The organism is Cryobacterium breve (assembly GCF_004402375.1).
Lineage (GTDB): Bacteria > Actinomycetota > Actinomycetes > Actinomycetales > Microbacteriaceae > Cryobacterium > Cryobacterium breve.
In genome coordinates this window covers 113,768-171,438 of sequence record NZ_SOGJ01000021.1, presented here as the reverse complement: position 1 = coordinate 171,438, position 57,671 = coordinate 113,768, and the positions used below count along the sequence as shown (strand labels likewise).

The window sequence follows — 57,671 nt, the reverse complement described above, 5'->3', positions numbered from 1 at the left end:
GGTCATCTGAGGGGCGCGGATCGAGCCCTGACGAGCGCGACCGGTGCCCTTCTGCTTGAACGGCTTGCGGCCGGAGCCGGAAACCTCGCCACGACGCTTGGTCTTGTGCGTACCCTGACGTGCGGCAGCGAGCTGCGCAACGACGACCTGGTGGATCAGCGGGACGTTGGTCTGAACGTCAAAGATTTCGGCGGGAAGCTCGACAGAGCCGGCCTTCTTACCCTTGGCGTCGATGAGATCGAGTGAGGTAGTCATAGGACTAGGCTCCCTTCACTGCATTGCGGACGAATACGAGGCGGCCCTTGGCACCGGGAACGGCACCCTTGACCAGCAGGAGGCCCTTCTCGGCGTCTACGGCGTGAACCTTGAGGTTCAGCACGGTGACGCGCTCGCCACCCATGCGACCGGCCATGCGCATGCCCTTGAAGACACGGCTCGGGGTCGAGGAAGCACCGATGGAACCGGGCTTGCGGTGGTTACGGTGGGAACCGTGCGAGGAGGAAACACCCTTGAAGTTGTGACGCTTCATGACACCGGCGAAGCCCTTACCTTTGCTGGTGCCCATGACGTCGACCTTGGTACCGGCAGCGAAGACACCGTCAACGGTGAGTTCCTGGCCCAGGGTGTAGTCAGCGGCATCCGCAGTGCGGAGCTCAGTGAGGTGACGGCGAGGCGTGACGCCTGCCTTTTCGAAGTGTCCGGCGGAAGGCTTGTTGACCTTGCGCGGGTCGATGGCCCCAGCAGCGATCTGGACGCCGGCGTAGCCGTCGATGTCCTTGCTGCGGATCTGGGTGACAACGTTGGGCGAGATCTCGATGACGGTGACGGGAACGAGCTTGTTGTTCTCGTCCCAGACCTGCGTCATGCCGAGCTTCTTGCCGAGGAGACCCTTGGTGGTCTTGGTATCTGCGTAAGACATCGCGGGCCCTAGAGCTTGATCTCGATGTTGACGTCGGCCGGCAGGTCGAGACGCATAAGCGAGTCGACGGCCTTCGGGGTCGGGTCAATGATGTCGATCAGACGCTTGTGGGTGCGCATTTCAAAGTGCTCCCGGCTGTCCTTGTACTTGTGAGGCGAACGGATGACACACACCACGTTCTTCTCGGTCGGAAGCGGCACGGGACCGACGACAGTTGCACCCGCGCGGGTCACTGTGTCGACGATCTTGCGCGCCGAGATGTCGATGACCTCGTGGTCATACGACTTAAGTCGAATGCGGATTTTCTGTCCCGCCATGTCGAACTCGCTTTCTTGTCAAGGCTTCGTACATCCCGAGGGCTGCATTGGACGCCGTAGTAGCACTGCTGCTGTCGCACCACTGTTCATCTGTCAATTTCGGCCGGCCCGCGGAGCGGTCCTGCCGAGCCAACCCGCTGCTCCACACTCGCGCATGGGGGAAGGCATGGATTTACCCAGCATTCCCGGCTGTTGGTTTGAGCTATGTCCTGCTACCCGCGGCCTAACTGTGCACCTGGCGCTTTTCACGGCGAACGGCACAAGCTATGCACTGCCTGGCAGTGATCCCGACACCGCGTGCAGCGCGGCAGTCGAAAGTGTTGAACTAGAAGAGTCTGCCACAGGGTCGGGTCATTGTGCAACCCGGGCGTGTCGCGTGCGGCGTGTCGGCACATCCGCGTCGTTCCGGGCCTTGGCTGCCGGCACCCCGGGCGCGTCGCCTCGCCCGGTCAGGCCTCGCGCGGGTGCTGCGCCACTCCGCGCGTGGCATGCCACCCGCGCACCGGCGCACCTCGCGCGCCTTACCTCAATTGCAGTCGTGGGCGCCCGATTGACAGCCCCAACTGCAGCAACCGGGTGCGCAACCGGCCCTGGCTCATACCGACACGGAAGTCCCAGCGAGTGAACCCGTGCACCTGTCGACGCACGCCATCCTCCCGACGTTTTTCGTCGTAGATCGCATCGGCGGTGGTGCGGCCATCGAGCATCACCGGGTCGAAGTACTTCCGCTTCCCGTCGGCCTCCCCCACCGAGTCCTCGTCAACCCAGTAGAAGTCGGTGAACACTGTTGTGCCGTCGACGACGAACGGATGCTGCAGCTCCGGTTCGGGGAATCCATTCAGCGCGACGTTGACGCGACTGCCGGACTCGTTCGGAGAACCCGACAGTGTCGACGCGAAATCGATCACGGCGCGCGCCCGCACGGACCCCCGGAAAGGCAACATCCGTTCCCAGGTGTCGATGAGTCGGGTCCTGGTTGTCAGGGGACCAATCACGCCCATGCGATCCACCGCAATGGCGCGGTCGGCCATAGCCACCGCGGATTTCAGGTCGAGAGTGGCGGCGACGTCGACGACCGTGCGTTCGATGCTGGTAACCAGGAGCCCGTCCTCGACGGCGGTATCGCGCAGGATGAGCCCGGTCGCGTGCTTACGGATCCCCGGGGTCGAGCGCCCACCGCGGGTGCGTTCGGTGAGGAAGTGAACCTCGGGGGGCCAGCCGAACAGTGCCGGGAGACCCCAGAGAACAGCCGCGGATTGGTGGGAGATCACGAGCTCCGTCTGCCGAGTGTCGGCCGCCCCGCGCACTCGGAGCGCGTACCGCTGGTCCGAGTTCAGCGCTGCCCACGCGGTGGCATCGATGTACTGGCCGCGAGCCAACCGGTGCAGTTCGCCCCTAGCCGCGTGCCGACGCAGCCGCAGATCGGTATCGAAGGCCCTGCGAAAGTCACCCGCGAGAAGGAGACCGGTGGGTGGGATGTTGTCGTCAGGAGAGTTGGGCATCCACTGACTGTGGATTGACGCGGGCCTGAGGCCCGACCGATCGCCGCAGTCTGTGCACTCTTTTCCGACTGGGCCTCCTGTGGAGAACAGGCCACGGCCCACTCCGCGGAAGGCGCGCCGCTGCGCGGGTGGCATGCCACAAGCGAACCGGCGCTAGACCCGCGCCGCGCGGCCCCACCCCGATTCGACCTCGACCAGCTCGATCACCGGCGGGAGTTCGACCAGAGTCTAGCGGGCGTCTGGCCCAGTCCCTCGAGCATCGCGGTCGGTCGGACCGTCGCCGCGACCGAGGTGTTTGTCCGCCGCGTCTCGGGCATTCTGCACTTTTTCGGCGTGCTTGTTGCCGGTGACCTTGTTCGCGGCGGCGGCTCCTCCGTCGAGAATCTTGTCCGCGAGCTTTTCGCCCTTCTCCGTTTTGAGAAAGTCTTGCGCCTTGCGGCTGATGTCGTTGAAGTTCACGAAGTTCTCCGATCTGGGACGATTGGGTTGCGTGACAAGGCTAGTTCCCGATGGTTGGGAATCACCTGCGCGCGGGAGCAACGTGGGCGGTGATGTTCCGCCCACGGACGGGTACTGGGGCATGAAAAAAGGGCCGGTCCCGAAGGACCGACCCCTTGATCTCGACCGGTTCGATCACCGAGGTGACTGAGCCGGTGAAAGGAACTACTTGATGATCTTGGTCACCGTTCCGGCGCCGACGGTGCGGCCACCTTCACGAATGGCGAAGCCGAGGCCCTCTTCCATGGCGATCGGCTGGATCAGCGCGACGTTCATGTCGGTGGTGTCGCCGGGCATGACCATCTCGGTGCCCTCAGGCAGCGTGATGACGCCGGTGACGTCCGTGGTGCGGAAGTAGAACTGCGGGCGGTAGTTCGCGTAGAACGGGTTGTGACGCCCACCCTCATCCTTTGACAGGATGTACGCGGTGCCCTCGAAGTCGGTGTGCGGCGTGACCGAACCCGGCTTGACGACAACCTGGCCGCGCTCGACGTCTTCGCGCTTGGTGCCACGAAGAAGAAGACCACAGTTCTCGCCGGCCCAAGCCTCGTCGAGCTGCTTGTGGAACATCTCGATACCAGTGACCGTGGTCTTGATGGTCGGGCGGATGCCGACAACCTCGACCTCGGAGTTGATCTTGAGGGTTCCACGCTCGGCGCGGCCGGTGACGACGGTTCCACGACCGGTGATCGTGAAGACGTCCTCGATCGGCATCAGGAAGGGCTTGTCCTTGTCGCGGACGGGCTCCGGGAAGTAGTCGTCGACAGCCTTCATGAGCTCAAGGATGTTGCCGACCCACTTCTCGTCGCCTTCCAGCGCCTTGAGTGCGGAGACGCGCACGACGGGAGCGTTGTCGCCGTCGAAGCCCTGGGCGGTGAGGAGCTCGCGAACCTCGAGCTCAACGAGCTCAAGGATCTCTTCGTCATCAACCATGTCGGACTTGTTCAGTGCGACGAGCAGGGACGGCACGCCGACCTGCTTCGCGAGCAGAACGTGCTCACGGGTCTGAGCCATCGGGCCGTCAGTAGCGGCAACCACGAGGATCGCGCCGTCCATCTGAGCAGCACCGGTGATCATGTTCTTGATGTAGTCAGCGTGGCCCGGTGCGTCAACGTGCGCATAGTGACGCTTTTCGGTCTCGTACTCAACGTGCGAGATGTTGATCGTGATACCGCGCTGGCGTTCTTCCGGAGCAGAGTCGATCGACGCGAAGTCGCGCTGAACGTTCGTCTTGGACGGGTACGTGTCGGCGAGGACCTTGGAGATCGCTGCAGTCAGCGTGGTCTTTCCGTGGTCAACGTGACCGATCGTTCCGATGTTTACGTGCGGCTTGGTCCGCTCGAACTTGGCCTTGGCCACTGTGGGTCCTCCTCAGGACTCATGGCTCCATCGACCGCTGGTTTGCGGACGGTGAAACTGCTGGATTTGTGTACTTATGCTACTCGGGCCGGGAGGCCGAAGCGATTTGGGCCCGAAGGCCCGTAAGAGACCGGAAGGCTTTAGGCTACTCGCCCTTGTTCTTCTGGATGATCTCTTCGGCTACAGCCCTGGGGACCTCCGCATAGCTCTCGAAGGTCATCGAGTACACCGCGCGGCCAGAGGTCTTCGACCTCAGGTCACCGATGTATCCGAACATCTCCGACAGCGGAACGTTGGCGCGAATTACCTTCACGCCCTGAGCGTCCTCCATGGTCTGGATCTGTCCACGACGCGAGTTGAGGTCACCGATGACGTCGCCCATGTATTCCTCAGGGGTACGCACCTCGACGGCCATCAGCGGCTCGAGCAGAACAGGGTCAGCCTTACGAACAGCTTCCTTGAAGCCCATCGAACCGGCAATCTTGAACGCCATCTCCGAGGAGTCGACGTCGTGTGCGGCACCGTCAAGCAGGCTTGCCTTGACGCCCACCATCGGGTAACCGGCCAGGACGCCGACGTGCAGCGCATCCTGGATTCCTGCATCCACCGAGGGGATGTATTCCCGGGGGATGCGGCCACCCGTGACCTTGTTGACGAACTCGTAGCTCTTCTCGGCAGTGATCTCGAGCGGCTCGATCGCGATCTGGATCTTCGCGAACTGCCCGGATCCACCGGTCTGCTTCTTGTGCGTGTAGTCGTGACGCTCGACCGCCCTGCGGATGGTCTCGCGGTATGCGACCTGGGGCTTGCCGACGTTGGCTTCGACGTTGAATTCACGCCGCATCCGGTCGACCAGAATGTCCAGGTGCAGTTCGCCCATTCCCTTGATGACCGTCTGACCAGTTTCCTGGTTCTGCTCGGTGCGGAAGGTCGGGTCCTCTTCGGCCAGCTTCTGGATCGCAAGACCCAGCTTCTCCTGGTCCTGCTTGGTCTTCGGCTCGATCGCGACCTCGATGACCGGGTCAGGGAACGTCATCGACTCGAGCACGACCTGCGCGTTCGGGTCGCACAGGGTGTCTCCTGTGGTGGTGTCCTTGAGGCCGATGACCGCGTAGATGTGACCGGCGGTCACGAAGGCCACCGGGTTCTCCTTGTTGGCGTGCATCTGGAAGATCTTGCCGATGCGCTCCTTCTTGCCCTTGGTCGAGTTGACGACCTGGGCGCCGGAGTCAAGGTGACCGGAGTACACGCGAACGTAGGTCAGGCGACCGAAGAACGGGTGCACGGCAACCTTGAACGCGAGGGCCGTGAACGGCTCCGTCGCGTCGGGGTGACGCATGATGACCTTTTCCTCATCGCGCGCGTCGTGGGCCTCGATGGCCGGCACGTCGAGCGGGGTGGGGAGGTAGTCGACGACGGCGTCGAGCATCGGCTGGACGCCGCGGTTCTTGAACGCGGAACCACAGAGGACCGGGTAGATCTCGCTGGCGACCGTGAGACCCCGAATCGCGTGCTTGATCTCGGACACGGTGAGCTCTTCGCCGGAGAAGTACTTCTCCATGAGGTCATCGTCGGTCTCGGCGACGGTCTCGAGGAGAAGCTTGCGGTATTCCGCGGCCTGCTCGATGAGGTCGGCGGGGATCTCTTCGATGGCGTACTTGGAGCCCATCTCGACGTCACCCTTGGAGTCGCCGCGCCAGGTCAGTGCACGCATTTCGACGAGGTCGACAACACCTTCGAAGGTGTTCTCGGCGCCGATGGGCAGCTGGATGACGAGCGGCTTCGCGCCGAGGCGCTTGACGATGGTGTCGACCGTGTAGAAGAAGTCAGCGCCGAGCTTGTCCATCTTGTTGACGAAGCAGATGCGGGGCACGTCGTACTTGTCGGCCTGGCGCCAGACGGTCTCGGACTGAGGCTCAACGCCCTCCTTGCCGTCGAACACTGCGACAGCGCCGTCGAGGACGCGGAGCGAACGCTCCACCTCAACGGTGAAGTCGACGTGACCGGGCGTGTCGATGATGTTGATCTGGTTTTCGGCCCAGAAACAGGTCGTCGCGGCAGACGTGATGGTGATGCCACGTTCCTGCTCCTGCGCCATCCAGTCCATGGTCGAGGCGCCGTCGTGCGTCTCGCCGATCTTGTGATTGACACCCGTGTAGTACAGGATGCGCTCAGTGACGGTGGTCTTGCCAGCATCAATGTGAGCCATGATGCCGATGTTGCGGACCTTACTCAGGTCGGTGAGCACGTCAAGTGCCACGGGGGTCCTCCGGAAGTTTGCTTATGGTGCTTGGGGCGAAACAGGGCATCCGGCATCCGGGCACGGCGAGATCTGATCTCGACAAGCCCGGACTCCGGAACGCTACTACCAGCGGTAGTGTGCGAAGGCCTTGTTCGCCTCGGCCATCTTGTGCGTGTCCTCGCGGCGCTTCACAGCGGCACCGAGGCCGTTGGATGCGTCGAGGATTTCATTCGTGAGACGCTCGGTCATCGTCTTCTCGCGACGAGCCTTGGCGTAGCTGGTCAACCAGCGCAGCGCCAGGGTGTTGGCGCGGTGCGGCTTGACCTCGACGGGCACCTGGTAGGTGGAACCACCGACGCGGCGCGAACGCACCTCGAGGGTCGGGCGCACGTTGTCGAGTGCCTTTTTCAGCGTGACGACGGCATCCGCACCGTTCTTGGCAACGACGCCTTCGAGTGCATCGTAAACGATGCGCTCGGCGAGGCCCTTTTTGCCGTCGAGAAGGATCTTGTTGACGAGCTGGGAAACGATGGGAGCGCCGTATACCGGGTCAGCGATAACGGGACGCTTGGGCGCTGGGCCTTTACGAGGCATTACTTCTTCTCCATCTTGGCGCCGTAGCGGCTACGAGCCTGCTTGCGGTTCTTGACGGCCTGGGTGTCCAGCGCGCCGCGAACGATCTTGTATCGAACACCGGGGAGGTCCTTGACGCGACCACCGCGGACGAGCACCATCGAGTGCTCCTGCAGGTTGTGGCCCTCGCCGGGGATGTAGGCGGTGACCTCGGTGCCGTTCGAGAGCTTGACGCGGGCTACCTTGCGGAGCGCCGAGTTCGGCTTCTTCGGCGTGGTCGTGTAAACACGGGTGCACACGCCGCGCTGCTGGGGGTTGGACTTCAGGGCGGGCGCCTTGGTCTTGGTGACCTTGGGGCTGCGGCCCTTTCGTACCAACTGCTGAATGGTGGGCACTAATTACTCCTTGTTATTGCTGCACGGTGACAGCTCATTGATGGTTAGCATTCGAATCGTTCCGTTTCCGGCCCGATCGAGTTCATCTGGACCCACCGACACACGGAATGAATCCCGCGGGCTGAGGTAGGTATGCCGTGGGGGCTGCTCGGAGAGCAAACCCTGTGTGAGTGCCACATCAGGGCGCCTAAGGTGCGGCACGACGAGATCGCGGTGGCATAACTCAAGCGCACGACAAAGCGCACACCTCGAAAGGATATCCCGGGGGTGACCGCTGGGTCAAATGGATGACGCTGGCCGAGGGTTCGTTCAGATGCTGTTCAAATACCCCGAGGCCAGAGCGGGGAGTCGAGTGCGGTGTCGAGGTCGGCGAGGAGGGCCAACACCCAGGGTTCGACGAATTCGGCGACGGCGACGCGCAGCCGTTCACTGTTCCGGGACAGTTCCAGGCAGACCCGGTTGCCGACCAGGGCCGCCTGGCGGTCGGCCAGTTTCACCTCGGCCCGGATGGCGGCCTTCTCCTCATCGGTCAGCGGCAGCGGTGCGGCGGGCAGGGTGACGGATGCCTCAGGTCGGGCGAGTTCGGCGAAGGTGAACAGGTAGGGGGCGTCAGGCAGGGCCGGCGGATCGAGGTCGAGGCCGGTGTAGGCCGGGTCGAGACCCTCGGCCGGGTGGTAGGCCGACGCGGCCTTGCGCTCCTGGTTCAGCCGGATCTCCCGGCTCAAGAGCGGCAAGTGCGTCTCGGTGAATTCGTCGACCTCGGCGTCGATCACGTGCTTCATGCGCATGGCGAGGGCGTGCTGCACGGCGTGCGGGACATCGGTGTTCAGGCCGGCGGCCGCGATGACCGGCGACCCGAAGCAGGTGCGGCACAGTCGGGTGCGGCCGCGGTGCGTGCCCGGGCGCCACCGGGGCAGCCAGACGAGCCAGTCGTCAACCTGTTGGCTGACCCGCGACTCGATGGAACCGTCCATGGACAATAAGGGTACTCGATCGAGCAGCTGCCCGGACGGTGAATTTCTGAGCCGGCGTCTCAGCCGTTGTCGCGTTCCCACGGCCATTGCGGCGGGCCGCGTTCGGGCATCCGTGAGGCCAGAACCAGCGAGTAGAGCAGGGTGACTATGAAGGCGAGGATGCCAGTGGTCACCGCGAATGGGCCCAGCAGAACCGAGGCCGCAAACCCGGCGCTGTCGCCCGGCAGCCCGGCGGTGTCGGCAGGCACCCCGGTGCCGAGGGCGTAGAGCACCCCGCCCACCAGGACGAAGACCGCGAGTGCGGCGAACCCGGCGCCCAGGGAGTATCCGACGGCGATCCGCTGGTTCTCCGGCCTGGTGCGCAACCCCAGCAGGAGCATCAGGATGAGCACCAGCACCACGGCGGCGGCGGTCATGACCGGGCCGACGAGAGGTCCGGCGTTCGGGTCACTGATGACATCCGTGTCAGCCAGCAGGCTGATCAGGCCGAAGGCTGCTACGAGAAGCGCGGCGAGGAGCACCGCGGCGAAGATGGCGACGACCGTCGCGTACTTCTGGTAGTCGCGCATCACTCCCCCTTGCTGGCGGGCCTGCCGGGGCCCGGCGCTCGGTGTGCGCCGGGCGTCGACCGACTAGTTGCTGCGGATGCCCTGCGGTCCGGCGGCGAGAACGCGGTCGTATTCGGCCTTGGCGGTTTCGTTACGGGTGGTGACGGCACGACCGTTGCGGGCGATCCAGGCACCAGCCCAGATCGGGACCTCACGGGCGACGACCGCGGCGGCGATGGCGCCCGGGTTCAGCCACTGCTGGCTGATGAAGCGCGCAGCCTGGTCGGGCGTGAAGTTCCACGCCTGCACGCTGAGAAGTGCGGCGCCGATATAAGAGAAGTAGACGGCCACGGCCACCAGGAAGCCGAAGAGCACGTAGGCCCACCAGCCGCCGCGGTTCACGATCAGCACCAGCAGGGCGAACGCGACGAAGAAGAAGATGACCGGTACATAGAAGATGGGCAGCACGATGAAGTCGGTGAACTTCGCTGCCGTGTCGGCGATGGACAGGCTGCCGATGCCGGACAGGGCGAACGCGACGAGGGCGTAGAGCACCGCGAAGATCATGGCGGAGAGCAACGCGATCACGACTCCGGGGCCGCGGTTGCTCTTGTAGCGCGGTGCGGCGGGCGCCTGGATGTAGATGGGCGGCTGCACCGTGGTGTTCGCGGGGGCGTAGGCCGGGGTCTCTGCGGCGTGAGTCTCTGCGGGCAGCGGTTCGAGACGTTCAGTCTCGCCCGTGGCGTTCACCGAAGCGGCGGGAACGTAAGCGGACGGGGCAGACTCGCGGGAGGCGACCGGCGCGGGCGCGGATGCCTCAGGGGCGTCATAGGAGATCGGCTCGCCGATGGGGACCCCAGGATGGGCCTGTTCGCCGGTGGGGAACTGATTGCCCGGGTGAGCGGACGCCGCCTGCTCCGTGGTCGCTGTTGTTGCGGCGCCGTCGCGGGCGTCGGCCTCGCGTCTGGCGGCGTCGGCATAGGGGTCTAGCCCGACGGGTCTGGTCTCGTGGCGTCCGTTGCTGGTTGCCGAGGCATCCTTACCGGAGTTCTTGTTGCCGTCGGTGGGCGTTGTGTCGCTCATGCTGCGCTCCTCACGGGCCTAGCGGCCGTTCTTCTCTGCAGCAACCTTAGCAACGCGGGCTCGCCGCGCCGGGCAAGCACGGCCCGGAGTCTGGTGGTGGCGGGCTACTGCGCAGCGGTCGTTGCTGGAGCGGCGGATGCCGGCGGCACCAGCACGTAGACGAGACCGGTGATGGTGGCGGTGACGTCGACGGACTCAGCCTCTTTCGACGTTGAGATCCCGGAGACCAAGAACAAGCGTGATCCCGTCTGGAGCCCACTCACAAAGTTAAGAGCGTTGGCGTAGCTGCCCGAAACCGTGATGCTAACCGCTAGAGATGCAAAATTATCTACTGTAATCTGAGGATTCGTCACCGGAGGAACGCCTGCAGTCGGTGCGGGCGCTGCGCTAGTGGTCGGCTCGGGCGTGGCATCTTGAGTGGTTTCGGTTGCGGCCTCGACCGGTGCAACCACCGGTGCGTAGGGCACGGCGTCAGCAACCGTGATACCGGTCAGAGTCACCTGGGATGCGCTTGCGAGAGCATCGAGCTGATTGACGAAGGCCGGGATGTCGGTCCCGTTCGGTACAGAATCACTTAGCGGCGCCAAGTCTGCCTTCAGCTTGTCAATGCCGGCGAAATCTTCTTTTAACTGCACCAGCACTGCGGCCTGACCGGCGTTCGAGGCTTGCACGCTGATGCGCTGATCATTCGCGGCAGAGGTTGCTGCGAGCTGAGGCTGAATTCCTAGCAACACGCCGAGCATGAGAACCAACACCATGACCAGCACGGAGGAGATCGTCCACAGTCTGTTCTTGTTCACGGCTATTTCCCTTCGGTGATGAAACGCTCGGCAAACGCGGCATCGTTCACATGCATGGTGATCGTCGCCGTATAGATCCCCGTTGTCTCATCCAAGGCCACCGAGCCCGGAAGGGCATCTGCAAACCCAGGCAAAGTAGCGAGCGAGGTGAGCCAGTCGGGCACGTCGGGAAGCACAGTACTGGTGGCCGTGAACCCCACGGTCGCGACGCGCGGTCCCTGGAGCGGGGCGGTGGGTTGCGCGTATATGGCAAGCGGCGTGGCCGAGTCCACCGCAACCGTCTCGATGGTCACGCTTGCGGGGAGAATGGCCTGAACCCCCTCGAGATACTTCTTCCAATCGATTTCGGTGGACACTCCGACCTGCTGAGCAGCCTTGACCTTGTCGACGTCACCCTGAACTTCGCGCACTTCCACATACTTCGACTGTTCGGCAACGAGGCCGGGAGTGAGCGACTGCTCGTAGGCGAGCTGCTGCTGGGCCTGCATAGCAAGGGCAGTCGCAGCGCCGGCCGATACGAGCATGATCGCCACCACTCCGATGACACCGAGGCCCAGGTGGCGGCGCACGACCTTCGCCGCACGTTCCTGGTGAACCTCCGGCGGGAGCAGGTCAACGCGCGGTTCCCCGCCGATGAGTAGCTCGTCATTCTTGCCTAACCGACTCATGCGGCACGCCCCAGTGCTAGACCGAGTGCCACGGTGAAAGTTGACGCGTTGGATCGGAGTTCCTCAGCGTTAATCCCCTTGGCAAGAGCCACCGTGGAGAACGGGTCTCCGACTTCAACCCTGAGCCTGGTCATGTCTGCCAGGTCCTCCGGCAGACCGTGCAACTGCGCTCCTCCGCCGCTCAGAACGATGCTGTGCACCGCTTCTGTCGGGCGGGTGTTGACGAAGTAATTGATAGTGTTCCGAAGGCTCATGAGCTGCTCACTGGCGGTCTTATAGATGATTTCCACCGCGCGTTTGTCTTCCGCGGCAACCGAGCCCGTCGCGAGCCCCAACCGGCGCTTGACCGCCTCGGCAGGCTCCCCTGTAGTTCCCAGTTCGTTGACCAACGCCTGAGAAATGTCGTCTCCGCCCGTGGCGATAATGCGCACAAACTGGGGAACACCGTCCGTTGCGATGACCACGCTTGTCGTACTCCCCCCGATGTCGACGAGGGCGACGGTGCCAGGGACTTTTGGGCGTGTGAGCAAGACGCGGCTGAGAGCGAAGGGAATCAAGTCGACATCGACCGTGGTGAGGCCGGCCATCTGGGTCGCATTCACGTTCGAGAGCACGGCTTGCTTCACAGCGGCAATCAACAGGCCACGAACCATCGGACCATTGTCACCTGCCGTCTCAGCAATCGGATAGAAGTCGAGCACCGCCTCTGCGACGGGCACGGGAAGCATTTCCTGAACCTCGAATGGCAGGGACTCCCGGATGCGCGCCAGTGACATCCTCGGAACGATCAAATCACGGGCGAGCACTCGTTGGTTTCCCATTCCGAGAACGACATTTCTGGACTTAAAGCCGCCCACAGACCAAAGGTGCTTCAACGCCGCGGCCACGGTGTTCGGTTCGACGACTTCGCCGCTGATGACTGCTCCGACCGACAACGGCACTTCGCAGTACCGTAAGAGAGTGGGCTTTGGCTTCCTTTGGCCTCCGACCTCCACGGCACGCAGCGAAGTGCTCCCGATGTCGATTCCTACAACACTCTCTGCCACGTGGGAGCTCCCTTACTGCTGTTTCTGATTTGTGTCATTGCTATGCCACTCCGAGGAGGGTCAAGTAACCGTCCCACACTGCAGCTCCGAAAAAGACTCCGACCCACGCGCCCACCAACATCCAGGGGCCAAAGGGAATGCCGCTCTTGCGATTTGCGCGCTTCGCGAGTAGCAGCCCGACAGCAAAAATCCCGCCAAGAAGAAACGCCGCGAAGGCCCCGACAACGAGTTGCCCCCAGCCGAGGTAGCCAAGATAGAGCCCGAGGACTCCCGCAAGTTTGACGTCGCCGAACCCCATTCCGCCCGGATAAGTGACGGCCATAACCAAATAGGCCGCCCAAAGCGCCGCCATTCCGATGGCCGCGCGCACCATGGAGTCAACATCTCCGCCGATCACCCCGGCAGCCCCCAGCAGCAGTCCACCCACAAGGTAGCTCGGCAGCACAATTGCGTCGGGCAACCGATGCGTATCGATGTCGATCAGGGCCAGCGCCACACTCACCGCTGCCAGGTACAGGAAGGCGACAAGCACGAGCACGCCCGCGGCAGTCGAGTCGGCACCGCTAACCGGATCGATATCGCCCGTAGTGCCGATTCTGGTGGTCAAGCTGAACCCGGTAGTTGAGCCGAAGCCTGTGGTCGAGCTTGTCGAGACCCAGCCCAACCCAGCAAACCAGGCGACGCCCGCGAAAAACATGGCGGTGCCCGCCTCGACCAGCGGATACCGCGCAGAGATGCGCGTCTTGCAATTCCGGCACTTGCCACGCAGCAGCAACCAGGACAAGACGGGAACATTGTCGAACGACTTAATTCTTGCTCTGCACCGCGGACACGCGCTAGGCGGAGAAACAATAGAAATGCCGGACGGCAGCCTGTAGACAATGACGTTGAGGAATGAGCCCGTTAACAGGCCCAAGACGCCAGCGCAGAGGCCCAGCAGCGGTACAAGACCTGGGATGGAACCGGTTGTCACGGTCCCGTGCTTCCATCGGGCTTGAATGCCGCGGCGACATCAGCGAACTGCGTCACGCCGTATGTCGTTGACGTCGGTGCGAGAAATTTCGGAGGCGCAGTGGTGAGTAGGCGCGTGTCATAAGTGTAAATCTTGTCGTAACCGTTGATTATGTCCGGACTGGGAACGGGGTTATTCAACCGAACTGGCCCTCGGAAAGTCTGCGCGATCGCCCCCATCACTCTCAGGTCGCCTCGGTCGCCCCCAGCATCAAAGTTTTGCACCTGGAACGTATGCCCGACAGCAAGAATCGCCGCCTGAATCAGTCGCTCACTGGGGGTCGCATCCGCCGGAGGCATCGCCGTGCAGGTGCGATAACTGATCGGGGCCACCAAACTCAAGGTGCCGGTGCAGGACCTGACCGGATTCCAGACCCATACCGTGTTCTGCGCCACGAGGCCAAGCACGTTGGTGGCCGCATCCTGGTAACTAAGGTCGCCGGTAATATACACGTTATTCTGGGCCGCGACGGTGACCGCGGAGTTGAGTACGCCCTTCACAAAGACATCACCGTTGGTGCACTTGTAGGCCGGGGATACTGTCGTCGACGACGGAGGCACGACCTCATTCGCAATGGGATAGCCATATGCATCTGGTGATGAGGGAGGCGATTGATATTTCCACCCGGACCCCGCACCAAGGCCGGTACAGGAGAAGTTCGTCGGAGGCGCGGCCGCCAGATTCCAGTAGTTCGGGTTGGTCGGCGATGTCTGCACGTTTTGAACGAAGATGAGATTCTCGTTGGGCACCGGAATCACCGCCCCTGCCGACGAGTTGAGGTCCGCAAGAGCACCGCACGCGGCCGGCAGCGGATTCGGGTTGGCGACGCTCGTGTTCAGGGTCGGCCTGGTCACCCTCGTCCAGGGTGAGACAACCCGCATCCTCCCGTCGGACGTGAACGTGATGGTTGTCGGTCCGGTATACATGCAACCGGGCCGAGGCACGGCCGCAGTGAGGTCATTTCTGGTCTCGTCGGCCATGCTGCCATTCGTGAGCGGGAGCGTTAGCACTCCACCCGCGACTGGTCCGGCAACCCCGACACCCCAGTCCGTGGCGGCACACCCTCCCCCGTTGGTGAAGAGCGGAGTGTTACTGGAGGACACCCTGCCGGAGAAAGTGGACTTGCAGACCTTGAGAGTGTCGTTGGAGTGCACCGGCCCGGTGAGAACGTCGGAGGATCCGAAGGCAATCTCGATACAGCCGGGGTTATGTCGCGAGCCGGAAACCACGGTCGTGGAGGCATGACTGGGAACACAACTAACCGTAGTCGTGGCCGGGTCCAGCAGCTCGTAATCCGTGAAGTATACGTAGTTGATGAACCCCTTTTGTTTGAGGTTGGCGATCACGCTTCGTGTCTGTGTTCCCACTCGGCCCGTCGAACGAATCCTGACCACGCCTTGCGCGGAGTAGTCAGAGTTGTCAACCTCATAGCGGAACGAAGCCCGAGCGGATGCGCCGGCGAGGCTCCCCCAGGTCCCACCGGCGCCGATGCCGAATGCCGCGTTCGCATTCGCGATGGCGGGGAGGCTGGTGGTCAGTGCGCTTCCCGAACTCAGGGTGAAGGCAGCAGCAGGATTGCCGTACTTCTGATAGGTGCTGTCATTCGAGAGCCGGCTTGCGTACTCGTCCACCCCGGCGTAGGCCGCGGACAACGCTGCGTTCCAGTTCTGGTCGCTTCGGGCCTTGATCAGCCCGCTTGTCGAGAAGCTGAGGGCGGTCGCGACCATCAGCAGCATCACCATCGCCAGGCCGATGACGGACACAAGCGCCATGCCCGATTCCTCGGCTTGCAGTCGGATTCGCGGTCGGCGATTCCTAGACCGGTCAATCATGAGGCTGCCTCCCTGGGCGAACTTTGTCGTTCGGTTTTCGCCATGCGCGGTCACGGGGTCTTGAGGTTCGGCGGAGCGACGATGCTCACCACGGCCAGGGCTCCGTCAGGGGAGCTCGCGGTGCCTGGGAGCCTCACGGCGATCTGAACGGATTTGATCAAATCAAGGTCCGATGCCGACAAGCCGCCAGTCGCCGGCAATGGAATCTCAACCCCGAGTGCGTCGTAGTAGGAGAAGAGTGGCGGATCGGTGGGCGTGAGGGGCAGCGTCATGGTCGCGAGGGGACCACCCAGGATCCGCGTCGAATTCGCCGGAGTCGAGGCGGCAGGCGACGCGGGTGACGCAGGCGGGGCAAAGATCCACGACGTCCCCGACGGGTGTGCAGTGGCGGTCCAGCGGCTCTCGACCAACTCACGATTCCCGGATGCAATCTCGAATCTCACCAGGGTGGGCTTCGGCGGCAGATAGGTCAGGTCTGCCGCCGCATTCACATCCACGCTGCTATAGAGCACGACTGCCTCCCTGCCGGCGAAGCGAAAGGCCGGGGCAGCAACAAGGGCGCCCGTGACCTTCAAGGTTGTAGCAGCCCGAATGACACGGCTCATCTCGTTGACAGCGTTGGAACCCGTTCGCGTTCTTTCATCAGTCGCTTGCGCGATGGAAACGGACTTGGACACACTGATGAAAAGTCCAGTCACCATGGAGAGCACGAGGCCTAGGAGCATCATGCTCACCAGGAGCTCGACCAGTGACATTCCGGTCTCATGACCCGCGCGCGCCCGAGCTTCAAAAAGCCCTAGGGACGGTCGGGTAAGGCACGCATTTCGCCGATTCATCGCGGGTCCAGGGCGAAGAGGCCACCGCTTGCCGCCATGGGCAATCCGGGGGTTACCAGCCAAAGCTTGCTCGGATTTGCAAAGAGAGTCGGACTGGAGTCCGTCGCACTTCCAGTGGTGTACAAACGCCAGGAGCCGAACGGGAGAGCAATGCGGTACCGGCTGCTTCCGCCGCCGGTCATGATTTGGCCGAACCTATAGGTCATCGTGGCGCCACACGATTGCTGGCCGGGAATGGGGGTATCGACTTGGGAGACGGCCGTTACCCATCTGTCTTCACTCTCGCGCTCGATGTCGACGATTCCCATTGGAATGTCAACACTCACCGTGCCGAGGGGAGCGAGGGCGACCGCGGGCAGTTTGAGCCTGCTGAGGGGAGGACTCACCCGGGTATCCGGGGCCCAGGATTCGGGATCAACCGACACACACGACGGCGTTGTGTCTCGGTAGGTCCCGGCCACCGCCTGATATCCCACTTCCCACGGGTGAAGTTTTACATTGGGGCCCGTGGCGAATTTTGGGAACACACCGTAGGAATTGCTGAAGGTCGCACTCATATCGGCGGGAATGATCGGCGATGGAGCCGGGGCCGGGGGCCGGTTCGACGCATAGTTCAGAGTGACCGTGGCTGCATCGTCGTATTTGAAAGCAAAAGAGGTGGAGGCTCCGATGGTCACCGGAAGTGTCTTCGCCGGAGTCGCGGACTGGGTGAAATCCACCATGCCAGGAGTATTTAGCGTAATAGTGTACGTTCCCGCGGGGACTTGGAGCAGAAAACTACAGCCGTCTTCGTCCGTTGGTCGAAGCGTGACGGCACCGAGCGATGGCGAGATGGTGAACGTGACGTTTTCCTTGCCGCGATCCTTGGCGTCGACGACCGAGAGCAGGATCGTTCCTTTGGTGGGGTCGTTGATCCTGGTCGTCGGGGCCAGTAACGTGTCGGTGATGACGGGATCGGTAGTCGAACGCATTCCCTGCCATGAGACAGAGACCGTGACGAGCTTGTACTGCAGGGCCCCGCCACCGGTACCGCAGGTGGCGGCCAACCCAGAAGGCGTTACCCAAGCCGTGGTCCGCTTGACGGTGTAGATCCCACCCGTGGGATTGCTCACGGTGCGAGCTGGTGCGTTGAAAACTTTGAACGGGTCGCCGTTCGCGCGCACCAGGTCGATCTCCGAGGCGGCCAGGCTTGAGGCTACCTCCCGGGCCTTGTTGTCGTGCGAGATGGTGAGGGTCGCAAGGAGGGCCGCACCGACTCCGACAGCAATTATCGCGAAGATCATCATGGCGACCAATATCTCGATGATGGTAAGGCCGCGACTGTTTGCTTCACGTGAGCACATTTGACCACGAAAGGCTTTCACGGTGCACCTCCCTTTCATCCGGATTCGGCTCGGTGTTTCGCTGGCATGTTCCGGTGGGACGAAGAAATGTGGGGCTCCGCTCGTGCGAAGCCCCACATGAGTTCAGGCTAAGGAGCAGTACAGCCTGCGGTGACAGCTGCGGCCGACGTTCCCTTGATAGCTCCACCAGACTCGATTGCGTAGAAGATCGACCCTCCGGTGCTGGTGCTCTTGCCGGCAACGCAGAATGCGCTTCCCGTACCGGGTTTGTAGGTCAATGTCGCAGTGTTCGCGCCCTTAGAAGCGCCAGCGCGGATGGCCTCTGTGGTCAGGGTCACACCCGTGCCATCGACCACTGCGGTAGCCGAAGGGAGCCCGCCAGTGTTGGTCTGCATGCTGACGATGGCCGTCTTGAGGTTCACGACGTCGGACTGAGCCGAACTGTCTTTGGCGTTGTCCTGAACACCCAGATAGACCGGGATGGCGATGGCGGCAAGGATCCCGATGATGATCACGACAACGAGGAGCTCAATCAGGGTGAATCCCTTCTCGTTCGAGTTCGGGTCGTTCCGGCGACGGTTCAGAGCAGCAAGGCTACGAGAGAGCACAGTGGATTCCATTTCTTTGATGTCCGTGAACTGGCCGTCGGCCTGATCGGACTCTAACAATATTCGCAGGATATTTTCAGCTGCGACCCAATTATGAGGGGTATTTTGTGGCGAGCCTGCCCCCAGTACTGGGGGCACCGCGATTGCCATCCTCTAAACCGAGCCCCCGGGAACCAGAGTGTGTAAGTCGGCAGCTATTTGACGACGCTCGCGATGCTGAAGATCGGCATGTAGAGCGCGATGACCATGCCACCAATGATCACGCCGAGGAAGGCGATCATGAGGGGCTCGATGGCCGCGGTGAGTTGCTCGGTCGACGACTCGACCTCCTGGTCGTAGAAGTCCGCAATCTTGTTCAGCATCATCTCCAGCGAGCCAGCATCCTCGCCGACCGCGATCATCTGGGTGACCATGGGCGGAAAGACCGGCTGCGCCATGAGTGGGCCGGAGATTGATTGACCTTGTCGCACCGATTCGGCGACTTTGATAAGCGAGTTCTCGATCACCCAGTTTCCCGATGTCTCGCCGACGATCTTGAGTGCCTGAAGGATGGGCACGCCGGCGCCGATCATGTTCGCGAAGTTGCGGCTGAAGCGGGCTACCGCAATTTTTTTAAGCAGATTGCCGAAGACGGGAAGCTTGAGCTTGAACGGGTCGACAATTCGGCGCACCCGATCGGTGTTCTTGTTCTTGCTCCACCACACGCTGAAGCCGATTGACGCGACGACCAGTATCGGAACCACATAGATCATCGAGCGAGAGAGATAGACCAGAATCATGGTCGGCAGCGGGAGGGCACCGCCGAGGCCGGAGAACATCTCCTCGAAGATCGGCACGATGAAGATGAGCATGATCATGACCGAGACGAGAGACATGATCAATACGATTACCGGGTAGGTCATCGCCGACTTGATGGTGCCGCGCAGCTTAACCTCTTTCTCGAAGTTCGCTGCGATCGACTCGAGTGCACCGTCGAGGAAGCCGCCGGTCTCACCTGCCTTGACCATATTGATCATGATCGGCGGGAAGGAGGCGCTGTGCTTGCTGAACGCCCCAGAGATCGAGATGCCTGTCTCCACGTCGTCGCGTACCTGCCTGAGGATTTTCGCGAGCGGTTTGTTCTCGGTCTGCTCGGCCAGGATGTTGAGGGTGCGCAGTAAAGATAGGCCTGACCCGATCATGGTTGCCATCTGGCGGCTCATGATCGCGAGGTCTTTGAGCCCCACACCTTTGGTGAAGCCGGGGATCGAGATCTCACGGTTCAGGCCAGTGCCTTCGGCGGATTGCTTGATCGAGACCGGCGAAATGCCCATGGTGCCGAGACGAGACGCCACGGCGCCCTCGCTCGCAGCATCCAGCTTGCCCTTGACTGTCTTGCCGTTGTTGTCTCGGCCGACGTAGGCCCACGCCTGTGCGGTGCCCATCAGCGCTGAGGGTTGGAGTAGTTGTCGCCGTAGTCGATGCCGCCGCTCATGCTGCGGGAGGCGGCATCCATTGACGTGTCGGCCCGCTTGATCAACTGAGCGAGGCTCTCCACGTCGTGGGCCTTGTCCATGGCCGCCTGACGCGTGATCTGGCCGGTGTCGACCAGATCGGCCAGGTGCTGGTCCATGGTGTGCATACCCTCTGATCCGCCCGACTGCATCATCGAGGTGATCTGGTGGGTCTTGCCCTCGCGAATGAGGTTGGCGATGGCCGGCGTCATCACGAGGATCTCTGTAGAGACCACGCGGCCCTTGCCGTTCGCCTTCTTCACAAGCGTCTGACAGACCACACCGCGAAGGGTTGCCGCTAGCTGAGTGCGGATCTGGCCCTGCTGGTGCGGAGGGAACACGTCGATGACGCGATCAATGGTCTGAGCTGCATCCTGCGTGTGCAGGGTGGCGAAGACCAGGTGGCCGGTCTCCGCGGCGGTCAGGGCGACCGAGATCGTCTCGAGGTCGCGAAGCTCACCGATCAGGATTATGTCGGGGTCCTGGCGCAGCACGTGCTTGAGGGCAGCCGCGAAGCTGTGGGTGTCGTGGCCGACCTCACGCTGGTTGACGAGGGACTTCTTGTGCTTGTGTAGGAATTCGATCGGGTCCTCGACCGTGACGATGTGGTCGGGGCGAGTGCTGTTGGCCAGGTCGACCATGGCGGCGAGCGTGGTGGACTTGCCGGATCCGGTGGGTCCGGTGACAAGCACCAACCCCCGAGGCAGCAGGGAGAAGCGGCCGACGGACTCTGGCACGCCGAGGGTCTTCAGCGCTTTGATCTCGCGCGGGATCAGCCGGAAAGCGCCGCCGATCGAGTTGCGCTGATGGTAGAAGTTCACTCGGAACCGCGCTCCGACAGCGGTGTAGGCGAAGTCGAGTTCTCGCTCCTCGCCGAAGCGAACACGGTCGCCGATCGAGATGATGCTGTAAAGCGCGGCACTGACCTTCTCCGGGCTCCAGGCTGAGAGACCTTCGATCGGGCGCAGCGCGCCATCGATGCGAATGGTGGGCGGAGCCCCGACGGTGATGTGCAGGTCAGAGGCCTCCAGCTCGAGAACAAGGGTGAGCGCCTCGATCAGGTCGGGATCGGCCTGGCGGCCGTCGGGCCCGATGACTGGCGGTGCGATCATGCGAACCGGGCCACCCGATTCGCTTGGCTCGGCCTGGATGGCGGCACGGCGCCCGCTCGGCACGTGCACGGACCCAGGGTGGTAGACCCTGCCGTCGACAGAAGATGACCCGCTGGGCACAGCCTCCAGCCGCTCGGTTGCAAGATCGTCGTCGTTCAGCTCGCTCGACTCGTCGAAGGTGAGATCGACCGGCATGCCGCCCAGGCGCACCGTGTCAGCGGCCCCGAGGTCGTGGCCCGACGGCGACTCTTCACCGACGTCGACACCGTCGATGTCTTCGCCCTGCACCTCCCGATTCGGTTCCCACCAGGCGACGTTCTCGCCCGGCTGCAGGGCTGGAATCTCATAAATTGGCTTGTCCATGCGGTTATCCCCTTCGGCACGGCGACTGGCGCTATGCAACGACTCGCAAAATCTCTTCGATCGAGGTCAGGCCCAAACGAACCTTCGCCCAGCCGTCTTCACGGAGGGTGATCATGCCCTCCGCCCGAGCGGCCCGGCCGATGTCCGCGCTGGAGGCCCGGTCCACGGCGAGACGTTCGATGCTCTCGGTAACTGTCATGACCTCATGCACGGCGATGCGTCCTCGGTAGCCGGTCTTGGAACAGTTCTGACAGCCGATCGGCTGAAAAATCACCGGAAGCGGCAGCAGCGGGTCGAAGCTGAAGCCAAGACTGGTCAGCTGCCCCGCCGTGTTCTCGGCCGGCTTCTTGCACCGTTCACAGAGCCGGCGGGCGAGCCGTTGCGCCACCACGCAATCCAGGGCAGAACCCACTAGGAACGGCTCGATCCCCATCTCGGTAAGCCGGGTGATGGCACTCGGCGCGTCGTTGGTGTGCAGGGTCGAGAGCACGAGGTGGCCGGTCAGCGAGGCCTCGATGGCGATCTGCGCTGTCTCGTGGTCGCGAATCTCACCCAGCAGAACGACATCCGGGTCACTTCGCAGAATGCTGCGGAGCGCGCTGGCGAAGGTGAGTCCGGCCTTCGGGTTCACCTGCACCTGGTTGATGTCTTTCATGCGGTACTCGACTGGGTCCTCGACCGTGATTACATTGATCTCTGGACGGGCCACGGAGTGCAGGGTCGTGTAGAGGGTGGTCGACTTTCCGGAGCCCGTGGGCCCGGTGACCAGGATCATGCCGTAGGGCTTCGAGTAGCTCTTCTTGTAGGCGGCAGCGTTGTAGTCGAGCAGGCTGAGAGCGCTCATGCTCATGGTGGTGCTCGCGTTGTCGAGAATTCGCATGACGATCTTCTCGCCCCAGACCGTAGGCAATGTGGCCACGCGCAGGTCGATCTGGCGGCCACCATGACTGACCGACATACGGCCGTCTTGAGGTTTGCGCCGCTCGGCGATGTCGATGTCGCTCATGATCTTGAGCCTCGAGATCACGCCGTTCTGGATGCTCTTCGGTGCGCTCTGCATCTCGTGCAGCACGCCGTCGATGCGGTAGCGCACTCGGAGACTGTGCTCCCCGGGCTCAATGTGGATGTCTGAGGCCTTGTCCTGGATAGCCTGACTGACCAACAGGTTCACGAACCGCACGATCGGTGCGTCGTCGTCGAGAGAATCAGAGACGCCGAAAGAGCTCGACTCGGTCGGAACCTGCTCCTCTTCCATGGTGCTGGTGAGGTTACTCAGCTCGTCATCGGCTCTGTGGTAGCGCACAATGGCGGCCAGGAGATCGCCGCGCTCAGCGACGACCGGGATGACGCGCATCTTCGCGGCCTCGCGCACATCGTCGATGGCGAAAACGTTGCCTGGGTCGACCATGGCGAGCACGAGGCGCCCGGCCTCGATCGTGATCGGCAACACCTCGTGCCGCTTGGACATGGCAGCGCTGACCAAAGAGACCGCAAGCCGGTCCACCGGGTATTCGAGCAGTTCCACGAACGGCAGTCCTGCCTGCTCGGCGCGTGCCTTTGCGAACTGGATCTCGGTGATGACCCCGGAGTCCACCAATGCTCGTACGGCTGTCTCGTCGGCGGGGTCGCCGGCCAGGAGGGTGTCGAGGTGCTCAATGGGGAGCAGACCGTGCAGAATAAGGATTTCCGTCAGCGTGGCCACGCGAATCTCCCCTGCAGGTTGGAGCTGCGGAGAACTTCGAGCGCGCGCAGCTGGTCGGTCAGCGCTCGGAGGATGTGCAATTGCGGTGATAGAACGTGGCTAACGGTATCTCGGGACCAACCGCAGCTGCCAGACCCACGATCAGGGGGTAGGCGGCGGCGAAGACAGCCGACGAGAACAGTTCAATCCTAGTTCGACACGGCCAGGTCGCGCGCCGACAGGCCAGCCACCGCTCGCGGTCGTTCCGCCAGCCACAGATCGAGCTCGGCCGCGGGTACCGGCCTCGAGAGAAGGAAACCCTGGGCCTGATCGCAGCCGACGCGGGCCAGCTCATCGAACGCCGCGGCATCCTCGACGCCTTCGGCCACCATGCGCAGGCCCAGGCTGTGGGCCAGGCCGACCGTGGATGCGACCAACGCCGCGGCACGCGCGTCCCCACTCATCGGGCCGACAAAGGAGCGGTCGAGCTTGAGCTCATCGATAGGCAGGTCGCGCAGGTACGACAGTGAACTGTAACCGGTGCCGAAGTCATCCACCGCGATTCGAGTTCCGTTCTCCCGCAACCGGGTGAGGATGTCCCTGGCACGTTCCCTGTCTGTCATCAGGAATTCCTCGGTAACCTCCAGTAGCAGCGCCTCCGCCGGCAGGCCGCGCTCGGCCAGCATGTCCCCGATGCGCTCCGGCAGTCCGACATCGATCAGGGAGCTGGCCGACAGGTTCACGGCAACGGTCCAGGCGTGCCCTTGTGCGGCCCAAAGCTTGGCCTGATCCAACGCCTTCTCGAGCACGATCCGGGTCAGCTCACTCATTAGCCCCGCCTCCTCGACCAGACTGAGAAATTGCTCGGGCAGCAGCAGTCCGCGGGTCGGATGTGCCCACCGCACCAGGGCTTCCACCCCGGTCACCTCGCCGCCGGGCAAGGCCACTTTCGGCTGATAGTGCAGCACGAACTGGTCGTCGGCCATCGCGAACCGCAACTCGGCGAGCGTGCGCAACCGGGCATCGCCGTGACCGTCGTCGCCGACGCCGAACACGTGGTGACCGGTGTGAGTCGCTTTGGCCTTGTACATCGCCATGTCAGCCTTGCGCAGCAACCCGGTGAGGTCGTCTTCCGACTCAAGCCGCACGGCGATGCCGATGCTGACGCTCGACTGCACCGCTATCCCGGCGAGTGTGAAGGGTTCCGCCAGAGCCTCACGCAATCCCGCCGCGACGGCTTCTGCCTGAATCGGTCCCGATCCGTCGAGGAGGATCGCGAACTCATCACCGCCGAGCCTGGCCAGCAGGTCACCCGACCTCAGCCGAGCTGACAGACGCTTTCCCACCTGCACCAGCAGACGGTCTCCCACGTCGTGGCCGAGACTGTCGTTGACCTCCTTGAACCGGTCCAGGTCGAGCAGGAGTAACGCACTCGGCAGGCCACTGGCGGCGCTGGCGGCGAGCCGACCCGGGACATCCGCATAGAGTGCGCGCCGATTGGGCAGGCCGGTGAGATCATCCGTTCGGGTCTGCCGGTGCAGCAGCGCCATCTTGACCAGGCGCCGGAACGCGAACTGGGTGCGCACCGCTGCGACCAGCATCGTCACCCCGGCCAAGGCGACAGCCAGGTTCGACAGCGGCACCCGGCTGGAGAGCAGCAGCACTCCGAGCCCTGCCGCGGTGGCCAAGGCCGGCACCGCCAGATCGTGGGTGCTGGCCGACGGGCCGCGACCGACGGCGCCGATGCGCGACGAGCCGTCTACCCACGCGGCGATCAAAGCGATTCCGATGGCCCAGCCGGCGTCGAGAACGGTGCCGATCCTGTAGCTCCCACTCAGATTCAGCAGCGCATACGCCGTATCGGCCCCAGCAAAGGTGAGGAGACCGCCCACCAGCAAAAGCCAATGCCGGCCGAGCCGCAGCCCCGGCGAAGCGGCGATACCGACGATCGCCGCCACGAGCATCAGGTCGAACAGCGGGTAGGCGAGGTTGATCAGGTCATCAAGAAGCCGATCGCCCGTCATCGCCGAGGCCAGAAGGGGATGGAGCGCGACCGTGAGCACTGCGGCCGATCCGAGAATGCCAATCGCGGTGTCGAGCATCACCGACCAGGACAGAATCCGCATTTGACGAATGACGAGAGTCACCAGGGTTGCCAGCATGAACGGATAGAACACGAGATAGCCGATGTCCCCCAGCGACGGGGTCGGCACCTCCCCCATCACGGCCGTCATGATCACGACGTAGCTGTCACCGAGGGCGAAGGCGATCACCGCTCCGGTCGCCAGGAGCACATGCACGTTTCGGGCTCGACTGCGCACCGAAGCGACCAGGCACACGAGCATGGGGATCCCGTCGGAGATCGTCGACAGCCAGACATTCACCAGCACTCCGGAGCCGCTCCGCGGCAGCAGAACGCCAAGGGTGTAGCTCGCGAGCACCAACCACATCAGCCAGAGCAGCCAGCGCCTGGATCGTTCGGCGGAACCGCCGTCAGTCGATGGTTGAGACGGCCTTCGGCGCTCCCGCCCCAGCCTCACAAATGACCGCATCTCTCCCCTACCCCCAGCGTTCAGCCTAACCGGGCGTTACCGCTGGCCACCGCGTCTGTGACCGCTCCCACCCACCCAGAACGAGTGCCATGTACCGCCCCGGCCGTCGTCATCGCGGTGCTCTGAAGGCGCGTGACTCGGTCAGAGCCCGAACTGCACGTCGGGAAGAGCCGTCGGGGCAGGCTTCGAGAAAAGGTAGCCCTGGCCATAGCGGCAGCCCATCGCAGTGAGGAGATCGCGTTGACCAATCGTTTCGATGCCCTCGGCAACGACGTCGAGGTTCAAGGAGTCGGCCAGGCGCAGGATGCCCTCCACAATCGCCCGGTCGTGGTCGGAACGCTCCAGATCTCGAATGAAGGTGAGGTCGATCTTCAGCAGGTCAACCGTGAAAGCCTTGAGGTGGGTGAACGATGAGTAGCCGGTGCCGAAATCGTCGATGGCCAGCCGCACGCCGAGCGCGCGCAGTTCCTGAAAGGTGCGGGCGGCGGAATCGATCGCCTCAAGCACGGCACTCTCGGTGAGTTCGAGCCAGAGCTGATCAGGCGGGAGGCCGCTCTCGGCGAGGGCGCGCTTCACCACCGCCCCGAAATCGTCCTGCACGAACTGCCGCGGCGACACATTCACGCTCACGGCCAATTCCCCGTTGAGCGCAGTCACGGCCCGGCTGGCCTGGCCGAGCACGGTGGTGCCGATCCCCTTGATCAGGCCAACTTCCTCAGCGATCGCGATGAAATCGCCGGGAGACACGAGACCCCGGTCGGGGCGCCGCCAGCGGGCGAGCGCCTCCGTGGCCACGACCGTGCGCTGCTGCAGGTCGACGATCGGCTGATACCAGGTTTCAATCTCGTCAAGCTCGACAGCGTCGCGCAAGGCAAGCTCGGTGTCGAGCCTGCGCTCGATCCGTCCGCGCAGGTCGTCGTCGAAGACCTCGTAGCGGGCGCGCCCGCGATCCTTCGCGAGGTACATGGCCTGGTCCGCGTTGCGCAGCAGAACTTCGGCGTCGTCCTGCCCGAGGCCGAAGGCGATTCCGATGCTGGCATCGACGGATGCGATCTGGTCACCGATCATGATCGGCCGCGCGATGGATGCCTGGATTGTATCGGCGATGCGGTGCACATCCTCGCTGCCGCCGACGTCCGGGCAGATCACGACGAATTCGTCGCCCCCGATCCGGGACACCGTGTCGCTGGCCCGGATGCTTTGCCGGAGGCGGATGGCAACCTCGGTCAGCACCGTGTCGCCGGCGTGGTGCCCGAGGCTGTCATTGACGAATTTGAACCGGTCGAGGTCGATGAACAGCACAGCAACACCACGACCCAGGCGCGACGCCTGCAGCAGCGCCTGCTTCAAACGGTCGAGCAGCAGCAGTCGGTTGGGCAGGTTGGTCAGCGGATCGTGGAAGGCGAGGTGCTCCACCCGTGCTTCCGCCAGGCGTCGTGCCGTGATGTCCTCCACCTGGTACAGCAGCCCCCCGGCCTGGTCCCCCTCGAAAATCTCCGCGATCTCGGCGATACTGACCTTGACCCAGGTTTCTTGGTTGCCGCCGTGGCGCATTCGTCGGTCCATGCGCTGTCGGGTGGACGTACCGCACGGACCAGCGCCCTCCGGCAGCTCATCGTCACCGCTCTCGGTTGGCATGAAGATCGTTTCAATCTGGTCGTCGACCAGGGAGTCGGTGCGTCCCGCGAGACCCAGGAGCCGCCTGTTGGCGGCCACGATCTGGCCGTCGCGCGTCACGATGGCCGTTCCGAGCGGCGAGGAGGCGAAAGCAGCCTCGAACCGGGCGGCGGCCGCGGCCGCCGCGTGCTCAGCCGCACGTTGCGCGGTCACATCGGTAACGCTGGCCAGGTGCCCGATGACGCCGTGTTTGTCACGCATCGGGGCCGTGCTCACCTGCACCCAGTTGACCTGGCCGGACGGGGTGCGGAACCGCAGGGTGGTTTCGTAGGCCTCTCCGGCTCCGGCGCTCAATTGCCATTCACGGAACACGCGCTCCGCGTCGTCCGGATGAACTGCCTTCGCCCAACCGTCGCGGCGCGACTCAGCCTTGTTGAGACCACTGAGCGCCAACCACTGGTCGTTGGCGGAGACGAGCCCGCCCTCAGCATCCAATTGCACGATTCCGACCGGTGCGATCTTGATGAGGGTGTGCAGAGTGTCGGCTGTCTCCGCGAGCTCGCGAGTGCGATTGGCAACCGTCTCCTCCAGCGTGTGATTGGCCGCAGCCAGAGCGTGCATGGCGGCGTCGCGCTCGCGATCGAGGTCGCGCAGCCGTCGAGCCGCGACCCAGGCCAGCACGCAGGACAGCATCGTCAGGGCAAGGACTAGGCCGGCGACACCGAACGCCGAGTCGTACAACCCCTGACGCTCACCCCGCAACCCGATCCAGCCAAGCACGAACGGGCCGAAGACCAGGAAAGGGAACACCTGATGGAGCAGGCGCCCCGCGCTGCCCCCGTTACGGAGAAGACCGATCAGGCCCGCGTCCGGGCGTTGGAAGAGCAGGGCCGTCGCCAGAAGCGCGATTCCCACCGCCGTCGGCCACGCCATGCTCGTGAAGCCACCGATCGAATAGAGCGAGGAGACCCCGTAGGCATAGCCCAGGGTCGCAACCAGGCTGACGCCCAGGGCGCCGTAGGCGAAGCCGAGCATCGGGGCGGATCGAACGGCCCGCCCGGCGATGACGGACGCCCCGAGCAGAGTGAGAGCCACCGCCGTCGACGGCGCCATGCGCGCGGACTGCCCCCCGTAGTCGATTCCGGGCAGGAGCACATCGATGCCGAGCGAACGCCCGAAAATGAACTCAGCGAATGTGAGAGCACCGATCAGGAGGGCCGCCAGCCCGAGCGCCAGGGTCAGCCGGCGACGATCGACGACGAGCACGGCCGCCGCCACCAGTACGAGCCCGAAGGCCGCCATCGGCTTCATCGCCAGCAGGGCGACGAGCACCGGCGGCAGAAAATCGACGCCGACATACCAGGACACGAGAATACTTAGCCCTACAGCGCCGACCAGCGCCGCACCGAACTGCCCAACCACTCGCATGCTGTCCCTTTGATCCCGAAAAGCAAACAATGCCGGTCGTTGGGTCAACACTACCGGGTACGGGAATTACACCTATCCGCCGGTCGGTGAGCGCGCCTTAGGCGCCGGCCCAGACGTTCGCGATCATGTCGTGCGTGTAGCCGTCCGGACCGGCGTTGATGTAGTGCGTGGCCAGCCAGATTCCGTCCCGCAGGAAGTGCGACTCCCCGGAGACGCCACCGTCATCGGCCCCCTCAATGATGCAGCGCATGCCACCTAACTCCTCGTAGCAGTTCATTCCCGCCGCCGACAGCCGGCTCAGCACCGCAGCTGACTGCTCCGAGGTGACCCACATGAGCTCTGTGGTGAGGCCCAGACCCGATCCGCCGTTCTCGTTCGCCCAGACGCAGGTGAGGCGTTCCCCGGCCGCGTCGATCAGAGCGATGAGCTCCTGGTCGTCGGACCCGCGGTTGGCTCCCGATTTCTCCTCGGCGACCCAGGCGGGGTTGAGCACCAAGTTGTCGAAGGCGGCCACCATCTCCGGACTGTACAGCTCGTCACAGGTCGACGGATGCGGCCCGTCCGGCACCGACGTCGGCTCCGGCACAGCGGCGAGGGCCAGGGGTGCGGGGGACGAATGCGGCTGTGGCCGCCCGGTCTCCTCAACGGCGCCGGGCGTGCCTGCGCCCCCGCGCCAAACGATGAGCAACACGACAAGGGCGATGACCAACAGGGAGCCGATGGCGCCGAGGAGCACCCACATCCGTCGACGCGTCATTGCCGAAGCGGACACTGGACCTGCAGCCATGCGTTACCCCCCGAGAGAATTTCCGCCAGCTTATCGCGGGTCTCGACACGCTCGGATCTCGACAGGCACAGATCTCGACAGGCAGGACCACCGGCGCAGGCGTTAACGGAGGATGGCCCCCTGCCGAAGCAGAGGGCCATCCGTGGAACCAGAACCAGTGACTAGTTGTAGGTTCCGGGGGTGAAGTCGTCCGACGAAAAGCTGTCGAAGTCGACGAAGCTCAGGTCACCCTCGTTGAACGTTGCATCATCGGTGAAGATGCGGTTCGGGTAACGCTCAGCCTTGGCTTCGTCCGTTGCCTCGACGGTGACGTCGCGGTAGCGGGGAAGACCGGTGCCGGCCGGGATCAACTTGCCGATGATGACGTTCTCCTTGAGGCCCATCAGCGGGTCGCTCTTGCCTTCCATGGCCGCCTGGGTCAGAACCCGGGTGGTCTCCTGGAAGGAAGCGGCCGACAGCCAGGACTCGGTCGCCAGCGAAGCCTTGGTGATACCCATGACTTCCTGACGAGCAGACGCCGTCTTCTTGCCCTCGGTGAGCGCGGTGCGGTTGAGGTCGTTGTACTTCAACCGGTCGACCAGCTCGCCGGGGAGCAGGCCGGTGTCGCCGTGCTCGACGACGGTCACCTTGCGAAGCATCTGACGAACGATGACCTCGATGTGCTTGTCGTGAATCGGCACGCCCTGAGACCGGTAGACATCCTGCACGCCACCGACGATGTGCTTCTGCACAGCGCGGACACCCTTGACTCGAAGAACTTCCTTCGGGTCGACGGCTCCGATGATGATCTGCGTGCCTAGCTCGACGTGCTGGCCATCCTCCACGAGGAGGGTGGAGCGCTTGAGCACCGGGTAGGCAATCGCCTCGTCGCCGTTGTCGGGGGTCAGGATGACCTTCCGGCTGCGGTCGGTGTCTTCGATTGTGATGCGACCGGCGGTGTCGACGATCGGGGACGCACCCTTGGGGGTACGTGCCTCAAACAGTTCCTGCACGCGAGGCAGACCCTGGGTGATGTCGTCGGCGGATGCCGATCCACCGGTGTGGAAGGTACGCATCGTGAGCTGGGTGCCCGGCTCGCCGATGGACTGCGCGGCGATGATGCCCACGGCCTCACCGATGTCCACGAGCAGCCCGGTAGCGAGCGAACGGCCGTAACAGACCGCACACACACCGACGGCCGACTCACAGGTCAGAACCGAGCGCACCTTGATGTTCTCGACACCAGCCTCGACCAGCTTGTCGATGAGCACGTCGCCCACGTCGTCGCCCGCATCAGCGACAACCTCGCCCTTGGCGTTGACCGCCGGGGTGGCCAGGCTGCGAGCGTAGACGGCGTTCTCAACGTTGGGGTGACGGACGAGCTCGCCCATCGCGTTGATCTCGGCGATCGGCAGCTCGAGGCCCTTCGTCGTTCCACAGTCGTCTTCGCGGATGATGACATCCTGCGAGACGTCCACGAGACGACGCGTGAGGTATCCCGAGTCGGCGGTACGCAGAGCCGTGTCGGCCAGACCCTTACGAGCACCGTGAGTAGCAATGAAGTACTCGGCGACGGACAGGCCTTCGCGGTAGCTCGAGATAATCGGGCGAGGGATGATCTCACCCTTCGGGTTGTTGACCAGGCCTCGCATACCGGCGATGTTTCGCACCTGCAGCCAGTTACCACGGGCACCGGAGGTGACCATGCGGTTGATGGTGTTGTCCTTCGGGAAGTTTTCCTGCATGGCCGCGGCAACGTCTTCCGTCGCCTTGGTCCAGATCTGGATGAGCTCCTGGCGACGCTCGAGGTCGGTCGTGAGACCCTTCTCGAACTGCGACTGAACCTTCGCGGCCTGCTTCTCGTAGCCGGCAACGATCTGCGGCTTGTTCGGCGGGGTCAGGATGTCGCTGAGCGCCACGGTCACACCGGAGCGGGTAGCCCAGTAGAAACCGGCGTCCTTGACGCGGTCAAGCGTCGCGGCGACTTCCACCTTCGGGTACCGCTCGGCGAGGTCGTTGACGATCGCCGAGAGGGTGCCCTTGTCGGCGACCTTTTCGAAGTACGGGTAGTTGACCGGCATGGCTTCGTTGAAGATGGCCCGGCCGAGCGTGGTCGTGACCAGCACGACACCGACAGCCTGTCCATCGACCAGTTCGACGCCTTCGGGCTGCGTGCCCTCCTCGAAGAACTTGTCCGTGAGCCGGATGCGCACCTTGGCGTTCAGGTCGAGCGACTTCTGATCGAAAGCAAGAATCGCTTCCGCAACAGAGGAGAACGCGCGGCCTTCGCCGATGACGCCTTCCTTCAGCGTGGTCAGGTGGTGTAGTCCGATAATCATGTCCTGCGTGGGCAGGGTCACCGGGCGACCGTCAGACGGCTTCAGGATGTTGTTCGAGGCGAGCATCAGGATGCGCGCTTCGGCCTGGGCCTCCATCGACAGCGGCAGGTGGACTGCCATCTGGTCACCGTCGAAGTCGGCGTTGAACGCAGCACAGACGAGGGGGTGCAGCTGGATGGCCTTACCCTCCACGAGCTGAGGCTCGAACGCCTGGATGCCGAGGCGGTGAAGCGTCGGCGCACGGTTCAGCAGCACGGGGCGCTCACGGATGATCTCCTCGAGCACGTCCCAGACCTGAGGGCGGCTCCGCTCGACCATGCGCTTGGCGGCCTTGATGTTCTGAGCGTGGCTCAGGTCGATCAGGCGCTTGATCACGAACGGCTTGAACAGCTCGAGTGCCATCTGCTTGGGCAGACCACACTGGTGCAGCTTGAGCTGCGGGCCGACGACGATGACCGAACGGCCGGAGTAGTCGACTCGCTTGCCGAGCAGGTTCTGGCGGAAACGACCCTGCTTGCCCTTGAGCATGTCGCTCAGGGACTTGAGGGCGCGGTTGCCGGTACCCGTGACGGGACGGCCACGACGACCGTTGTCGAAGAGCGCGTCAACGGCCTCCTGCAGCATCCGCTTCTCGTTGTTCACGATGATCTCGGGGGCACCGAGGTCAAGCAGACGACGCAGGCGGTTGTTGCGGTTGATCACACGACGATAGAGGTCGTTGAGGTCGCTGGTCGCGAAGCGGCCACCGTCGAGCTGCACCATCGGGCGCAGTTCGGGCGGGATGACGGGGACGACGTCGAGCACCATGGCGGCCGGCGAGTTGCCGGTGATGATGAAGGCGTTGACCACGCGGAGACGCTTGATCGCACGGATCTTCTTCTGGCCCTTGCCCTCGGCGATCTGCAGGTGCAGGTTTTCGCTCTCGGTGACCAGATCGAAGGACAGCAGGCGCTTCTTGATGGCTTCGGCGCCCATGTAGGCCTCGAAGTACATGCCGAAACGGTCCTGCAGCTCGTGGAAGACCGAGTCCTCAGGCTTGAGGTCGCCGACCTTGAGGGTGCGGAAGTCTTCCCACACGCGCTCGAGGTGAGCGATCTGCTCGTCGAGAGACTTGCGGACCTGGCTCATCTCCTTCTCGGCGGCGTCCTTGGTGCGCTTCTTCTGGTCGCTCTTGGCACCTTCGGCTTCCAGTGCGGCCAGGTCGGTTTCCAGACGCTGCAGGCGGTCGGCGATGCGGGAGTCGCGCTGACCTTCAAGGGTCTTGATCTCGAGGCGGAGCTCGTTCTCAAGGCCGGGCATGTCCTGGTGACGGCCGTCTTCGTCAACCGTGATGACCATGTAGGCGGCGAAGTAGATGACCTTTTCGAGGTCCTTCGGAGCCATGTCCAGCAGGTAGCCGAGACGCGAGGGAACACCCTTGAAGTACCAGATGTGGGTGACCGGGGCGGCGAGCTCGATGTGGCCCATACGCTCGCGGCGCACAGACGACTTCGTGACCTCTACGCCACAACGCTCACAGACGATGCCTTTGAAGCGAACTCGCTTGTACTTGCCGCACGAGCATTCCCAGTCTCGGGACGGGCCGAAGATCTGCTCGCCGAACAAACCGTCTTTTTCCGGCTTGAGCGTGCGGTAGTTGATGGTTTCGGGCTTCTTGACCTCACCGTGAGACCAGCGACGAATGTCGTCGGCGGTCGCAAGGCCAATGCGAAGCTCGTCAAAAGTGGTTACGTCGAGCAATTTCTCTCCTTGGAAAGTATTCGAAGTGTTCGTCATCGGCCGGGCCTAGATGTCGTCGATCGAGGACGACTCAAACCGGGTGGAAATGTTGATGCCGAGCTCCTCCGCAGCGCGGAACACCTCGTCATCCGTGTCGCGCAGGCTGACGGCGGTGCCGTCGCTCGACAGCACCTCGACGTTCAGGCACAGCGACTGCATTTCCTTGATCAGAACCTTGAAGCTCTCGGGGATACCAGGCTCCTGGATGTTCTCGCCCTTGACGATGGCCTCGTACACCTTGACGCGGCCGAGGATGTCGTCGCTCTTGATGGTGAGGAGCTCCTGCAGGGCGTAAGCGGCTCCATATGCTTCGAGCGCCCACACCTCCATCTCACCGAAACGCTGTCCACCGAACTGCGCCTTACCACCCAGCGGCTGCTGCGTGATCATGGAGTAGGGGCCGGTGGAACGGGCGTGGATCTTGTCGTCGACAAGGTGGTGCAGCTTCAGGATGTACATGTAGCCCACGGAGACCGGGTTCGGGAACGGCTCACCGGAGCGGCCGTCGAACAGCTGAGTCTTGCCCGAGGATCCGATGAGGCGGTCGCCGTCACGGGTCGGGGTCGTGGAGTCGAGGAGACCCTCGATCTCGACCTCGAGTGCGCCGTCGAATACCGGGGTCGCGACCTTGGTGTTCGGCGCCGCGCTGTGCGCGGCTTCGGGCAGACGGCCGGCCCACTTGGGCTTGCCTTCCACCTGCCAGCCCTGCTTCGCGATCCAACCCAGGTGGGTTTCGAGGACCTGACCGAAGTTCATTCGGCCCGGGATGCCCAGCGGGTTGAGGATGATGTCGACCGGGGTTCCATCGGCGAGGAACGGCATGTCCTCGATCGGCAGGATGCGGGAGATAACACCCTTGTTGCCGTGACGGCCGGCGAGCTTGTCACCCTCGGTGATCTTGCGCTTCTGGGCGATGAAGACGGCAACGCGCTGGTTGACGCCCGAGCCGAGCTCGTCGTCGCCATCCTGCGAGTCGAAGACCTTGACACCGATGATGGTGCCGCGCTCACCGTGGGGAACCTTCAGCGAGGTGTCGCGAACTTCGCGGCTCTTCTCGTTGAAGATGGCGCGCAGCAGGCGCTCCTCGGCGGACAGTTCGGTCTCGCCCTTGGGCGTGACCTTGCCGACGAGGATGTCGCCGGGGCGAACCTCGGCACCGATCCGGATGATGCCGCGCTCGTCGAGGTCGGCGAGCAGGTCAGGCGACACGTTGGGAAGGTCGCGGGTGATCTCTTCCTTGCCCAGCTTGGTGTCGCGAGCGTCAACCTCGTACTCCTCGATGTGGATCGAGGAGAGGGTGTCGTCCTTGACCAGGTTCTGGCTCAGGATGATCGCGTCCTCGAAGTTGTAGCCCTCCCACGGCATGAACGCGACGAGCAGGTTCTTGCCGAGAGCGAGCTCACCGTTTTCGGTGGCGGGGCCGTCGGCGATGACTTCGCCGACTTCGATCCGCTCGCCGGCCTGCACGATGACGCGGTGGTTGTAGCTCGTGCCCTGGTTGGAGCGAGCGAACTTGCGCAGGTAGTACTCCTGCGTGCCACCCTCGTCGAGCTGGATGGTGACGACATCCGCCGACACCTCCATGACGACGCCGGCCTTGTCGGCGGTGAGTACGTCACCGGCGTCAATGGCCGCGAAGACCTCCATGCCGGTACCGACGAGCGGGCTCTCGCTCATCAGGAGCGGAACGGCCTGACGCTGCATGTTGGCACCCATGAGGGCGCGGTTCGCATCGTCGTGCTCGAGGAACGGGATGAGCGAGGTGGCGACGGACACCATCTGGCGAGGCGAGACATCCATGTAGCCGATGTCTTCCGCGGGGAAGAGGTCAACCTCTCCACCCTTCTTGCGGGCGAGAACCCGGGCGTCGGCGAAGTGCCAGTCCTTGGTGAGGGGCGCGTTCGCCTGGGCAACGATGAACTCGTCTTCTTCGCTGGCAGTGAGGTAGTCGATCTGGTCGTTCATGACCTTGCCATTGACGACGCGACGGTACGGGGTCTCAATGAAACCGAAGGCGTTGATCCGCGCGAACGAGGCGAGCGAACCGATCAGGCCGATGTTCGGGCCTTCCGGGGTCTCAATGGGGCACATGCGGCCGTAGTGCGAGGGGTGAACGTCTCGCACCTCGACGCCGGCACGGTCACGGGACAGACCACCCGGGCCCAGCGCGGACAGTCGACGCTTGTGCGTCAGGCCGGCGAGCGGGTTGTTCTGGTCCATGAACTGCGACAGCTGGCTGGTTCCGAAGAACTCCTTGATCGCGGCGACGACGGGGCGCACGTTGATCAGGGTCTGCGGAGTGATCGCTTCGATGTCCTGCGTGGTCATGCGCTCGCGGACGACGCGCTCCATGCGAGACAGGCCGGTGCGCACCTGGTTCTGGATGAGCTCGCCGACAGCACGGATGCGACGGTTGCCGAAGTGGTCGATGTCGTCGATGTCGATGCGAATGTCGGTCTGCTTGCCGTCGCGGACTCCGGCGATCGTGGTCTGGTTGTCGTGCAGCGCAACCAGGTACTTGATCGTGGCCAGGATGTCCTTCAGCGTCAGCACGGAGTCGCTCAGCGGCGCCTCGAGGCCGAGCTTGCGGTTGATCTTGTAACGACCAACCTTGGCCAGGTCGTAGCGCTTGGAGTTGAAGAAGAAGTTGTCGAGGAGCGCACGCGCGGCCTCGGCGGCAACCTGCTCGCCCGGACGCAGCTTGCGGTAGATGTCTTTGAGGGCTTCTTCCTTGGTGAGGATGTTGTCCTTTTCCAGGGTGAGCTCAATGGACGCGAAGCCCTTGAACTCTTCGAGGATCTCTTCGCTCGTCAGGCCGAGGGCCTTGAGGAACACCGTGACGGACTGCTTGCGCTTGCGGTCGATGCGAACGCCGACCTGGTCGCGCTTGTCGATCTCGAATTCGAGCCAGGCACCGCGGCTCGGGATGACGCGAGCGGAGTAGATGTCCTTGTCGGACGTCTTCTCCTGCTGGCGGTCGAAGTAGACGCCCGGGGAGCGGACCAGTTGCGACACGACGACACGTTCGGTGCCGTTGATCACGAAGGTGCCCTTGGGGGTCATCAGCGGGAAGTCACCCATGAACACGGTCTGAGTCTTGATCTCACCGGTGAGGTGGTTCATGAACTCAGCGTTCACATAGAGAGGTGCGGAGTAGGTTTTACCCTTTTCCTTGCACTCGTCGATGGTGTACTTCTCCGGCTCGAGCTCCGGGTTGGTGAACGACAGCTGCATCGTTTCGCCAAGGTCCTCGATAGGTGAGATCTCTTCGAAGATCTCGTCGAGCCCGGTGCGAGTCGGCAGGTCTTGACGACCGGCCGCCTGGCCTTCTGCGACACGCTGTTTCCAGTTGTCGTTACCGACGAGCCAATCGAAGCTCTCGGTCTGCAAAGCAAGCAGATCCGGAACAGTCAGATTGTCGGTGATCTTCGCGAACGAAAGACGGCCAGCGGCACGTCCGTTCTTGGGTGAGTTGGTGGTTGCGTTGCGCGCAGCAGCCAAGGAAATAACCTCCGTGGACCCCGTCAGGTCTAGTCACTGTTAGTAAGGAATACCGAGTACGAACTCCTCAGACCCTCGAGTTCAAGAATTCCGGTGTTCTGAAATCCTGGAACGAGGTATGCGTCAAGGTGGCTTGAGCACGCAAAGCCGACCGCAATATGAAGGCAGAGTTAAGTCTGGGAGCGCAAAGAACAACTATATGCCGATCGACCCGCCATGTCCACTAAATTCTTGACCTCGTGATAATCCTCAGGTATAACCCGGTTTCGGATGTCAGCAGTCTGCGTTGTCGCTGGTGACGGAGGGCGCACACTGGATGGATGAGTAGGCCTGTCGCGCAGCATCCGTCGATCACCTTGAAGCTGAGCGGCCACCGCGCCGTCATCGAGCCCGACCGGTTCACCCCGGGCAGCTTCAACCTGATCGTGGACGGCACGCCGCAGTCGAACGTGAACCTGGATGACCCCGCCGAGCTGTTCTTCGAGTACGTGCAGCGGATCGGGCACGTGATCGATCTGATCGGCGAGGTCGGCGAACCGATCACCGCCGTGCACCTGGGTGCCGGGGCGCTCACCCTTCCCCGCTACGTGGAGGCGACCCGGCCGGGCTCGCGCCAGCAGGTTGTTGAGCTCGAGAGCGACCTGATCGATTTCGTGCGCGGCGAACTGCCCTGGGACAAGCGCGCGCAGCTGCGCGTGCGGCACGGTGACGCCCGTGAGGTGCTGGCGAAGCTGCCGGCCGGGCTGCACGGGGCGGTGGACCTCGTCGTCGTCGACATCTTCTCCGGGGCGCGCACCCCGGCCCACGTGACCAGCCGCGAGTTCTACGAGCTGGCCGCTCCCCTCTTGTCGCCGCGCGGAGTGCTCGTGGTGAACGTCGCCGACGGGCCAGGGCTGCCGTTCGCCCGCTCGCAGGCCGCGACGCTGTCCGCCGTTTTCGGGCACGTGCTCGCCCTCGCCGAGACCCAGGTGCTCAAGGGGCGCCGGTTCGGCAACATCGTCTTCGTCGCCGCCCACACCCCCATCGACACAAGCTGGGTGTCGCGGCTGCTGGCGGGCGGGCCGCATCCGTCGAAGGTGGTCGAGGGCGCAGAATTCACGCAATTCACGGCAACCGCCCTAGTCACAACGGATGCGACGGCCACCCCGTCGCCCCTTCCCGGCCGCACGGTGTTCCAGCTCGGGAGCTGAGCCGACGAAGGCTGTCCTGGTCGGGCGCCGGACCGGGCCGGGCCGGGCCGAGCTTGCCGTACGTGGGCAGGCACGCGCGGCGACGTGGCCAACTCAGGAGATCCGGGGCAGAAGTGCAGCGGGCATCCGTGTTCACGCGGCCGGACGCGCTGACGCATTCAAATCTCCTGAGTTAGCCACAGGCGCAGCGACGGATGTGGCGGATCGCCCCCCGATCGGGGACCGGTCCACCCGGCCGGGACTACGCTGGACGGGACCACGTTTCGCCCGCGGCATGTGCCGCCTTCGCCTCAGGACCACACCCTGCCCATCATCACTGGCTACGACGCCGTCACCCTGCGTGAGAAAGTCGACCTCCATGCCGCTGAGTTGCGCCTCGGCGAACTCGGCGAGCTGCGCAGCCTGTCTGCTCTCAACGAGAAGGTCGTGCTGCTGCGACTGACCGGCCGGCTCGACGAGGCCTGGGACATGGCGAACGCGGCGCTGCGCCAGTCCAGATTCACCGGGTCGAGAGAGGAACTGGCGTTCAGCCGCATCCGTCGCGCCCAGGTGCAGCAGTTCCGGGGCAAACTTGACGAGGCTGCCACCGAACTGACCCACTGCGTGCTCGAATCCGAAACGCATGAGTGGGGCGCTGTCGCCGCGTTTGCCCGGGAAAGCCGCGGCAAGGTGTACTTCGAACAGGGTGACCTTGACGCCGCCCTGGCCGACTTCAGGGCCTCGGTGACGCTGCGTGAGCAGGCCGGTGCCACGCCGGCACTCCTCGAGAGCGCGCTCGTCGCCGTCGCCGTGGTCGAGTCCTTCATCGCCGAGCGCCGCCAGGCCGGCCAGCAACAGTAGCGCTGCGGCAGGCTGCATCGGCTCCTGCCCGCGGCTGTCGTTCCGGCGGCGGGCATCCGGCAGCGGGCATCCGTCAGCGGGCGGCAAGCAGTTGGCGACCGGCAGTTGGCGACCGGCAGCGGGCGGCAGGCAGCGGACATCCGGACATCCGGTCGGACTCTGCATAGCTCCTGAACAGCCCTCCGCCGGCGCGGGGCGGGCCCGGAATTCCGGGTGCGACGACCCGGCGTTCGCCCGCTCGGCGCCTGAACTGTGCAGGAGTTGTGAACAAGCGGGACCGCGCACCCTGCAGCGGCGATCCGGGGCATGCTGGAATCAGTGTCGGCGAACGTGCCGGTTCGAGACGATGTGGAGCGTGAACGAGAACATGAACCGGCGGATGAGCGCACGCACCAGCACGGCCGGGACCCTGACCCTGGCCGCGCTCCTGTTGCTCGGTGCATGCACGGCGAGCCCGCCGCCACCCTCGGCGGCCACCTCGACCCCCGCGCAGCCGGTTCCGTCCGGAACGGCCGAGGCCGGCTCCCCCTCCCCCTCCCCCGGCCTGCCGGTCCGCCCGGTGGGCGACCCGGTCGTCATCGCCTCCGGCCTGAACGCACCCTGGTCGATCCTGCATTTCCCGAACGAGGGCACGCTGATCAGCGAACGGGACACGACGCTCGTCCGCGAACTCCTCCCCGACGGCGCCCTGCGCGATGCCGGCCGGGTCGCCGAGGCACGCCCAGGCGGCGAGGGCGGACTGCTGGGCCTCGCCGCCTTGCCCGACCCGGCCGCACCGGGCGGCACAGGTTGGGTCTACGCCTATCTCACGGGCGCAGATGACAACCGCATCGTGCGGATGCCACTGTTCGGCTCGGCCGGCTCCCACACGCTCGGGGACGCCGAACCGGTTCTCGACGCAATCCCGAAGGCCGGCAACCACAACGGCGGCCGGCTTGCCTTCGGTCCTGATGACCTGCTCTACGCCACGGCCGGCGACGCCGGCGATTCCGGCAACGCTCAGGATCCGGCCTCTCTCGGCGGTAAGATCCTGCGGATGACCCCGACCGGTGCCGTGCCCGATGACAACCCGTTCGGAACCCTCGTCTATTCCTCCGGCCACCGCAACCCGCAGGGCATTGCCTGGGACTCCACCGGTCAGCTCTGGGCCAGCGAGTTCGGCCAGAACACCTGGGATGAACTCAACCGCATCACGGCGGGCGGCAACTACGGCTGGCCGGTCGTCGAGGGCATGCAGGGCACGGATGCCGACCCCGGCTTCATCGACCCGGTGCAGCAGTGGCCCACGAGCGAAGCCAGCCCGAGCGGACTTGCGATCGTGAACGACACCATCTTCATGGCCGCCCTTCGCGGCGAGCGGCTCTGGCGCTTCCATCCCTCTACAGGTGAAGTCGACGACTGGTTTGTGAACAGCTTCGGTCGGCTGCGGGATGTGGTGCCTGGACCAGATGGCACACTGTGGTTCGTGAGTAATAACACCGATGGCCGAGGCACCCCCTCCCCCGGCGACGACCGGCTCTACCAGGTGGCGGTGGCACCCTGATGGCCGATCTCAACCGTGTGCGCCACTGGGCGGACGCCCTGATCACTCTGCACCTCGACCCCAGTTGGACCTTCGCATTCGACAACGCGAAGAAACGGGCGGGGCTGTGCAATTACTCCGTGCGTCGCATCACCGTGTCCCGGTACCTGGCCGCGCGCTACGGCGACGACGACGTGCACCAAATCCTTCTACACGAGGTCGCGCACGCGCTGGCCGGCCCGCGCGCCGGTCACGGACCGAGATGGAAGCTGACCGCGCAGAACCTCGGCTACGAAGGCAAGCGGACCCACGACGGTGAGATCGCCGACGAACTCGCGCCCTGGGTCGGAACGTGTCCGTTCGGGCACGTGCACTATCGCTACCGGAAACCAACGCGGTCATTCGCCTGCGGACTGTGCGGGCGCGGATTCGACATGGCGTACCTGATCCAGTGGACGCGGCGCGAGATCACGGCTGCGGCCCGACGCCGGGCCGCAGCGGCGACAGGAGATGAGTAGGGGTCGCGGGCTACTCGGAGACCCGAATCTCTTTCCAGAAGGCGACGTAGTTGCTGTAGTCCTGGCCGACGCGGTCGAACGAGGCCGACGGCGGAGTCGGGTAGCTGAACGCGCGGTCCTGCAGCAGGGTTTCGCCGTCCATGATGCTGAAGTACTGACACTCGCCCTTCCACGAACAGGTGTACTGGGTGGGGCTTGCGAGGAGCAGATCGGCATTCACGCTCGCCGGCGGGAAGTACCAGTTGCCCTCGATCCTGAGGAGGTCTGCCTGGGGTGCTTCGGCGATGACGATGCCGTTGAGTTCTGCCTTCATGCGGGGTTCTCCTTCAGTGTGGCGACGAGGGGTGCGGTTCTGGGTGCAATCACTGACCGGACCTGCTGGATTCAACCTCAGGCCGGAAAGGCGAATTCCCGCAGTCGGGAGATTCCCGGGGACGGCGCTGGAACATCCGTCACAGACGCTGCGACTGGTGTGCGCACCGCGGCCTGCACCTCGTCCTGGCGTCCGGCCTTGGCGAGAGCCTGAGCGGTTTCGGACGCCGTCACCAGGTGCCGCACGGCCTGCTTGAGACCCGCGAAACTGGCGGCGGCCGCGGCCGCCTCCGGTGAGCAGTGGTCGATACCGCGGGCAGCTAGGGCGTCGATCACGGCGCCGGCAACGAGCAGGTCCTCCATCGCGAAACGGCTACTGCCGTCGGCCCGTCGCTCACCAACGGCGATCACGGCAACGGCGAACCGGTCGCCCTTTTCCGCTTGCCGTTCCAGCACCCACTCGGCCACGCTCGCGCTATTGGAGAGGTTCGCGGCGATGACCTGGTGGGCGTGCAGCGACGTGGAGACCAAAGGTCCAGCGTCGGTTGCGGGCAACGCATCGGCGAGGATGACCACGTCGGCCGGGGCGGCCAGGGCCTGGAATCCGGCCAGGCCCACGTCGAAGCGAACCTGATACTTCTGCTGGGGCGCGGCGTTGTTCACAGGACAAGGGTAGTGGTGCGGGCGCAGCCCGACAGCACCGGAACCCACGCCGCCGCACTCCTACCGGGCGTCGAAGCGGGCGAGCGCGTCGGCGTCCGTGGCGTGCGTCATCGCACTGCGGGCGGTGTCCAGGGCGGAGACCGGGTCTGCCTCCGAGCCTGCCAGGCTCAGCTGGCGCTCGGCCTCGGCCAGGCGGGTGCGGGCGGCGGCGCCCACGCACCCGGGATGGGCAGTGATGAAGTCCCGGGTGACGGTGGTCTGGCTGCGCGCCGCCAGAAGGGCACCGGTCAGCGCCCCGCGGGCGTTGTCGAGCCGCAACTGGCGGTTGCGGGCCTCGGAACGGATCACGTCGAGACCGTCCATCGCGGTGCGCAGCCGGGCCTGGTCGGCTGCGGGGTCGCTCAGGCGCGACGGATGCCGCAGCTCGCCCACCACGCGGTCGGCCTCCGCCACGACGAGGTTGAGTTCGCCGCGCGCAGCGGTCTCCTCGTGGGAGTCGCGCAGAACGCGGACCTCCGTCAGCTCGACGTCCGCGGCGTCGAGCGCGCGGGCGAGCGAGGCGAAGCCGACGTGCAGCTGGTCTTCGCCGAGCTCGATCGCATCGAGGAGAGTGCCGGCCTGGTGCAGGGCCTGCTCTGCTGCGAGCAACTGGTCGCCCACGGGATCCGTGGCCTCGCGAACGAGCCCAGCTGCGGCGGCATCCACTGCCCGACGGGCCTTGGCGAGCGCGATTTCGGCGCGGGCGACGTTGCCGCTGATCGGAGCCAGGGCAGTCGCTGCGTAGGTGCGGCTGAGGCGGGAGAGACTGGCGGTGCCGGCCGCGACTCGGTCGGCAACCCGGTCAAGCCGGCGGCACAACTTCTCGAGCAGCAGCGGGGCGTCCCGCTCGACGCCGCGCCGGGAGTCGAAGACGCGGGTCTCGGAGCCCAGGCGCTGCACGGCCTCGTCGGCGAGGGCGATGATCTGCTCGGTCCAGCGGCGACGCTCGTCCTCCGAATCGGGCACGCTGTCGTCGAGTCTCTGCTGCAGCAGGAAGGCGTCGCGCACCTGCCGCCGTGAGGCATCGAGCGCTGCGGCAAACTCGCCGGTGGCATTCTCCCCGAACTGGGCCAACGCGAAACCGTGCTCGTCGGTGGCCGCCTCGATCACGTCGTCTGCGCGGACCAGGGCGATGGCGGCAGCTCTCGTGCGCTCCGCTGCCAGAGCCTCGTCCACCCGGGTGCGCGCCCGGGCCCTGCGCCGCAACAGCGCCACGACAAACGCAAACACCGTTACCGCCCCACCGAAGACGACGGCCGAGGGCACCCACCAGAACTCGCCAGACATACCCCCAGTGTACCGACTTGATGCGTTACCGCCCTGCCCCGAATGAGGCGGCACCTTCACGAAAATCGCCGATCCTGCCTATAAACGCCGGAGCGACAGACCGCTCACGGCGACTCCCGCCGAAGTCGACACCTGCGGTCGAGTTCGAGTGGCACGTTGGGCGAACTCGACCGCTTCAAACCAACTCGGCGGAGGGTGAGGGCGCGGCGCGGAAACGGCTCGGGCGGGTGAAGCGTGGGGCGGGCGCTACGCCCGGCGCATCTGCCGCCGGATCAGCTCGAAGTCGTGCCGCGAGATCTCGAGCAGCCCCCGCCGAAGCTGGAACCCCCAGTTGGGGTTGCTGCGGGTGAATTCGAGCACCGAGAGCAGGGGGCGGATCGAGGTGGCGACAGCATCCGTTTCGTAGTCGATGTGACGTCGCCAGGGGCGGTACGAACTCGGGGCGGCTGACTCCCCCTGATGCACGATTCCGGGGGCGATGCGCCCGATCGCGGTGAACTCCCGCAGGCTGTCACCGTGGATGTCGGTCTTCGGCGAGTAGTAGACCACCCCGTCGGACTCGCCCATCTGCTCCAGCGCCGCCCTGGCTCCGTGGCGGGCCTGCACAAGCCCTACCGCGACGGCACGAAGCACGTGTTCACGGGAGGCGACGCCCAGCCAGTATCGAATTGCCACTCTCTCAGTTGTACTGCATGCCCCGGCACCACAGACTGGAGTCATGCGCGTTCTTCTGAAAGAGATCCTCGACTGCTCCCCGGATGCCGCTTGGCGCGCCCTGCGGAGTCCCGCCGTGTTCCGCGAGGTGAGCTCACCCGTGGTGAGCGTCGAATCTCTGGAGATGGATGGCTTTCCCACCATCTGGGAGCCGGGTGAGCATCCGGTCAGCCTGACCGCGCTCGGCCTGGTTCCGATGGGCGATCAGGTGATCCGGCTGACGATGGCCACCACTCGCAGAGACGGCGTGCGCATCCTGCGCGATACCGGACGCGGCGTGTCGGGGCCGCTCGCATCGGTCACGCTCTGGGACCACCGGATGGCGGTGGCTCCCGATCCGGCCGGCACCGGCAAGACTCTCTTCCGGGACCAGCTGATCTTCCGCACGGGCGCGCTGACCCTTGCGAGCTGGCCCGTGTTCTGGGCGCTCTGGCAGTGGCGCCTGCACCAGCTCAAGCGCCTCGCTCCGAACTGGAGCCTCGACCTCGGAGTCGATGAGCCAGCCCCGGCCGACGCCGATTCCCACGGATCCGGCGCGACTTCATGACCACCACCCTCGGCGCCCTGCAGGTGGCCGACTGGCGCCGGCGCGTGTTCGGTCTCTACGCCGGCGTGCGCCAGCTCAGCGCCCACGACCCGGCCGCCGGCCACGAGCTGTGGCGAAGCGGTCGGGATGACCTGTTCGGTGGACATCCGTCGTCGCCGCTGATGCCCGACGACCGGGCCGGGTTCAGCGGGCTGCCGGTCGCCGCCTACGACCCCGACTGGCGGTTCGAAGTCGAGGTGCACCGGGCGGAGCACCCGGCGCGCATCACGGTCGACACCGGCACCGACGGCCGTGTGCCGTTCGACCTCGTGGGCACCGTGCGGCTGCCTTACCTGGGGCCGATCGACCTGTGGCGGCTGTCCAGCTACGGCGGAGGCCTGTTCCTGCCGCTACGCGACGGCCTGGCCGGCAAGCCCGGCGGAACCTACGGCGGCGGGCGCTACCTGCTCGACACGGTCAAGGGAGCCGACCTGGGTGCCGGGGCCGACGACGACAGCATCGTCCTCGACTTCAACTTCGCCTACAACCCGTCCTGCGCGTATGACCCGATGTGGGCCTGCCCGCTGCCTCAGGCCGGCAACACCGTGGCTGCGGAGGTGCCTGTGGGCGAGTTGGCGCCCGGCGAGGAGCGCCACCCCTCGGCTCCCTCGGGACGGGCGTTCGACCCGGAGGCTTGACAACATCCGCTAGGATGAAAGCTTGCGAGTGCGTAGTTGCGCTCGCTGCGTCGTAGAACGCCCTCTTCTTATTGCGGCGGCCCCCATGGGCTGGCCCGATTTTTCGAATCAAACCTTCTTACGGCGAACGGATGTGCCCATCGGCACCTTCGCCAAGTGAGTCCTCTCCGGTTCCGAGTTACCGCCCTTGCGGAACGGATGCCCGAGGACTCTGATGCCCGAAAGGCACCATTTTGTCTGAAACTTCCTTTAGCGCGCTCGGCGTGCCTGCCCCCCTCGTCGCGATCTTGACGCAGCAGGGCATCGACAGCCCGTTCCCGATCCAGGTGGACACGCTGCCCGACACCCTCAACGGCCGCGACGTGCTCGGCCGCGGTAAGACGGGCTCCGGCAAGACCCTCGCGTTCGCGCTGCCCATGGTGTCGCGCCTCGGCGGCAAGCTCGCCGGCGGCAAGCGCCGCCCGGGCCGCCCGCTCGGCCTGATCCTCGCCCCGACGCGCGAGCTCGCCACCCAGATCACCAACGCACTCACGCCGCTGGCCGAGGCCTACGGCCTCAACACGACCACCATCTTCGGAGGCGTCTCGCAGGGCCGTCAGGTCTCCGCGCTCAAGGCCGGCGTCGACATCGTCGTAGCCTGCCCCGGCCGCCTCGAGGACCTCATGAAGCAGGGCTTCATCAGCCTCGACGCCGTCGAGATCACCGTGCTCGACGAGGCCGACCACATGGCCGACCTGGGCTTCCTGCCCGTCGTCACCCGCATCATGGACAAGACGCCCAGCAGCGGCCAGCGCCTGCTGTTCTCGGCCACGCTCGACAACGGCGTGGACAAGATCGTGCGCCGCTTCCTGCACAACGAGGTCATGCACTCGGTCGACGAGGCCAACAGCCACGTCTCCGCGATGACCCACCACGTGTTCGAGATCGACGGCGTCGAATCGAAGAAGGCGCTCGTCGAGAAGCTCGCCTCAGGCTCCGGCCGTCGCATCCTCTTCATGCGCACCAAGCACCAGGCCAAGAAGCTCGCCAAGTCGCTCACCGACGCCGGGATTCCCTCCGTCGACCTGCACGGCAACCTTTCTCAGGTGGCGCGTGACCGCAACCTCGCCGCGTTCAGCGCCGGCGACGTCAAGGTGCTCGTCGCCACGGATGTCGCGGCTCGCGGCGTGCACGTCGACGACATCGAACTCGTCATCCACGTCGACCCGCCGGCCGAGCACAAGGCGTACCTGCACCGCTCGGGCCGCACCGCCCGTGCCGGCAGCGCCGGCGACGTCGTCACCCTGGTTCTCCCCGAGCAGCGCCGCGACACCGACGCGCTGCTGCGCAAGGCCGCCATCAAGGTGACCCCGCAGCGCGTGAACGCGACCTCTCCGGCCGTGGACGCCCTCGTCGGCGACGTCGCCGCCTATGTCAAGCCGTTGCCCCGCGTAGAGCAGCCGCACGGTCAGTCCCAGGGCGGCCGCTCGCAGGGCGCCAACGCCCAGCGCAAGCGCGTCAACCGCGACGAGCGCGACTCCGGCGGGCGCGGCGGTCGAGACAGCAACAGCAACACCAACACTCGGGGCAACCGCGGACACCGCAGCAGCGACGCAGTGGCCCCCTCCGGCGCAGCGCGCCAGGAGCGCTCGGGCCGCCCCGCGGCATCCGGTCGCGGCCAGGGATCAGGCAACGGCCAGAGCCGGCCAGCCCAGGGCGGGCGTTCCGGCGCACTGCAGGTCGGCGGCCTCGTTCGGGGTGCCGGTGCCACCGGCGGCGCGCGCCGCTCGGCTCCGCGCCGCGCGCAGGGCTAGTCGGTCGGCAGCATCTGCCAGTTTGTTCCACCGGTGAACGGGTCGGTCTCTCACGAGGCCGGCCCGTTCGGCATTGGGACGCAGGCCGTGTTCGCGAGACCGATCGGGGTGTGACCAGGAGGCGATCCTGGCGTGTCATTCACACCCCTTCCGCTGAGCTAGTCTCGGGTCATGATCACCACCGCAGACATCCGTCCCGTCGTAGAAACCGACGCCGAGAGCCTCGGCCGCGTGCATGCCACCTGCTGGCATGAAACCTACGACCAGCTGCTCAGCGCGGCCGCCCTGGAACAGCTGCAGCCCGCACGCCTGGCCGCGATGTGGCGTCGCTTCAGCTCGCAGGGACCGACCCACCGCCAGGTCGCGGCCTTCGTCGACGGCGAGATTGTGGGCTTCGCGGGCAGCGGGCCGTCCCGCGACGACGACAAGCCCACCCCTCGGGAGCTGTACTTCATCTACCTGCTCGACGCGTATCACGGCACCGGCATCGGCCAGCAGCTCTTCGACGCGGTCGTCGACGACGGCCCGTCGTCGCTCTGGGTTGCGGATGTGAATCCGCGCGCGCACTCGTTCTACAAGCGCAACGGCTACGCTCCCGACGGCCACGACCAAGACCAGGAGGTGCTCGGCGAACAGCTGCACGAGGTGCGCCTGGTACGCCCCCGAGCGCTCGCCCGCCGGTTGTCGCTGGTTACGTCCGAGTAACGGTCGGGGGCCGGCAGGCCCGGCCCCCGACCAGCGCGCCGAGCCGGACCCGCCGGCTAGCGCAGCTGGCCCACCGAGGCGAGCCCCATGCGCAGCAGCGCTCCCCGGCCGCCCTCCATCTCGGCCGCGACCGCATCGGAGGCAGCTTCTTTCGGGGTCATCCAAGTGAGTTCGAGGGCATCCTGGCGCGGGTCGCACGTGCCCGTGACGGGAACGACGTAGGCCATCGACACGGCGTGCTGGCGGTCATCCGTGAACGCGGTGATGCCCGGCATCGGAAAGTATTCGGCCACGGTGAAAGGCACCGGACTCGTAGGCAACTGCGGAAAGGCCATCGGGCCGAGGTCTTTCTCGAGGTGGCGAAAAAGCGCGTCTCTCAGGGTCTCGCCGTACAGAACGCGGCCGGACACCAGCATCCTGGTCATTTCACCGGTGGAGCGGGCACGCAGCAGCACGCCGACCTCGATCACCTGGCCGAGGCCGTCGACCCGCACGGGCACAGCCTCGATGTAGAGGATGGGCAGTCGGCGCCGCACCTCGGCGAGCTCGACGTCGCTCAGCCAGCCCGGGTTGATGTTGGGCGGCCCGGCGCCCTCGGGGCCAGGCGTCCAGTCCGGATCAGGGTCAGGGGTGCGCACGCTCATGCACCTATTCTGTACTACCCGTTGCAGGATGGACTGCTCGCGCTCCGGGACGCCGACCGCTGACGGCGTTGCCCTGGGAGTGGAAGGATTGGTCCGTCGGCGTTTCCCGGTGTCGACCTCGAACAGGAGGACCACAATGGGCCAGAACGACACCAACCGCCTCGGCAGCGAGACCAGCGATACCGGAACCCCCGGCGGGCGCGCCGAGACCATCGACGCGGAGGCCGTATTGTGGAGCGCCTCAGCCGCCGACCGAGCCGGACGCCCGCTGCTACTCATCCTGCACGGCTACGGCTCGCATGAGGGCGACCTCTTCTCCCTGGCGCCGCACTTGCCACTGCACCCGGTGGTCGCCGCACTGCGCGCGCCGCTGCCGGCTGGACCCGGTTGGGCCTGGTTCCCCATCGGCGCGGCCGGCGCCAAGGTCAACCCCGGCTCTCCGAGCGCCGACGCCCTGGGTGCTGCGGCCGCCGGCGTGCTCGCCTGGCTCGATTCCCTGCCCGAGCAGCCGCCATCCGTAGGTCTGCTCGGCTTCTCGCAGGGCGGAGCGATGGCGCTGCAACTGCTGCGGCAGGCACCCGACCGCTTTGCGTTCGCCGTGCAGCTCTCCGGTTTCGTGGGGCGCAGCTCGCATCCGGGCGACGAACGCCTGGTCGAGCGCCGGCTACCGGTGTTCTGGGGCCGCGGCACGGCCGACCCGGTCATCCCCCAGGATGCCGTCGACCGAACCCAGTCCTGGCTGCCGGGCCACTCGACGCTCACCGAACGCATTTACGAGGGCATGGGACATTCCATCTCGCAGGTGGAGCTCACCGAGATCGTGACGTTCCTGCGCGCACAGTACGACTCCTAGGAATCGCGGGCCCCGAGGCATCCGCCGCCCGGATAGGACGGCGCGCGAGGCTAGCGGCCGCGACCGGCCTTCTCGTTCTGGGCCGCCTGGCGGGCCACGTGGGCGATCTTGCGGGCTCGTTCGGCGTCGCGGTCCTTGACCCGGATCTGCTCCTCGCGCACCTCGTATTGCGTGGCGCGCTCGGTGACGAGCCATGCCGGCGGCTGCTGCAGCAGGGCCTGAATCTCGGCCGAGGTGAGCGGCTCCGTCACGGCGCCGCGCACGAGGCCGGAAATCGAGACGCCGAGCTTCGCGGCGACGACCTGCTTGGGGTGCGGCCCGTTCGACCGCAGCTCGACCAGCCAGGCCGGCGGGTTCGCTTCGAGCGCAGCCAGCTCCGTGCGGGACACGGGCGCATTCTGAAATTCTTCCGGGGCTGCTTCGAGCAGAATCCCGAGCTTCTGGGCCGCCGTGGCGGGCTTCATGGTCTGGGTCTTCTTCTCGCTCATCAGTCAAGCGTATAGCCTGAGAGCACCCACATAGCCTGAGAGAGTTCCGTTCCTCACGGATCGGCGTTCTGAGCGCCATCACGAGAAAGGATGCCGGTGACCTTTTCCATTGCCTTCGTCGCCGGTGTGACTCCCACTAAGTGGACCCGCACCTGGGCCGATCGACGCCCAGACCAGCCACTCGAGGTATTTCGCACGGACCCGTCGGATCAGGACGCCGTGCTCCGCGACGGCCGCGCCCAGGTAAGCCTTGTGCGCCTCCCCGTAGACGAAACCGACCTCAGCCTGATCGCCCTCTACCGCGAGATCCCCGTGGTCGTCGCGGCCAAGGACCACTTCATCGCCGACGCCGACAGCGTGCTGGTGGCCGACCTTGCCGACGAACACCTGCTGCAGGACCCCGACGATGTGCCCGAATGGCGGCTCGTGGCCACCGAGCTGAAGGACGGCACCCGCCGCCCCCTGCCGGCGATGCGCGACCTCGACGACGCGATGGCGCAGGTCGCCGCCGGCGTGGGCATCCTCATCGTCCCCCACTCGATCGCCCGCATGTACAGCCGCAAGGATGTCGTCTCCCGCCCGGTCGAGGACGTCGCCGAGAGCCAGGTGTCCCTGGCTTGGCTGACGAGCGAGACAACGGAAGACGTCGAGGAGTTCATCGGCATCGTGCGCGGCCGCACCAAGGACAGCTCCCGAGTGGACTCCGTGCCGGCCGGCACCGAGAAGGTCCGGAAGGAAAAGAAGACCGACAAGGCCAAGGCGGCGGCGAAAGCTGTGCGGGTCGCGGCGGCGAAGTCCAAGCCGGCCGTGGCGAAGAAGGCAACCAGCGCTCCGGGCCGCACCCGCAACACGCCCAGCCCGCGGGCGGGCAAGCGGCGCGGGGGCAGGTAACTTCTCGATGCCGGAATTCCTGCCGTGGGTGCTGGTGCCGTTGATGAGGGCCTGGTCCGCTGCCGTGACGCGCGACTACGACGGCGTTCCGCGCCCCCGAGACACCCCCAAGGCGCACTCCGCGGGCAACGACAGCGATCGCATCCTCATCTTCGGCAGTGGTCCCGCCGCGGGCTGGGGCGTGCTCAGCCACGATGTGGCGCTCCCGGGATCCCTTGCGCGGGCCCTATCGGTGCGCACCGGGCGCGGCACGGATGTCGACGTCATCCCGAACCCGCAACTCACCATCCGCACGTCCCAGGCCGAGCTCGACGGGTTGGGCCTCTGGCGGTATGACGCGGTCGTCGTGAGCGTCGGCACAACGGATGCCGTCACTCTGTTGCCCACGCGGGTGTGGCAGCGTGAGCTGTCGGCGCTGCTCGACCGGATCGAACGGGAGTCATCGCTCAGCACCCGCATCTTCGTGCTCGGGGTTCAGCCGATCCGCTCGATCGCGGCCTTCGACTCTGCCCTGGGCGCCGTGGCCGAGAAGCATGCCCGCCGGCTGAACGCGGCCAGCGCGTCCCTCTGCGCCGAGCGGGCGCAGAGCCACTTCGTGCCGATGGAGGCGAACCTCAGCCCGACGCCGGGGCGGGTGCGCACCTCGGCGCACTATACGCAGTGGGCCGAGGAGATGGCCGACCGGATGGCGCCGCCGCTCAATGCCGAACACCTCGACGCCGGCCGGGCTGCGGCTGAGGTGCGCGCTGTGGAGCGCGGCGCCGAGCAGTTCGCGCCCGGACCGCGCCGTGCCGTCGACCGGCTGACCGGAATCGGCACGGCAGCCGCGGTAGCCTGCGACCGGCTTGTCACCCTGGCCCGGAGCACCTACGGCACCAGCGCCGCCGCCCTGACCTTCGTCGACGGCGACCGGCTCTGGGACATGGTGCACCTCGGCTTCACGCCCCGGGTCCACCCGCTGGCAGGTTCGATCACGGCTCTCGCGGTAAGCGGGGCGGGCGCGTTCGTGGTGCCCGACGCCCTACTCGACGATCGGTTCGCCTTGCGTCCGCCCGAACCCGGCCAGGCGGTGACCCGGTTCTTCGCGGGCTTCCCGATCGAAGCCGACTCTGGCGAGCGAATCGGCGTTCTGTCCGTCTTCGACCCGAAACCCCGGCGCCTCGGTGAGGTAGACACCGTGCTGCTGCGGGAGCTCGCCCTGCTGATCCAGGCCGAACTCAGCCAGCGTCCCACCTAGTCGACCGGGCCGCCGCCGCTCAGGCCGGGGCGACCGGCTGTCGCAGCACGGTTTTCAGGTTCGCCGGCGCGGCGCGGCGCGGATCCCCTAGGTAGATCTCGTGGTGCAGACCGCTCATCCGCAAGCCGTGCTCCGCCAGGAACTCATCGTGCAGCTGGGCGAGGAGCGGTGCCTCGGCGGCATACGGTCCAAGGTGCAGCACCTGTGCCGAGAGCCCCTCGTCGAGGGTCTCCGCCCGAACCCGGGTGATCGAGGGCGACTTCTTCTTTGCGAGCGCCCCGGCCATGGCTTCGGCGATCGCGGCGTCCGTCACCCAGTCCGGCTGGGCGATCAGAAGCGTCCACTTCCATTCCGCTTTCGCATCGGCCGTGAAGGCGGAGGCGTCGTCGGCGTACCACAGGCCCTCGAGCGGTGCCACGATCAGCTCCCGGCCCAGGGCCCGCTTGCCGGCGAACTTGATCGCATACGCCACCGCGTAGAGGGCTTCGACGGCCTCCGTGTACGCGGGAGACGAGTTGGGGTCACCGATGCCGTCGATCGCGATGAACCGCTGGGCGGGAACCTGAAGCAGCTCCCACTCGCGGTTTCTGGGCCCGTAGAGCGGCGGGTGCATCCGCTTCACATCCCAGGGGCCGGCCCCGACCGGTGCGGTGTTGCGGGGGGCGCGCAGCTGGCCGGTGCGACGGTCGGTGCGGAATGGCACCGCGTCACTCATGGCGACTCGTCGACTCTGGGTCACGGTTCATGGGGATCACTGTTTCCTGCTAACGGGAACTGATGGACGCGAACTTGCGGATGCACAGCGGAACGAACAGTACCAGCATCACCGTAATCCCGATCAGCACCGTGAGGATCGGGTTCTGCATGGTCCAGATGTCCGGCACCGGTGCCGTGCCTTCGTTGCCGAACAGTTCCCGCGCCGCTTGCACCAGCGACGAGACCGGGTTCCACTCCGCGAACACCCGCAGCGGCGTCGGCAGGGTGTCGCTGGGCACGAAGGCATTGGAGATGAAGGTCAGCGGGAAAAGGATCAGGAACGACGCGTTGTTGATCACCTCGGGGGTCTTCACGCTCATGCCGAGCAGCGCCATCACCCAGCTGAAGGAGTAACTGAACAGCAGCAGCAGTCCCACGCCGGCGAAGAATTCGGACACCGACGAGTTGACCCGCCAACCCACGAGCAGCCCGGTGAGCATCATGATCACCATGGAGATCGTGTTCAGCACCAGGTCGCTGTTGGTTCGCCCGATCAGCACTGCGGAGGAGCTCATCGGCAGGCTGCGAAACCGGTCGATGATGCCTTCCTTGAGGTCCTGCGCCATCGCCGAGCCCGAAAACGTCGACCCGAACACGACGGTCTGCGCGAAGATCCCGGCCATTAGGAACTGCACGTAGTCCGTGCCCTGCACGGAGATCGCGCCGGCGTAGACCTGACTGAACAGCAGCACGAACATGATCGGCTGGATCACCGCGAAGACGAGCATGTCGGGTGAGCGCTTGATCTTGATCAGGTTGCGCTTGGTGACGGTCCACCCGTCTGAGTACCAGAGCGAGAGCGGGTTCCAGGTGGGAAGGGCGGCTGCAGCGGTCATTTCGCCTTCTCCAGTTCCGCGTCGGCGGCCTTGTCCGCAGCCAGGTCGGCCTTGTGACCGGTCAGTTTGAGAAACACGTCGTCGAGGGTCGGTCGGCGCATCCCGGCGTCGTGCAGACGGATGTCCGCGGCACCCAGAGCTGCGAGCACCTGCTGCAGCGCTCGTGGTCCGTCGATCACCGCGACCTCGAGGCCGCGGCCGTCGCTCGTGACCATCGGCTCACCTGCCCCATAGCGGGCGAGAATCTCCCTGGCGGCCGAGCCGTCGCCGGACTCGACCAGGGCGACCTCGAGGCGGTGGCCGCCGATCTGCGCCTTGAGCTGGTCGGAGGTGCCCTCGGCGATCACCCGGCCGTCATCGATCACGACGATGTCGTCCGAGAGCTGGTCGGCCTCCTCGAGATACTGGGTGGTGAGCAGCACGGTGGTGCCGTCGGCGACCAGGCGTTTGATGACGGCCCAGAGCGCGATCCGGCTGCGCGGGTCCAGGCCCGTGGTCGGCTCGTCGAGGAACAGCACCTTCGGATTGATCACCAGCGCCCCGGCCAGGTCGATCCGGCGGCGCATCCCGCCGGAGAACCCCTTGACCGGCCGGTTGCCGGCCGCGGTCAGCTCGAAGAGGTCGATCAGCTCCTGGGCCCGGCGCCGGGACTCGGCACCGCCCAGATGGTAAAGCCGGCCGACCATCTCCAGGTTCTCGAAACCGGTCAGGTTCTCGTCGACAGCCGCATACTGGCCGGAGACGCCGATGACGCGCCGCACTCCCTTCGGGTCGGTGACAACGTCGATCCCGTCGACGTGCGCGGTGCCGGCGTCCGGCCGGATCAGCGTGGTCAGCATTTTGACGACGGTCGTCTTGCCTGCGCCGTTCGGGCCGAGCAGCGCTTTGACGGTTCCGCGCGGCACAGACAGGTCCAGCCCGGCGAGCGCGTGAACGGGGCCCGACTTGGATCGGTAAACCTTGGTCAGGCCGGCGGCTTCAATGATGTTCATTGGGAGTTCCCTGTCTGTCGGTATACGCAGTGTCGATATGCGCGGTGCGCGCAAGCCGGAGCGGTGCGGGCCGAGCTAGAGAAGAGAAGGCGCCTCACAGAACCGGGGCACGAAACGGATGCTGCCGGCATCCACCTCACACCTTAATGAGGCGATGTCGTCACGGCAACCGTCGCGGGCAATCGCTCTCTCGATTTGCCCTGACTCTGGGATGCCCATGGATCACGCGCACCGTGCCGTCGAACTCGCACGAGCGGCCGGGATGCAGGTGAGGACCGGACAGTTCGAGCGGAACTCAGCTATCCGGCGGCGAGGACGTCAACCACGAAGACGATCGTGTCGGTGCCCTCGATCCCCGCGGCGGGCTGACCTTCGGCGCCGTAGCCGAGCTCCGGCGGGATCACGATCATGACCTGGGAGCCGACTGTTTGGCCGACGAGACCCTGGGAGAAGCCCGGAACGACGGAGGCCAAGGAGATCGCGGTGGGACCGCTCTTGCCCCAGGTCTGGTCGAAGACCACGCCGGTGGACCAGACGACGCCCGAGTAGTGCATCACCACGGTGTCCCCTTCGGAGACGGTGGCGCCGTCGCCCTTCTTGAGAACGGACGTCTTCAGCTCGGTCGGAGCCTCGGCGGCCGGGATCGCCACGGTCGGGGCGCCGTCTTCGGCTAGCTTGACGGTCGGAAAACCGTCCTCCGGCTTCTGGTCGTCGCCATTCGACTGGGCCGGGATTTTGCTCTTCACGTCGATCACGAAGACGATGTTGTCGTCGGCCGCAACCTTGAGCTCTTCGTTGCCCGCATCGCCGAATGCGTCAGCCGGGGGCGACACGACCGCGACGCGCGATCCGTACGTCGCACAGGCGACACCCTTCATGAGCGCCGGGAAGACGGTGGACTCTTCGCCCATGGTGATCGGCGCACCGAGGTCGTCACCGAAGCCGCCGGCGTTCATCTTCTCGCCGGTGGTCGCGTTGTACACCGAGAATCCCAGCTCGACGATGTCATCGGTGGCGACGGTGTCGCCCTTGCCCTCGGTGACAACGCTGACCTCGGTGGCCTTCGCCTTGAGAGGCGACGTGAACGTCACGGTGGGCTCCGCGTCGACCTTGCCGGAGACTTTCAGGGCCTCCGAGGCTTTGCCGGAGTCGACGCAGGAGATCCCCGCCGCGCCGGTTTCGTCGGAGGGAGACGTGCTGCAGCCGGTCAGGGCGAGCACGGCGACCGTGGCAATGGAAATGAAAGCAGGAAGTTTACGCACACTGATCTTTCTGTTCGACGGTGTCTGATGCGACACGGGCAGGGGGCCGAGGGACGTCTGATTCGAGACCGGGCTCTGGCCAGTATGCCCGACCGAACGGGGTGTCGCCTGTGTTCCGGCTGGTACCAGCGTGTGAGCAGTGTGGTCCCGGGGCTGTCGGACCGGCGGGCTGGTGGGTCTACAGCCCCTCAGCGATCGCGGCCGTGGCCAGGAGCCAGGCCTCGCGGGTTCGTGGCGAGAGGGCGTCGATGTTCAGCGAGCCCCCGGCGACCAGCGCCGCATCGTAGGGGACGTCCACGACGGTCCGGGTGAGCTGGCTGAAGTGGTCGTGTAGACGCAGGGAGAGCTGGCGGTCGGCCGTTTTGGCCGGGGACGCCAGGATCGTGACCGCATGGGCGACCTTGTCGGCGTGGCCCTTCTGCCGCAGCCCGTCCAGCAGCGAAGCCGCGCCGTAGGCAGTGTCTTCCCGGATGGTGGAGACCACGACGAGCTGGTCGGCGGTCTCGACCGCGGCCTCCCAATTGGAGGCGCGCATGTTGTTACCGGTGTCGATGATCAGCACCCGGTAGAACCGGCTCAGTGCGGCGTGCAGTTTGCGGAAGGCGACATCGTCGATGCTGGCCGCACCGGCCGGGTCGAGGTCGGAAGCGAGCGCGTCGAACCGGGCGTCGCCCTGGTTGCGCACGTAGTTGTCGAGGTCTCCGACCCGGGCGGAGCTCGAGTAGGCGAAGTTGTCGAGGTCGCGGAGGAGGTCAACGGCCGTGTTGGTGTGAGCGGCGGTCTGCGCTCGCACGCCGAGAGTGCCCATGGTCTCGTTGTTGTCCCAGGCCAGCGTGTAGCCTCCGCGATGGATGCCGAACGTCGCGGCGATGAGCAGGGTGGCCGTGGTCTTATGCGCGCCGCCCTTCGGGTTGAGAACGACGATGGTGCGCGGGCCGACCAGACTGCGCTGCACGGAGGCGACGGCAGCTCGGTGCGCCATCTCGCCGGCGCCGGGGGCAGGGGCAACCATTCCGCCCGTGAGGCGCCGAATCGCGCCCTGCCAGCCCAGCAGGGCTGGACCGGCTACGAGAGGCGGGCGGGAGTTCATGAAGTCGGCCAGGTTGGGGCCCTCCCCGCTGATCGGCGCGGGGGCGTCCGAGGCAACCAGAACAGCCAGCGCCGCAGCGGGATCATCCGTGGCCAAGCTCGGCACCGGCTCGTCCGGGTCCATGGCCGACCGGGGCGCGGAGTAGCCGGCAGATGCGATGCCCTGTTCGGCGTCGTCCTCATCATCGTCCGCATCGGCGTCCAGGTCGAGCATCAGATCGTCGAAGGTGGTTTCGAGCGCGGACTCGCCGAGCATGTCGGCGTCGATGCGGTCGTCGCTCACGGCGGCGGCGTCGAGCACGCCCGAGTCGAGGTCCGGCGTCTGGTCCTCCGGTGTCTCAGGCTGCGGAGCGAGCACCAGGGCGACCAGTTCGACGACTTCCGTCTCGGTCACGGCGGCCGACACCGGGACGGCGCCGGGCATGGCCGAGATCTGCCCTGCCGGCCGCGGTGCTGGCTGCGGCTCTGAGCCTGCCTCTGCCTCCGTTTCCTGCTGCAGTTCAGCGGGGGTGGGGATGAACGCCCCGTCGTCTTCCACATCGCCGTTGGGGTGCACGATCAGCGGCGATTGGCCCTGCTCATCCTCCGCGATCAGGCGCACGGCGCGGTGGATCGCCCGTGCGGCATCCG

Annotated in this window: 50 protein-coding genes (2 of these 50 running past the window's edge); 11 read left to right on the top strand and 39 right to left on the bottom strand. The window is 65.3% G+C overall.

The features are described from left to right. From rplD to rpoB, 28 genes are all read right to left on the bottom strand, one after another. Positions 1–255, bottom strand: partial view of a 50S ribosomal protein L4 gene (gene rplD / locus E3O65_RS08595; RefSeq protein WP_134363321.1) — the beginning only. It extends 396 nt beyond the left edge of the window; only the first 255 of its 651 coding nucleotides appear in the window; it begins with the start codon at positions 253–255; the stop codon falls past the left edge of the window. A gap of 4 nt (positions 256–259) precedes the next feature. Continuing rightward, positions 260–919 carry a 50S ribosomal protein L3 gene (gene rplC / locus E3O65_RS08590; RefSeq protein WP_134363320.1) on the bottom strand — a complete coding sequence of 220 codons (660 nt, stop codon included), beginning with the start codon at positions 917–919 and terminating at the stop codon, positions 260–262. An 8-nt stretch (positions 920–927) separates the two neighbouring features. After that, positions 928–1,236 (bottom strand): 30S ribosomal protein S10, encoded by a 309-nt coding sequence (gene rpsJ, locus E3O65_RS08585; protein WP_035834607.1) that lies wholly within the window; start codon positions 1,234–1,236, stop codon positions 928–930. Positions 1,237–1,757: 521 nt separating this feature from the next. Then, entirely contained in the window at positions 1,758–2,738 is a 981-nt protein-coding gene (locus E3O65_RS08580; RefSeq protein ID WP_134363319.1) for a hypothetical protein, read from the bottom strand. A 228-nt stretch (positions 2,739–2,966) separates the two neighbouring features. After that, the gene (locus E3O65_RS08575) at positions 2,967–3,197 is read right to left on the bottom strand and encodes an Rv0909 family putative TA system antitoxin (RefSeq protein WP_241985812.1); all 231 of its coding nucleotides are present in this window, start codon (positions 3,195–3,197) and stop codon (positions 2,967–2,969) included. 204 nt (positions 3,198–3,401) lie between these two features. Then, on the bottom strand, positions 3,402–4,595 hold the full coding sequence (gene tuf, locus E3O65_RS08570) for an elongation factor Tu (RefSeq protein ID WP_134363317.1): 1,194 nt from the start codon (positions 4,593–4,595) through the stop codon (positions 3,402–3,404). Between the two features lie 145 nt (positions 4,596–4,740). Next, on the bottom strand, positions 4,741–6,855 hold the full coding sequence (gene fusA, locus E3O65_RS08565) for an elongation factor G (protein ID WP_134363316.1): 2,115 nt from the start codon (positions 6,853–6,855) through the stop codon (positions 4,741–4,743). A gap of 105 nt (positions 6,856–6,960) precedes the next feature. Beyond that, positions 6,961–7,431, bottom strand: coding sequence for a 30S ribosomal protein S7 (gene rpsG, locus E3O65_RS08560; RefSeq protein WP_066597688.1), 471 nt, complete (start codon positions 7,429–7,431; stop codon positions 6,961–6,963). Continuing rightward, the gene (gene rpsL / locus E3O65_RS08555; RefSeq protein WP_055811472.1) at positions 7,431–7,805 is read right to left on the bottom strand and encodes a 30S ribosomal protein S12; all 375 of its coding nucleotides are present in this window, start codon (positions 7,803–7,805) and stop codon (positions 7,431–7,433) included. Before rpsL ends, rpsG begins: the two co-directional genes overlap by 1 nt. A gap of 320 nt (positions 7,806–8,125) precedes the next feature. Beyond that, a complete protein-coding gene (locus E3O65_RS08550; protein ID WP_134363315.1) occupies positions 8,126–8,779 on the bottom strand; it encodes a spermidine/putrescine ABC transporter substrate-binding protein in 654 nt (217 codons plus the stop codon). A gap of 59 nt (positions 8,780–8,838) precedes the next feature. Then, a complete protein-coding gene (locus E3O65_RS08545) occupies positions 8,839–9,348 on the bottom strand; it encodes a DUF6121 family protein (RefSeq protein WP_134363314.1) in 510 nt (169 codons plus the stop codon). A gap of 63 nt (positions 9,349–9,411) precedes the next feature. Next, the gene (locus tag E3O65_RS08540) at positions 9,412–10,410 is read right to left on the bottom strand and encodes a hypothetical protein (protein WP_134363313.1); all 999 of its coding nucleotides are present in this window, start codon (positions 10,408–10,410) and stop codon (positions 9,412–9,414) included. A gap of 104 nt (positions 10,411–10,514) precedes the next feature. Continuing rightward, entirely contained in the window at positions 10,515–11,210 is a 696-nt protein-coding gene (locus tag E3O65_RS08535; protein ID WP_134363312.1) for a hypothetical protein, read from the bottom strand. Positions 11,211–11,212: 2 nt separating this feature from the next. Further along, positions 11,213–11,878 (bottom strand): P-loop NTPase family protein, encoded by a 666-nt coding sequence (locus tag E3O65_RS08530; protein ID WP_134363311.1) that lies wholly within the window; start codon positions 11,876–11,878, stop codon positions 11,213–11,215. Continuing rightward, on the bottom strand, positions 11,875–12,924 hold the full coding sequence (pilM, locus tag E3O65_RS08525; protein WP_134363310.1) for a type IV pilus assembly protein PilM: 1,050 nt from the start codon (positions 12,922–12,924) through the stop codon (positions 11,875–11,877). Before pilM ends, E3O65_RS08530 begins: the two co-directional genes overlap by 4 nt. A gap of 40 nt (positions 12,925–12,964) precedes the next feature. Further along, complete coding sequence (locus E3O65_RS08520; protein ID WP_338419178.1) at positions 12,965–13,897, bottom strand: prepilin peptidase; 933 nt, start codon at positions 13,895–13,897, stop codon at positions 12,965–12,967. Then, positions 13,894–15,678 carry a hypothetical protein gene (locus E3O65_RS08515; protein ID WP_241988662.1) on the bottom strand — a complete coding sequence of 595 codons (1,785 nt, stop codon included), beginning with the start codon at positions 15,676–15,678 and terminating at the stop codon, positions 13,894–13,896. The genes E3O65_RS08520 and E3O65_RS08515 overlap by 4 nt, the downstream gene beginning before the upstream one ends. A 140-nt stretch (positions 15,679–15,818) precedes the next feature. Beyond that, a complete protein-coding gene (locus E3O65_RS08510; protein ID WP_134363309.1) occupies positions 15,819–16,523 on the bottom strand; it encodes a PilW family protein in 705 nt (234 codons plus the stop codon). A 77-nt stretch (positions 16,524–16,600) separates the two neighbouring features. Continuing rightward, the gene (locus E3O65_RS08505) at positions 16,601–18,064 is read right to left on the bottom strand and encodes a type IV pilus modification PilV family protein (protein WP_134363308.1); all 1,464 of its coding nucleotides are present in this window, start codon (positions 18,062–18,064) and stop codon (positions 16,601–16,603) included. Positions 18,065–18,075: 11 nt separating this feature from the next. Next, complete coding sequence (locus E3O65_RS17415; RefSeq protein ID WP_277870450.1) at positions 18,076–18,705, bottom strand: type II secretion system protein; 630 nt, start codon at positions 18,703–18,705, stop codon at positions 18,076–18,078. Positions 18,706–18,749: 44 nt separating this feature from the next. Further along, entirely contained in the window at positions 18,750–19,979 is a 1,230-nt protein-coding gene (locus tag E3O65_RS08495) for a type II secretion system F family protein (RefSeq protein ID WP_166785701.1), read from the bottom strand. Beyond that, the gene (locus E3O65_RS08490; protein ID WP_277870449.1) at positions 19,979–21,523 is read right to left on the bottom strand and encodes a type IV pilus twitching motility protein PilT; all 1,545 of its coding nucleotides are present in this window, start codon (positions 21,521–21,523) and stop codon (positions 19,979–19,981) included. The genes E3O65_RS08495 and E3O65_RS08490 overlap by 1 nt, the downstream gene beginning before the upstream one ends. A 31-nt stretch (positions 21,524–21,554) precedes the next feature. Further along, positions 21,555–23,225, bottom strand: a complete 1,671-nt coding sequence (locus E3O65_RS08485) for a GspE/PulE family protein (protein WP_134363307.1) — start codon at positions 23,223–23,225, stop codon at positions 21,555–21,557. Between the two features lie 188 nt (positions 23,226–23,413). Then, complete coding sequence (locus E3O65_RS08480) at positions 23,414–25,645, bottom strand: putative bifunctional diguanylate cyclase/phosphodiesterase (RefSeq protein ID WP_166804630.1); 2,232 nt, start codon at positions 25,643–25,645, stop codon at positions 23,414–23,416. 252 nt (positions 25,646–25,897) lie between these two features. After that, positions 25,898–28,801 carry a putative bifunctional diguanylate cyclase/phosphodiesterase gene (locus E3O65_RS08475; RefSeq protein ID WP_134363305.1) on the bottom strand — a complete coding sequence of 968 codons (2,904 nt, stop codon included), beginning with the start codon at positions 28,799–28,801 and terminating at the stop codon, positions 25,898–25,900. A 97-nt stretch (positions 28,802–28,898) separates the two neighbouring features. Then, a complete protein-coding gene (locus tag E3O65_RS08470) occupies positions 28,899–29,588 on the bottom strand; it encodes a hypothetical protein (RefSeq protein ID WP_134363304.1) in 690 nt (229 codons plus the stop codon). 161 nt (positions 29,589–29,749) lie between these two features. Then, on the bottom strand, positions 29,750–33,646 hold the full coding sequence (locus E3O65_RS08465; RefSeq protein ID WP_134363303.1) for a DNA-directed RNA polymerase subunit beta': 3,897 nt from the start codon (positions 33,644–33,646) through the stop codon (positions 29,750–29,752). Between the two features lie 45 nt (positions 33,647–33,691). Next, entirely contained in the window at positions 33,692–37,186 is a 3,495-nt protein-coding gene (gene rpoB, locus E3O65_RS08460; RefSeq protein WP_134363302.1) for a DNA-directed RNA polymerase subunit beta, read from the bottom strand. 320 nt (positions 37,187–37,506) lie between these two features. Between rpoB and E3O65_RS08455 the strand changes: the two genes are divergently transcribed. From E3O65_RS08455 to E3O65_RS08440, 4 genes are all read left to right on the top strand, one after another. Further along, positions 37,507–38,376 carry a spermidine synthase gene (locus tag E3O65_RS08455; RefSeq protein ID WP_134363301.1) on the top strand — a complete coding sequence of 290 codons (870 nt, stop codon included), beginning with the start codon at positions 37,507–37,509 and terminating at the stop codon, positions 38,374–38,376. Positions 38,377–38,652: 276 nt separating this feature from the next. Beyond that, complete coding sequence (locus E3O65_RS08450; protein ID WP_241985810.1) at positions 38,653–39,216, top strand: tetratricopeptide repeat protein; 564 nt, start codon at positions 38,653–38,655, stop codon at positions 39,214–39,216. 379 nt (positions 39,217–39,595) lie between these two features. Then, the gene (locus E3O65_RS08445) at positions 39,596–40,759 is read left to right on the top strand and encodes a PQQ-dependent sugar dehydrogenase (RefSeq protein ID WP_134363300.1); all 1,164 of its coding nucleotides are present in this window, start codon (positions 39,596–39,598) and stop codon (positions 40,757–40,759) included. Next, the gene (locus tag E3O65_RS08440) at positions 40,759–41,256 is read left to right on the top strand and encodes a SprT-like domain-containing protein (protein WP_134363299.1); all 498 of its coding nucleotides are present in this window, start codon (positions 40,759–40,761) and stop codon (positions 41,254–41,256) included. The genes E3O65_RS08445 and E3O65_RS08440 overlap by 1 nt, the downstream gene beginning before the upstream one ends. Before the next feature lie 10 nt (positions 41,257–41,266). Here the strand turns inward: E3O65_RS08440 and E3O65_RS08435 are convergent, their stop codons facing one another. The 4 genes from E3O65_RS08435 to E3O65_RS08420 all read right to left on the bottom strand — a co-directional run bounded on the left by E3O65_RS08435 (position 41,267) and on the right by E3O65_RS08420 (position 44,232). Beyond that, on the bottom strand, positions 41,267–41,569 hold the full coding sequence (locus E3O65_RS08435) for a DUF427 domain-containing protein (RefSeq protein ID WP_134363298.1): 303 nt from the start codon (positions 41,567–41,569) through the stop codon (positions 41,267–41,269). A gap of 77 nt (positions 41,570–41,646) precedes the next feature. Further along, positions 41,647–42,231: a 2-phosphosulfolactate phosphatase gene (locus tag E3O65_RS08430; RefSeq protein ID WP_166785699.1), complete on the bottom strand. Its 585-nt coding sequence runs from the start codon at positions 42,229–42,231 to the stop codon at positions 41,647–41,649. 60 nt (positions 42,232–42,291) lie between these two features. Further along, positions 42,292–43,557: a hypothetical protein gene (locus E3O65_RS08425; protein ID WP_134363296.1), complete on the bottom strand. Its 1,266-nt coding sequence runs from the start codon at positions 43,555–43,557 to the stop codon at positions 42,292–42,294. A gap of 246 nt (positions 43,558–43,803) precedes the next feature. Beyond that, a complete protein-coding gene (locus E3O65_RS08420) occupies positions 43,804–44,232 on the bottom strand; it encodes an EVE domain-containing protein (RefSeq protein ID WP_241985809.1) in 429 nt (142 codons plus the stop codon). 43 nt (positions 44,233–44,275) lie between these two features. Here E3O65_RS08420 and E3O65_RS08415 point away from each other — a divergent pair, with 43 nt between their 5' ends. The 4 genes from E3O65_RS08415 (at position 44,276) to E3O65_RS08400 (ending at position 47,993) form a co-directional block, all read left to right on the top strand. Further along, positions 44,276–44,818, top strand: coding sequence for a hypothetical protein (locus E3O65_RS08415; RefSeq protein ID WP_134363294.1), 543 nt, complete (start codon positions 44,276–44,278; stop codon positions 44,816–44,818). Continuing rightward, on the top strand, positions 44,815–45,495 hold the full coding sequence (locus tag E3O65_RS08410) for a DUF1684 domain-containing protein (protein ID WP_134363293.1): 681 nt from the start codon (positions 44,815–44,817) through the stop codon (positions 45,493–45,495). The genes E3O65_RS08415 and E3O65_RS08410 overlap by 4 nt, the downstream gene beginning before the upstream one ends. A gap of 233 nt (positions 45,496–45,728) precedes the next feature. Then, on the top strand, positions 45,729–47,288 hold the full coding sequence (locus E3O65_RS08405; protein WP_134363292.1) for a DEAD/DEAH box helicase: 1,560 nt from the start codon (positions 45,729–45,731) through the stop codon (positions 47,286–47,288). Positions 47,289–47,459: 171 nt separating this feature from the next. Further along, positions 47,460–47,993, top strand: a complete 534-nt coding sequence (locus E3O65_RS08400; RefSeq protein WP_134363291.1) for a GNAT family N-acetyltransferase — start codon at positions 47,460–47,462, stop codon at positions 47,991–47,993. Positions 47,994–48,049: 56 nt separating this feature from the next. Here E3O65_RS08400 and E3O65_RS08395 read toward each other — a convergent pair whose 3' ends face one another. Continuing rightward, positions 48,050–48,637: an NUDIX hydrolase family protein gene (locus tag E3O65_RS08395; RefSeq protein ID WP_134363290.1), complete on the bottom strand. Its 588-nt coding sequence runs from the start codon at positions 48,635–48,637 to the stop codon at positions 48,050–48,052. 136 nt (positions 48,638–48,773) lie between these two features. Here E3O65_RS08395 and E3O65_RS08390 point away from each other — a divergent pair, with 136 nt between their 5' ends. Then, on the top strand, positions 48,774–49,490 hold the full coding sequence (locus E3O65_RS08390) for an alpha/beta hydrolase (protein ID WP_134363289.1): 717 nt from the start codon (positions 48,774–48,776) through the stop codon (positions 49,488–49,490). A gap of 50 nt (positions 49,491–49,540) precedes the next feature. Here the strand turns inward: E3O65_RS08390 and E3O65_RS08385 are convergent, their stop codons facing one another. Beyond that, positions 49,541–49,978, bottom strand: coding sequence for a DUF5997 family protein (locus tag E3O65_RS08385; RefSeq protein WP_174722280.1), 438 nt, complete (start codon positions 49,976–49,978; stop codon positions 49,541–49,543). Between the two features lie 96 nt (positions 49,979–50,074). Here E3O65_RS08385 and E3O65_RS08380 point away from each other — a divergent pair, with 96 nt between their 5' ends. Next, the gene (locus E3O65_RS08380) at positions 50,075–50,869 is read left to right on the top strand and encodes a LysR substrate-binding domain-containing protein (RefSeq protein ID WP_166785698.1); all 795 of its coding nucleotides are present in this window, start codon (positions 50,075–50,077) and stop codon (positions 50,867–50,869) included. A 7-nt stretch (positions 50,870–50,876) separates the two neighbouring features. Further along, on the top strand, positions 50,877–52,106 hold the full coding sequence (locus E3O65_RS08375) for a GAF domain-containing protein (protein WP_134363286.1): 1,230 nt from the start codon (positions 50,877–50,879) through the stop codon (positions 52,104–52,106). 19 nt (positions 52,107–52,125) lie between these two features. Here the strand turns inward: E3O65_RS08375 and E3O65_RS08370 are convergent, their stop codons facing one another. The 5 genes from E3O65_RS08370 to E3O65_RS08350 all read right to left on the bottom strand — a co-directional run. Next, complete coding sequence (locus tag E3O65_RS08370) at positions 52,126–52,821, bottom strand: GyrI-like domain-containing protein (RefSeq protein WP_134363285.1); 696 nt, start codon at positions 52,819–52,821, stop codon at positions 52,126–52,128. A gap of 49 nt (positions 52,822–52,870) precedes the next feature. After that, positions 52,871–53,698 carry an ABC transporter permease gene (locus tag E3O65_RS08365; protein ID WP_134363284.1) on the bottom strand — a complete coding sequence of 276 codons (828 nt, stop codon included), beginning with the start codon at positions 53,696–53,698 and terminating at the stop codon, positions 52,871–52,873. Further along, the gene (locus E3O65_RS08360) at positions 53,695–54,690 is read right to left on the bottom strand and encodes an ATP-binding cassette domain-containing protein (RefSeq protein ID WP_134363283.1); all 996 of its coding nucleotides are present in this window, start codon (positions 54,688–54,690) and stop codon (positions 53,695–53,697) included. Before E3O65_RS08360 ends, E3O65_RS08365 begins: the two co-directional genes overlap by 4 nt. Positions 54,691–54,989: 299 nt before the next feature. Beyond that, positions 54,990–55,952: an FKBP-type peptidyl-prolyl cis-trans isomerase gene (locus E3O65_RS08355; RefSeq protein WP_134363282.1), complete on the bottom strand. Its 963-nt coding sequence runs from the start codon at positions 55,950–55,952 to the stop codon at positions 54,990–54,992. A 178-nt stretch (positions 55,953–56,130) separates the two neighbouring features. Beyond that, positions 56,131–57,671: the 3' portion of a chromosome partitioning protein gene (locus E3O65_RS08350; RefSeq protein WP_198411712.1), read on the bottom strand. Its footprint extends 145 nt past the window's final position; 1,541 of the gene's 1,686 nt are visible here — the last part of the coding sequence; the start codon falls outside the window, past its right edge; its stop codon occupies positions 56,131–56,133.

What these genes read in the sequence shown, in the direction of transcription:
- rpsG (WP_066597688.1), bottom strand. Translation starts at nt 7,431, where the DNA reads ATGCCTCGTAAAGGCCCAGCGCCCAAGCGTCCCGTTATCGCTGACCCG.
- E3O65_RS08435 (WP_134363298.1), bottom strand. Translation starts at nt 41,569, where the DNA reads ATGAAGGCAGAACTCAACGGCATCGTCATCGCCGAAGCACCCCAGGCA.
- E3O65_RS08415 (WP_134363294.1), top strand. Translation starts at nt 44,276, where the DNA reads ATGCGCGTTCTTCTGAAAGAGATCCTCGACTGCTCCCCGGATGCCGCT.
- E3O65_RS08545 (WP_134363314.1), bottom strand. Translation starts at nt 9,348, where the DNA reads ATGCGCGACTACCAGAAGTACGCGACGGTCGTCGCCATCTTCGCCGCG.
- E3O65_RS08440 (WP_134363299.1), top strand. Translation starts at nt 40,759, where the DNA reads ATGGCCGATCTCAACCGTGTGCGCCACTGGGCGGACGCCCTGATCACT.
- E3O65_RS08395 (WP_134363290.1), bottom strand. Translation starts at nt 48,637, where the DNA reads ATGAGCGTGCGCACCCCTGACCCTGATCCGGACTGGACGCCTGGCCCC.
- E3O65_RS08375 (WP_134363286.1), top strand. Translation starts at nt 50,877, where the DNA reads ATGCCGGAATTCCTGCCGTGGGTGCTGGTGCCGTTGATGAGGGCCTGG.
- E3O65_RS08515 (WP_241988662.1), bottom strand. Translation starts at nt 15,678, where the DNA reads ATGGTGATGCTGCTGATGGTCGCGACCGCCCTCAGCTTCTCGACAAGC.
- E3O65_RS08455 (WP_134363301.1), top strand. Translation starts at nt 37,507, where the DNA reads ATGAGTAGGCCTGTCGCGCAGCATCCGTCGATCACCTTGAAGCTGAGC.
- E3O65_RS08470 (WP_134363304.1), bottom strand. Translation starts at nt 29,588, where the DNA reads ATGGCTGCAGGTCCAGTGTCCGCTTCGGCAATGACGCGTCGACGGATG.
- E3O65_RS08390 (WP_134363289.1), top strand. Translation starts at nt 48,774, where the DNA reads ATGGGCCAGAACGACACCAACCGCCTCGGCAGCGAGACCAGCGATACC.
- E3O65_RS08445 (WP_134363300.1), top strand. Translation starts at nt 39,596, where the DNA reads ATGAGCGCACGCACCAGCACGGCCGGGACCCTGACCCTGGCCGCGCTC.
- rpsJ (WP_035834607.1), bottom strand. Translation starts at nt 1,236, where the DNA reads ATGGCGGGACAGAAAATCCGCATTCGACTTAAGTCGTATGACCACGAG.
- E3O65_RS08370 (WP_134363285.1), bottom strand. Translation starts at nt 52,821, where the DNA reads ATGAGTGACGCGGTGCCATTCCGCACCGACCGTCGCACCGGCCAGCTG.
- E3O65_RS08540 (WP_134363313.1), bottom strand. Translation starts at nt 10,410, where the DNA reads ATGAGCGACACAACGCCCACCGACGGCAACAAGAACTCCGGTAAGGAT.
- E3O65_RS08475 (WP_134363305.1), bottom strand. Translation starts at nt 28,801, where the DNA reads ATGCGAGTGGTTGGGCAGTTCGGTGCGGCGCTGGTCGGCGCTGTAGGG.
- E3O65_RS08360 (WP_134363283.1), bottom strand. Translation starts at nt 54,690, where the DNA reads ATGAACATCATTGAAGCCGCCGGCCTGACCAAGGTTTACCGATCCAAG.
- E3O65_RS08425 (WP_134363296.1), bottom strand. Translation starts at nt 43,557, where the DNA reads ATGTCTGGCGAGTTCTGGTGGGTGCCCTCGGCCGTCGTCTTCGGTGGG.
- E3O65_RS08400 (WP_134363291.1), top strand. Translation starts at nt 47,460, where the DNA reads ATGATCACCACCGCAGACATCCGTCCCGTCGTAGAAACCGACGCCGAG.
- rplC (WP_134363320.1), bottom strand. Translation starts at nt 919, where the DNA reads ATGTCTTACGCAGATACCAAGACCACCAAGGGTCTCCTCGGCAAGAAG.
- E3O65_RS08385 (WP_174722280.1), bottom strand. Translation starts at nt 49,978, where the DNA reads ATGAGCGAGAAGAAGACCCAGACCATGAAGCCCGCCACGGCGGCCCAG.
- E3O65_RS08410 (WP_134363293.1), top strand. Translation starts at nt 44,815, where the DNA reads ATGACCACCACCCTCGGCGCCCTGCAGGTGGCCGACTGGCGCCGGCGC.
- E3O65_RS08490 (WP_277870449.1), bottom strand. Translation starts at nt 21,523, where the DNA reads ATGGACAAGCCAATTTATGAGATTCCAGCCCTGCAGCCGGGCGAGAAC.
- E3O65_RS08550 (WP_134363315.1), bottom strand. Translation starts at nt 8,779, where the DNA reads ATGGACGGTTCCATCGAGTCGCGGGTCAGCCAACAGGTTGACGACTGG.
- E3O65_RS08365 (WP_134363284.1), bottom strand. Translation starts at nt 53,698, where the DNA reads ATGACCGCTGCAGCCGCCCTTCCCACCTGGAACCCGCTCTCGCTCTGG.
- E3O65_RS08580 (WP_134363319.1), bottom strand. Translation starts at nt 2,738, where the DNA reads ATGCCCAACTCTCCTGACGACAACATCCCACCCACCGGTCTCCTTCTC.
- E3O65_RS08495 (WP_166785701.1), bottom strand. Translation starts at nt 19,979, where the DNA reads ATGGGCACCGCACAGGCGTGGGCCTACGTCGGCCGAGACAACAACGGC.
- E3O65_RS08530 (WP_134363311.1), bottom strand. Translation starts at nt 11,878, where the DNA reads ATGAGTCGGTTAGGCAAGAATGACGAGCTACTCATCGGCGGGGAACCG.
- E3O65_RS08510 (WP_134363309.1), bottom strand. Translation starts at nt 16,523, where the DNA reads ATGTCACTGGTCGAGCTCCTGGTGAGCATGATGCTCCTAGGCCTCGTG.
- E3O65_RS17415 (WP_277870450.1), bottom strand. Translation starts at nt 18,705, where the DNA reads ATGGCAATCGCGGTGCCCCCAGTACTGGGGGCAGGCTCGCCACAAAAT.